Source organism: Pseudomonas sp. 2, from assembly GCF_056627435.1.
Genome location: NZ_JBWXNG010000010.1, coordinates 115,344 through 170,954, shown reverse-complemented (window position 1 = coordinate 170,954; position 55,611 = coordinate 115,344). Strand labels below are relative to the sequence as shown.

The following is a 55,611-nucleotide window of genomic DNA, read 5'->3' as shown; positions in this document are numbered from 1 at the left end:
TGCTGATGATCGACTTCATGCAGGGCTACACCCAACCGGGTGCGCCGCTGTTCGCGCCCGGCGTGGTCAGTGCCGTGGCCGAGAGCGTCGAGCTGCTGGCAGCGGCGCGCCGACAGGGCATCCCGGTGGTGCACACCAACATCCGCTACCACGCCGAGCATTTCGCCGATGGCGGTGTGTGGGTGAAGAAGGCGCCGGTGATGAAGGACATGGTCGAAGGCAATCCGCTGGCGGCGTTCTGCGAAGAAGTGCTGCCGACCCCTGAAGAAGTGGTGATCAGCAAGCAGTACGCCAGCTCGTTCTTCGGCACCTCGTTGGCATCGATGCTGCACGCACAGGGCATCGACACCGTGGTGCTGGCCGGTTGCTCCACCAGCGGCTGCATCCGCGCCACCGCTGTGGATGCGGTGCAGCACGGTTTCCGGACCATCGTGGTGCGCGAATGCGTCGGCGATCGCCACCCCGATCCTCACGAAGCCAATCTGTTCGACATCGATAGCAAATATGGCGATGTCGTCAGCAAGCAGGAGGCGATAGACCAATTCAGGAAATGAACCCGGATCTGTAGGAGCGAATTCATTCGCGAAACGATGTTTCAGGCGATACATCTCTTTCGCCTGCCCCACCTTCGCGAATGAATTCGCTCCTACAGGGATAAGCGACACCGGCAGAACGGATTTCCGCCACCAGAACCAGCCCGATAGAGCGCTGGTCGCGTAACCCGATTGCGCACTCACTGGACGCTGCCCGGCCATGGATCGGCCAGGCGTTGCCCAGTCTTCTGACACTGCCTTTGGAAGCCGCCTGCAGGTGCTTGCCAAAGTACTTGATGTGCGGCAAACAAAAACCACAACAGGCCGTATGAGAACGTCGCCAACCCGGGCAAAATCAGCCGCCGCGGCGCTCAAAGGTCATAGAACCGCCAGGAGACACCCATGCCCTCTGCGAATGTAGAAACCTCCGCGTCAGATGCCGCGGACCCGATCAAGGCGCTGTACCACAAGATCACCTGGAAGCTCATTCCGTTCCTGTGTTTCTGCTACCTGGCTGCCTACCTGGACCGCATCAACATCGGCTTCGCCAAGCTGCAGATGCTCGACCAGCTGCACTTCAGCGAAACCGCGTTCGGCCTCGGTGCCGGGCTGTTTTTCGTCGGTTACATCCTGTTCGAAGTGCCCAGCAACCTGATCCTGGAAAAGGTCGGCGCGAAGATCTGGATCGCCCGGATCATGATCACCTGGGGCGCATTGTCGGTGTGCACGCTGTTCGTCACCACGCCCATGCAGTTCTATGTGCTGCGCTTTTTTCTCGGCGCCGCCGAAGCCGGTTTCCTGCCGGGCGTGCTGTTCTATCTGACCACCTGGTTTCCGACCTACCGACGCGGGCGCATCATCGCCCTGTTCATGATCGGCCTGCCGCTGTCCAGCGTGATCGGCGGCCCGCTGTCCGGCTGGATCATGGGCCACTTCGACCAGAGTGCAGGCCTGCGCGGCTGGCAGTGGCTGTTCCTGATCGAAGGCATCCCCAGCGTGCTGCTCGGCGTGTTGACCTTCTGGGCGCTGCCCAATGCCCCCAAGGACGCCAAATGGCTGAACAGCGAGGAGCAATCGCTGCTCGAAGGCGAGCTGCGTCTGGATGAAGCCGAGGGCAAGGACAGCAAGCACAGTTTTCGCGACGGTTTCTTCAACCTGAAGGTGTGGATGCTCGGCGGTATCGACTTCTCGATTCTGCTCAGCGCCTACGCCATGGGTTTCTGGATGCCGACCTTCATCAAGAACGCCGGGGTCACCGACACCTTCCACATCGGCGTGCTGACCGCACTGCCCAGCGTCGCGGCGCTGATCGGCATGCTGATGATCGGTGCCAGCTCGGACCGTCGCCGCGAGCGCCGCTGGCACATCATCGTGCCGTTCTGGATCGGTGCCGTGGCGATGGCCGCGAGTCCCTTCTTCACCCATAACGTGGTCGCCACGGTCGTGCTGTTCGCCATCGCTTCGGCGGCGATCATCGGCGCGGTGCCGGTGTTCTTCAGCCTGCCGGCGACCTTCCTCAAGGGCCGTGCGGCCGCCACCGGCTTTGCCCTGGCCTGCTCGCTGGCGAACATCGCAGGGCTGGTGAGCAACTCCATGATGGGCATCGCCATCGACGTCACCGGCAGCAGCGCCGGGGCGTTGTGGTTCTTTGCCGGGTGCCTGGTGCTGAGCAGTCTGTTGGTGGTGGCGTTGCCTGCCAAATTGGTGAATCGCTAAACAACGTGTTCTGTTTGCGCGGTCTTCTGTAGGAGCGAATTTATTCGCGAATGATCGATTAGGCGATACATCTCTATCGCCCGATCGTTTTTCGCGAATAAATTCGCTCCTACAGGTACAGAGACGCATCAAACCAACGCAATCAACTGCTGGCGCTGGGCATCGGTCAGCAACGGCCCTGCCGCCGCGCTGGCATTCTCCCTCATGTATTTCGGATTACCCGTCCCCGGAATGGCGCAGGTCACCGCCGGGTGAGAGATCAGGAATTTCAGCGCCAGGTGCGCCCAGCTTTTCGCCTGCACCTGCGCGGCCCACCCCGGCAGCGGTTTGTCGCGCAGCCTTCCCAACAACCCACCACCGCCAAACGGCCGATTACAGATCACCGCCACGCCACGCTCACGGCACAGCGGCAGCAATCGCGCCTCGGCGGCGCGGTCATCCAGCGCGTAGTTGATTTGCAGAAAATCCAGCGGCTCGGCCTTCAGTACCGCCTCCACTTCGTCATAGGCCGACGAGGTGTAATGGGTGATGCCGATGTAACGAATACGCCCCTGCTCCTTCCACTGGCGCAAGGTCGGCAGGTGGGTTTTCCAGTCAAGCAGGTTGTGGATCTGCATCAGGTCGATGCGATCGGTCTGCAGCAACCTGAACGAGTCCTCCATCTGCGCGATGCCCGCCTCGCGGCCTCGGGTCCAGACCTTGGTGGCCAGAAACGCCGGCGAGCGCGGCCGATGGATCGAGAGCAACTCGCCGGTGGTCTGCTCGGCGCGGCCGTACATGGGCGAGCTGTCGATCACTGTACCGCCGGCGTGAAACAGTTCGCTGAGCACCTGGGGCAGCAGCTTGTAGGCGTCACTGTCAGGCGCCACATCGAAACCGCGATAGGTGCCCACGCCGATCATCGGCAAGGCTTCGCCACTGGAAGGAATGTTGCGGGTCAGCATCTTCACGTCTCCTTGGGCGCCGGACGTGGCACCTGCTGCAGAATCGAACACAAGCGCCGCCGACACACCGGCGGCCAGGGTGACGAAGCGTCTTCGGGTGAACAGCGTAGCGTCGTTCATGGCATGCTCCTGTTTTCGGCGTCGCGCTTGCGCTCTTCCTGGCGTTCGGCCATCCACGCCGCCAGCCAGCTCCACAGCCCGACAAACGGCACGATCAACAGCGCCAGTACGCCAAAACCGGCGCCCAGCGCGGTCAACCCCACCGACAGCCAGCCACTGGCGGCATCGCCACCACGATAGACCAGCGTCTCAATGACGTTCTTGGATTTGTACTTCTCTTCCCGGCTGACCACGGTCCACAGCACCTCGCGACTTGGCCGCACAATGGCGAATTCCACCGCACGCCGCAGCCCCTGGGCCAGCGCGACACTGGCCGGCACCGGCGCCAGCGCCATGGCGGCGAAGGCCACCAAAGTCGCCATGGGCATGGCCGCCAGTGCACCGCTGATGCCGATCAGGCGGATCAATGGCGCCGTCAGCAGCAACTGGAAGATCAGGGTCAGCGCCGACACGATCAGGTCGACATAGGCGAAGAACTGCGTGCGCGTGGCAACGCTGGCGTAACTGTCGGCCACGATGCGGCCCTGCTCGAAATACAGCAGGGTCGCCGCGCTGGTGTGCAACAGCATGAACAGCACCATGCCCTGCAGATAGCGGGATCTGAGAATCAGCGTGACCCCGGCCAGCACGCCGCCACCCATGCTGCGGCTCTCCTCGCCCATACGCTGATAACCGCCCTCGCCTGCTTCGCTGAGGTTGCGCGGCTGGGTCCGTTTCAGCAAAGCGCGATAACAGCGCACGGCGATTTCCAGCAGCACGGCGGCAGCAAGAGTCAGCGCCACCGGGCCCAGACGGGTGGCCATGGTCGCGGCCAGCAGCGGCCCGATAAAGGTCCCCAGCGTGCCACCGGCGGCAATGAAGCCGAACAACCGTCGCCCCTGCTCGTTGGAGAAACGATCGACCAGCACGCTCCAGAACACTGTAACGATGAACAGGTTGTAGACGCTGATCCAGACGAAGAACACCCGCCCCACCAGCACCGGCGCATCATGACGGGCGATCAGCACGCCGAAGATCAGCATCGACAGCGCCACCAGCCGGTACACCAGCGGCACGAAGCGGATGGCCGGCAATCTGGCGACCACTGCGCCATACAGCGGCACGGCGATCAGCATCACCACGAAGGTCGCGCTGAACAGCCATTGCAGTTTGTCGGCGCCGCCTTCCAGCCCCAGCGCATCGCGCAGCGGCCGCACCAGGTAATAACTGGCCAGCACGCAGAAATGAAAGACGAAGCCCAACAGCAGCGCGGCCCGCTCATGGGCGCGAACCTCGAGGCCTTTAAGAGGCGAAAAGCTGGTCATGACGAGGGATCATCGGCACGCAGGTGTCCGGGACAAGCCATTGCGAATCTCCTGTTCGAGCACTGTGAGGTCGACCGCCAGTGCGCCGGGTCGGTTCAACGGCCATTTCGTCTGCCCGGACACGTTGCCGGGAACACCGTGGGCGCGCCATGCGTCACAACCTATGCACTGACCATGGAGGCGTTGAGATGAAAACGGTGATCACCCTGCAAGAACTCGCCGAAGCGGACCTGCGGCCGTACAAGGAAGTCTGGCTGACTTCGGCGCAAGCGCTGGCCGAAAGTGGCCACAGCGAAGACGAACTGTGCCTGTGGCGCTCCAATGAAGCCTTCACCCACGACATGCTCAGCGAAGGCACCCATGACCAGAACCTGTCCGGCGTGTGGCTGGTGGTCGACGACATCGACGATCCGGACCAGGTGCTGGACATCGAAAACGACGTGCGCCAGCGCTTGCAGGCGCTGGGGCTCAAGGGGGAGTTCTATCCGGCGCAGACGGGAGGCCGGAATACCTCGATGGGGTGAACCATACCTGTAGGAGCGAATTTATTCGCGAAAGATGGATAAGGCGATGGAGATGTATCGCCTGGATAATCTTTCGCGAATGAATTCGCTCCTACAGAGTGGAGATTGCGCTTGCCGAAGACATGTCTCGAGCGTATAAATGAGCGCCTACTCACTTATTAAACAATTTCCCATGGCCCGCCCCAAAAGCGAAGACAAGCGCAATGCCCTGATCGATTCCGCTCTGCAGGTGTTCGCCGAGCAGGGCCTGGGCGCGCCCACGTCTAAGATCGCCAAGGGCGCGGGGGTGGCCGAGGGCACGCTGTTCAACTATTTCGAGACCAAGGACGAGCTGCTCAACCAGCTGTACCTGGAGCTAAAGGCACAGCTGCGCGACGCCATGATCCCGGGCTACCCGACCACGCCGGATCTGAAAGCCCGCCTGCATCACGCCTGGCACACCTACGTCGGCTGGGGCGTGGCCAACCCGCAAAAGCGCAAAGTCATGGCGCTGCTGATGATGTCCGATCGCGTCTCCGACGCCAGCAAGCGCTCGGGCAGCGAAGACTTCAAGGACATCCACCAGCACATGCAGGAAGGCACGGCCTGCGGCGCGTTGCGCGATCAGCCCACGGCGTTCATCGCCGCGATCATGCGCTCGCTCGCCGACACCACCATGGATTTCATGAGCAACGAGCCCGAGCACGCCGAGCGCTACTGCGAAGCGGGCTTTGCGGCGTACTGGAATGCAATTGCAAGGGACTGAGTTTTTTTGCCTTTTAAATGAGTGATTACTCAATCACATACTGATGAAACAGGAGATTGATCATGTCCAAAGTCTGGTTGATTACCGGGTGTGCCAGCGGCCTGGGTCGCGACATCGCCGAGGCGGTACTGGCGTCGGGCGACCGTTTGCTGGCAGCGGCGCGCGGCATCGAGCGGCTGGATGATCTGCGGCAGCGTTATGGCCAGCAGATTGTGCCCTTCGAGCTCGACGTCACCGATGCCCTCGCCGCGCAGGCGGCGGTGGAGGCCGCCGTGCAGGCGTTCGGACGGCTGGATGTGCTGGTCAACAACGCGGGTTTCGGCCACATGCTGCCGTTCGAGCAGATCGACGCGGCGGACTTTCGCTATGAGTTCGAGACCAATTTCTTCGGCGTGGTCAACCTGTGCCGCGCCGCCGTGCCGGTCATGCGCGAGCAGGGGTCGGGGCACATCATCCAGATCTCGTCGGTGGGCGGCCGCCTGGCGAGCCTGGGCATGAGCGCCTATCAGTCGGCGAAGTGGGCGGTGGGCGGGTTTTCCGATGTGCTGGCGGCGGAAGTCCGACCGCTGGGGATTCGGGTGACGACCCTGGAGCCCGGCGGCATGCGCACCAACTGGGCATTGCGCGCACGGGGCGCCGACACGCCGATCATGGCGCCTTATCAGGAACACCTGGGTGGCCGACGCGAACTGCTGCGCAATCTGGCGGGCAACGAAAACAGCGATCCGGCGCGGGTGGCGCAGGTCGTGCTGAAGATCGCCGAACACGAACAGCCGCCCCTGCGCCTGCTACTAGGCAGCGACGCCCTGAGCAACCTGGCCCCGGTGGAAAACAACCGCGCCGCCAGCGCCGAACGCTGGAAGGCGATCAGCACGGCGGTGGATGTCACGGCCAGCGGGCCGGTGCCGGATTTGCCCCAGGTATAAAAGCCAATACCTGATGCCTTTCAGCCCCGTAGCAGCAGGGCTTGCCCGCGGGCGATCTTGAGGACGCCCCCGCCGGCAAGCCGTGCTGCTACGGGTTAAAGGTCAGCCGCGAGCACCCTTGTGTCGCAGGTTATTTCTTCAACGCGTCATACGCTTCCAGCGCGTGCATCGAGTAGATGTACGCCGCCCCCGCGTTCAGCGAGATGGCGGTGGCCAGTGCGGCGGCCACTTCTTCGCGGGTGGCGCCGGCGGCGATGGCGGCTTCGGAGTGGGCGCCGATACAGCCGTCGCAGCGGGTGGTGATCGCCACGGCGATGGAAATCAGCTCGCGGGTCTTGGCGTCGAGCACATTGTTTTCGGCAGCGGCGTCACCGAGCGCCTTGTACGCGGTGACCATTTTCGGGTTGGACTTCGACAGCGCGCCGAAGGATTTCTTGATGGTGGTAACGAGGTCGGGCCAATTGCTGAACATGGTGGTATCTCCTGAGATCGGCGACTAGACTGCGCCGGGAACACAGATAGTGTCCGCCTATGGCATTCGGGTAACTTGCTCGTTTGGCTCATTTCTTTGTCCGAAAGTCGCATATGAACGCCATCGACACGCTCATCACTCTAGCCGACGTACGCGGCAGCCTTGACCTGCGTTGCCAGTTCCAGGGCGACTGGGCGCTGGACCACGATCAGGAAGCCCGCGGTGTTGCGCCCTATCACATCGTGTTGTCCGGCCAGTGCCGCATCGAACTGCCGGACGGTCGTCGGTTGACCCTGTCAGGGGGAGACATCGCGGTGATGCCGCGCGGGATCGACCACGTGCTGACCAGCCCCGGCGAGCGCGTGGCCGCCTCACGTCCCAAGGTGCAAAGTGGCGGATTGCTGCCGATCAAGCGCTTCGGCGATGGCGCCGACCTTGACCTGCTCTGCGGACGCTTTCTCTATCAGCCCGACGCCCTGTTGCTCAGCGCCCTGCCCGATCACCTGGTCATCTCCAGCCAGTCGCTGAACCAGGGCGATCCGTTGCGCGCCTTGGTGGCGCTGTTGCGCAGCGAGGCTGAAAACAATCGCGCCGGCGGCCAGTTCATGGTCAACGCGCTTACCTCGGCGCTGTTCACCCTGGTGCTGCGCGCTCACCTGGAACAATCGCCGCAGAGTGAAGGCAGCCTGGCGTTATTGAGCGACCGGCGTCTGGGTCGCGCCTGGCAGGCGATGCTGCAGGACCCGGCCCACGACTGGACCGTCGAAGCCCTTGCGGAGCTGGCGAGCATGTCCCGCGCCACCTTCATGCGCAGTTTCAGCAAACTGGCCGGCAGCTCGCCCTGGACCCTGCTGACCCAGGTGCGCATGCAACTGGCGCTGGGGTTGTTGAGCCGCTCGCAAAGCGGCCTGTCCGATATCGCCGCCCAGGTCGGTTATCAATCCCAAGCGGCGTTCAGCAAGGTGTTCAAGGACACCTACGGCATGGCTCCCGGCCAGATGCGCCGCAGCCTCGACACTCATTAAGCCGGTGGCTTGGCCCCCAGCCGTTTCCACATCGGTTTGGTGATGCGCTGGGTGTTCTTGTACCCCGCCCACGGGTCGGCCTTGAGCTTGCGCAGGCGTTTGCCAAGGTTGGCGATGTTCCACTGCGCCGATGATTTCAGGCTCGTAAGCTCATCCCGAGTGACCGGCACCGACACCGGCAAGCCGGGCCTGGCCCGCGCCGAATAGGCGGCGACGGTACTGGCGCCCCGGGCGTTGCGCAGGTAATCGATGAAGATTTTGCCAACGCGGTTCTTCGGCCCCGACGTAGCACTGAAGCGCTCCGGCAGTTGCTTTTCCATGAACTGCGCCAGCGCCTTGGCAAACGCCTTGACCGTGTCCCAATCGGCCTTGCGCGCCAGCGGCACGATGATGTGCATGCCCTTGCCGCCACTGGTCTTGATAAACGCCTCCAGCCCCAGCTCGTCCAGCACGGCGAGGGTCATCTGGGTGGCCTCGATCATGCTGCGCCAGGGCAAGGCGGGGTCCGGATCCAGGTCGAGGACGAAATGGTCCGGCAGCTCGATCTTGTCGTAGGTCGAGCCCCAGGTGTGCAGCTCGATGGTGCCCATTTGCGCAGCGCCCACCAGTGCCTGCACGCTGTCGATCTCCATCAGCCGGGCGTGGCCGGGGTCGAGTTTCGCGTCCAGTTGCTTGATGTTGGGAATCGCCAGACGCTCGGAATGCTTCTGAAAGAACTGCTCGCCCTCCACGCCTTCCGGGCAGCGCAACAAGGCCACGGCGCGGTGGTCCAGATGCGGCAGAATCCAGTCGCTGATCGACTCGTAAAAATGCGCCAGGTCGACCTTGTGCAACCCGCTCTGCTGGTCGATCACCCGCTCGGGATGGCTGATGACCACGCCCGCCACCTCGATTCGTTCTGCATCTTTGGTCTTGCGTTTGCCGTTTTTTTCAGCTGTGACCTCGGGCGCGGCGGCACCCTTTTTCGAAGCCTTGGGCTTGAACGGCGCCTTGATGTCCTTCGGCGTTTTCGGGAATTCGTGGACCACCGCGCTGGCCGGCTTGTCGCTACGCAGGGCGATGAACGACGAATGGCGGATGATGCCTTCGCGGGTCCACTCGCCGAATTCCACCTCACCCACCAGCGTCGGTTCGACCCAATGCACGCCGCGGGCCTGGGCGCTGGTGAGTTTCTTGCCCAGGGGCGACGCGTCCTGCGCAAGCGGCTTGAGCCTTTCGTGGATATCACCCAGGGTTTTCTGGCTGAACCCGGTGCCGACCCGCCCGGCATACACCAGCCCGGCGCCCTCCTCGTTGACCGCCAGCAACAGCGCGCCAAACCCGCTGCGCGAGCCCTGCGGCTGGGTGAAGCCGACGATCACGAACTCCTGGCGCAGCTTGCACTTGAGCTTGATCCAGTCCGGGCTGCGGCGGGATTGATACAGGCTGCCCGCGCGCTTGCCGATCACCCCTTCAAGGGACAGCGAACAAGCGCTTTCGATAATGTCGCGGTGGTTGGCAGAGAACGCATCGGAGAAGCGCAGCAGACGGTTCTTGTGCTTGTTCAGCAGCTTCTTCAACGCCGCGCGGCGGTCTTCCACCGGCTTGTCGCGCATGTCCTGGCCGTTGAGAAACGGCACGTCGAACAGGTAATAGATGATGTCTTTCGTGCGCTCGATTTCGAAAGCGTTCTGCAGCGCCTGAAAATCCGGCAGGCCATCTTCGTTGAGCACCACCACTTCACCGTCGAGCCAGGTGTCCGGGGCTTCCAGCTCACTCAGGGCCTTGGCCTGCAAGGGCAAGCGCTCGGTCCAGTCGTGGCCGTTGCGGGTGATCAGGCGCACTTCGCCGTCGCGGATGCGGGTCATGATCCGATAGCCATCGAACTTGATTTCGTACAGCCACTGGCCTTCGGGCGGCGCGTCCATCAGGGTCGCCAGTTGTGGCGCGAGTTTGTCGGGGATCGCCGACTTTTTGCCTGCGGCCGGCTTGGCGGCCTTTTTGGCTGCCGGGGCAGAGGCCGCTTTGCGTTTGGTGGTTTTCGTCGGGGAGCGCTGCTCGCCCACCGTCGCGCCGCTGACCACACTTTCCGGCTTGTCGACCAGAATGTCGTAGTCATCGGCCGAGCGTACAGCCTCGTCCTTCTCCTTGATCAACAGCCACTGTTCCTTGTCGCCGCTGCCTTGCAGATGCGTGCGCACCAGCGCCCACTCGCCGGTGAGTTTCTCGCCGACCAGGGTGAACTTGAGTTTGCCGTCCTTGTAGGTCTGGCGCGGGTCGCCATGGGGCTGCCAGATGCCGCGATCCCAGACGATGACGTCGCCGGCGCCATATTGCCCCTCGGGAATGCTGCCCTCGAAGCTGCCATAACCCAGCGGGTGGTCTTCGACGTGAACCGCCAGGCGCTTGTTTTTCGGGTCCAGGCTCGGCCCTTTCGGCACCGCCCAGCTTTTCAGGGTGCCGTCCAATTCCAGGCGAAAGTCGTAATGCAGGTTGCGCGCATCGTGCTTGTGGATCACGAAACTCAGCGCCTTGCCCTTGCCCCCACGGGAGCGGACGGCGCTTTCAGGGGGCTCTGAGGTGATGTCGAAATTGCGCTTGCGGGTGTACTCACTCACGGGTTTTGCCATGATCGATAAAACCTCTGCACTTTTTTAGCCTCAGGCGCCCGGGCTTGCGTTGCGCAGCGTCAGGACGCCTTGGTGGTTTTCTTCCTTGCAGGGGCGCGCCGTTTGGCCGGTGGAGCATCACCCTCAACAGCAGCTTCAGCGGCAGCGGTTTTGCTCTTGCTGGCAGATTTGGTCTTTCCCGGGGCCTTGGCCGAAGCGCCACGGCTGCCCAGACTGCGTTTGAGCAATTCGGTGAGATCGATGACATCTGCGGATTTGCGCTCGGTCTGGCCGGCGTCGGTTTCCACACGTTCGATTTTGCCTTCCCGGGCCTTGGTCTCGACCAGCTTCATGATCTGGTCCTGGAACGTGTCGCGGTACTCTTCGGCGTCCGGCGTCCAGTCGGTGGACATGTCCTTGACCAGGCGCTTGGCCATGTCCAGTTCGCTCTTGCCCAGCTTGACGTCGGTGGCCGCCTTGGGCAGGTCCAGGCTGTCGAGCCCGTGCACTTCGGCGGGCCAGCGCAGCAACACCAGAATCAGCGCCGATTCCAGCGGCATCACCGCCGCCAGGTGCTGGCGCGTGCGGATCACCACATGGGCCAGCGCCACCTTATCGGTGTCTTTCAGGGTCTGCCGTAAGAGAGCGTAGACCTTCTCGCCGCGCTTGTCGGGTGTCAGGAAGTACGGCGTGTCGATGTTCGGCAGCGGAATCTGCGCGCTGTCGACAAAACCGAAGATATCGATGGTCTGGGTGGCGGCCGGATGGGCGGCGCGGATCTCTTCTTCGCTGATCACCACGTAGCGGCCCTTCTCGTACTGCACGCCCTTGACGATGTTGTCCTTGTTGATTTCCTTGCCGGTGGTCTTGTTGATCTTCTTGTAGCCCACCGGGTCCATGCTGCGCTTGTCCAGCCAGTCGAAATCGACCCCTTGCTGGGACGTCGCCGACACCAGCGCCACAGGAATATGCACCAGCCCGAAACTGATTGCGCCTTTCCAGATTGCCCGAGCCATCGCCTGTTTTCCCTTTGGGTGTATTCAGGAATGACCGGGGCGGCGCGGGAAAAGTTTCGAGGGATGTGGGGTGCAGCAAAGCGGACGCTGGGGTATTCCTCCAAGGCATGAATCATATCGCCAGCCCCGACCTTCTTAACGCAACGAAAAAGCGTTAGCTTTCCCTCACTTTCCGCCGAGCACCGATTCAGCGCCCTTGGGCCAACGGTGCGGCGCCTCCCCTGAATGCCCGTCGAGAGCCCCATGACTGCCATGACAGATGTCACCCACCGCGCGACGATGACCAAAGGCCTGGCGATGCTGTTCGCCTTTTGCTGCGGCGCCATCGTGGCCAACATTTACTACGCCCAACCCATCATCGGCCTGATCGCGCCAGATATCGGGCTGTCCAGCACACTGGCCAGTTTCATCGTGTCGCTGACCCAGATCGGCTATGCGCTGGGGTTGTTTTTCCTGGTGCCGCTGGGGGATCTGCTGGAGAACCGCCGGCTGATGATCGCCACCACCGCGGTGGCGATTCTGAGCCTGGCCAGCGCGGCCTTCGCCCAGACGCCCAACCTGTTTCTGCTGGCGTCCTTGCTGGTGGGTTTCAGCTCGGTGGCGGTGCAGATCCTGATTCCGCTGGCAGCGCATCTGGCCCCGGAAGAATCCCGCGGCCGGGTGGTCGGCAGCATCATGGGCGGCCTGTTGCTGGGCATTTTGCTGGCCCGGCCTGCGTCCAGCCTGATCGCCGACCACTTCGGCTGGCGCGCGGTGTTCGGCACCGCCGGCGTGCTGATGCTGCTGATCAGCGTCGTGCTGGCAACCACCATTCCCAAGCACCAGCCGGCCCACAGCGCCAGCTACGGGCAGTTGCTCAAATCGCTGTGGATCCTGCTGCGCCAACAGCCGGTGCTGCGTCAGCGGGCGTTCTACCAGGCATGCATGTTCGCCACCTTCAGCCTGTTCTGGACCGCCGTGCCGCTGGAACTGGCACGCAATCACGGCCTGTCCCAGAGCCAGATCGCGCTCTTTGCCCTGGTCGGCGCCATCGGTGCGGTCGCTGCACCCATCGCTGGCCGCCTGGCCGATGCCGGGCATACCCGGGTCGCCAGCCGCTTCGCCATGCTGTTTGCCGCGTTGAGTTTTCTGCCCAGCCTGGCGCAGCCATCCTACGCGGTCATCGGCATGGCGGTGACCGGCGTCGTGCTGGATTTCTGCGTGCAGATGAACATGGTCCTCGGCCAGCGTTCGGTGTACGCCCTGGACGCCAAGAGCCGCAGCCGCCTGAACGCCCTGTACATGACCAGTATTTTCATCGGCGGCGCGGCAGGCTCGGTGATCGCCAGCGCCCTGTATGACCACGGCGGCTGGAGCTGGATCGTGGTGGCCGGTAGCGCGTTTCCGTTGCTGGCGTTGCTGATGTTCCTGAAACACTCGACCCACAGACGCTGATTAGCCTTTGTAGGAGCGCGCTTGCCCGCGAATCGGTTGCTGCGGTGTATCAGGCACACCGCATCGCCGTCCTTCGCGGGCAAGCGCGCTCCTACAGGACGCAACCTTGTATTGATGGAGATTTACCCAATGTCCCAACGCACCTTCCTGATCACCGGCGCCAGCAAAGGCATCGGCCGCGCGCTGTCCGAACACCTGGCCGCAGCCGGCCATCACGTCGTAGGCATTGCCCGCAACGCGGACGACCCGACCTTCCCCGGCGTGCTCAAGGCCCTGGACCTGAGTGACAAGGACCAGACCCGCTGCGGCCTGGCCGAACTGGCCCAGCATTACCGCTTCGACGGCCTGGTGAACAACGTCGGCCTGGTGCGGCCGCAAGCGCTGGGGCAGATCCAACTGGATGACTTCGACGCGGTGATGGGCGTCAACCTGCACTCGGCCCTGCTCGCCACCCAGGCGCTGCTACCGAACATGCGCGAACAGGGCTGGGGCCGGATCGTCAACATCTCCAGCCTCACCGTACTGGGCATCACCCAACGCACCGCCTACGCCGCCGCCAAGGCCGCGCTGATCAGCTTCACCCGCTCCTGGGCGCTGGAACTGGCGCAAACCGGCATCACCGTCAACGCCATCGCCCCCGGGCCGACCGAAACCGAACTGTTCCGCCAGAACAACCCGCCCGGCAGCGAAGGCGAAAAACGCTACCTGGCCGGCGTGCCCATGGGCCGCTTCGGCCAACCCGAGGAAATCGCCTCGGCCATCGCGTTTCTGTTGTCCGAACAGAGCGGGTTTATCACCGGGCAGACGCTGTTCGTCGACGGCGGGGCTTCGGTGGGCAAGGCGGGGATTTGATCGAAGGCTTTCAACCACGAATAAAAAACCGCCTGCAAAGGCGGTCTTTTATTGAATGCTCAAGTTCGTAATCCAGCCATCGGGCCTGCGGGTTCAAGCACTTTCCCCAGGCTGAGACCCACCCGCAGAAAACGCTTTTGATTCTCGGAAAGCGATTGCGCAAACGCGCATGCCCGCGCTTTCGAATCCACGATCGACCGGAGCTTTTCCCTGCGTTTTTTCGCGTTCATAGACACCTCCCGCGTCTGGACAATGGTGGTCATCTTAGGAGTCGCTCACCGATATGACAAGGCATCCAGCCTCGTCATAGTCAAACCCAAGCGCCTTGTAATAAGCCACGGCGCCGGGCTCCGGATGCTGAATTTCAATTGTTCGGCAACCCAGGATTCGCGCGTAAAGCTCAACAGCCATCAAGGCAAACGGAGCAATCATTCCTTTGAGAGAATGATCAACGTCCGGTTTGGCCTCCAGCAAAATGATCTTGATCCGCAACCGGCTTTTTCTGGGCGTTGCGTAACACAGACCGCAAAGCTCGTCGCCGTACCAGATCGCCAGGTCAAATCCTTTGGCATCCTTGAGTTTCCATTGAGCAACGCTTGCCCAGGGATAAGAACTGCTTTCCCAGGTGTCAGTCACCGCCACTGCAACAGCATCGATGGGCTCAAACCTGATCAAGCCCAGGTCGACACCCTGCGCCGCCAGCTCGGCAGAGCTGGCAACCCGCTGACCGATGAGCATCCTGACCTGCGACCGGATGATTTGATCGCGCAGTTCGGTTCCTTTTCCGTGTCGTCTCATCGCTCTTGTTCATGTCTGACTCAAGCGACGAATGGTGACGATTGGGAACCGCATCTGTGCGATACATATTTATAGATGTCGCTCTCGTGCTCAAACCCGGCGCCCGACCACCATCCCGTAGCAGCCGGGCTTGCCCGCGGGAGCGATCATTCAATCGCCGCAAAGCCTCGTTCCAGATCCTCGATCAGCGCGCTCACATCTTCCAGCCCCACGTGCAGCCGCAGCAACGGGTTGAGCGCGCGGTCGGCGGCGGTGTCGCGATTACTGACGCTGGCGACGATGATCAGGCTTTCGAAGCCGCCCCATGACGCGCCCAGGCCGAACAGCTGCAGGGCGTCGATGAACTGCTCGAGGTGCCGGGGGTTGCTGTCGGCCAGCTCGAAGGTGAGCAGGCCGTTGCTGCCGCTGAAGTCCCGCTGCCACAGGTCATGGTGGGGATGATCAGGCAGCGCCGGGTGAAACACGCGCTTGACCCGGGGATGCTGCTGCAGCCAGCGGGCGACTTGCAGGGACTGGCGCTGGTGCACATCCAGCCGCGTGGCCAGGGTTCGCGCGCCACGCAGCACCAAATAGGCGTCGTCGGGGCTGACCGTGCTGCCGAAGGTTTCGGTCATGACCGCCAGCGGCTGCCACACCGCTTCAGTGGTGCAGACACTGCCCATCATCACGTCGCTGTGGCCTGACAGGTATTTGGTCAGGGCCATGATGGAAATGTCCGCGCCCAGTGTCAGAGGCCGGTACTGATAACCCGAGCCATAAGTGTTGTCCACCGCCAGCAGAATCCCCCGGGGTTTGCACAGCGCCGCCATTTTCGGCAGGTCCGCCAGCTCGAACAGCAGCGACCCCGGCACTTCGGCGTAGACCATGCGGGTGTTGGCTTGCAGCCGCTCTTCCAGGCCGCTGCCATCGGCGTTGAAGTAGCTGTACTCGATGCCGAACGGCTTGAGGAACTCATCCGCCACCTGCCGCACCGGCGAGTACACGGCATCGGTAATCAGGATGTGATCGCCGGGGCGCAGGTACGTCAAGAACACATGGGCCACTGCCGCAAGCCCGGTGCTGAACAGCCGCGTGCGATGACCGCCCTCCAGTTCAGTCACCAGATCTTCTAGTTCGAAAGCCGTAGGATTGCCCCGCGCGCCGTAGGTCAGCACACGGTCGGTGTCGCGACGTTTACGGGCGTCGCGCATCTCGCCCAAGGTGTCGAACAGCACCGTACTCATGCGCGACACCGGCGGGTTGACGCCACGCACGCCACTGCCCTTCTCGCCGCGCGCCGCATGGACCAGACGCGTGCGCACGCGGTTTTCGCCGACGTTAGCAGCCAGTGGCTTGAGGCTGGCGATTTCCTGCTGGCTCATTTGCCCCAACAGGCCGATTTCCCAGGCCAGGTACTGGCGTGCGGCGTCCTTGTTGCCGGAGTGCCGGTCATGGGTGAAAAACAGAAAATCGATGCACTGCGCGTCGGGCGGATTGTCAGCGCTGGCGTGTACAGGCAGATCCGCAGTCAGCCAAGTGCTGAAGTTCAGCCAGCGCGCTGAATGTCGCTGCGCCTCAGGCAATTCAAGCGCGGCAACTCCCGCCACTTCACCCTGCTCGGCGACCAGCACCACGGTCCGGGTTTCACCTTGCAGATCATCGGCCAGACGCGAGCGGATCGACCAGCGCGAACCCGCGATCTGAGCCTTGCGATAGGCCATGCTGCCGCGCAGGTCCACCAGCGCGACGCCATTGTCAGCGAGCAGGTCGGCCAGTTGCCCTGCGTCGATTTCAGGCAGCGTCGGGGCGGCTTCGGCCACGTTTGCTGGCAGCGCCAGACCACTCTGCAGCCCGCCTTCCAGGACATAGGCTTCATGCCCCAACTGCCGTAGCCAACTGGCAACGATGGGCGCACGTACCCCGTCATCATCCACCATCACCAGCCGCGCGTGACGTACGCCGACGTACAGGTCGGTGGACTGAATCAACTGCCCGCCCGGCGTGTGCTGGGCCCCGGGCAAGCTGCCCTCGGCGAACTCTTCCGGGGTGCGCACGTCGCACAGAAACAGGCTGCGTGCCGGGTCATGGGTCCAGGCCTTGACCTGCCCGGCGCTCACCGTTTGCACACCGGCGCGGCGTGCCAGGCGTTGCGCGGCTTCGCGCTGATCGGTCAGCAAGGCGGTGGGTGAAACGGCCGGGTAGCGCCGGCTGCTGCCATGTTCCAGCGGCAAGTCGGCGAGGTACCAGCCCTGGGTGCCGTTCTCCAGCGCGTACACCGGGTTCTTCACACCCAGATCGATCAGGGTCTGGGCGCCGATGATGCTGCGGGTGCGGCCGGCGCAATTGACCACGATAGGCGTCGTATCGTCCGGCACCAGTTCGGCCAGCCGATAACCCAGCTCGCCATTGGGGCAGCAGATGGAACCGGGGATGGTCATCTTGCGGTATTCGTCGAAAGGCCGGCCGTCGAGCAACACCAGCGGCCTGCGCTCGGCCTGCCACGCGGCCAGTTCGGTGGCGCTGATATGCGGTGTATGGCTGAGCTCCTCGACCCGCTCGCCAAAGGCCTTGGATGGCACATGCACCCCGGCGAACAGTTGCAACCCCGCCGCCTGCCAGCCATCGGCGCCACCCTCGAGCACATGCACGCGGGTGTAGCCCAGCGTTTGCAAGCGCTGCGCGGCACGCAGGGCGACGTCGCTACCGGTCTGGTCGTAGATCACCAGGCGCACGGCCAGGTTCGGCGCCAACCGGCGAACCTCCAGTTCGAGGCGGCTGTAGGGCAGATTCACCCCGTAGAACAGATGCGCTTCGCCGTACTGGCCGTGTTCGCGGACGTCGAACACGGCGATTTCCTGTCCGTCGAACAGCCAGGCTTGCAGGTGTTGCGGGGTGACTTTTTGGGTCATGGCATTCTCGTGAGTGATCGCGCAATACATCTTGCGCCGTAGCAGCACGGCTTGCCGGCGGGAGCGGTGTGTCAGGCGACATCTTCATCACAGGCCTATCGCCCCCGCCGGCAAGCCGTGCTGCTACGGGTCAAGCGCTAAATTCAATCGGGTATATCAAGCGTAGGCCTTGATCGACGGCGCCATCTGCGAGGCGTTGTAATTGAGCACCTTGCCCTCGGTGTTGACCCCGTAACGCCCGTTCAGCGATTCCAGCGGGCGGCCATACAGGTGGAAATGCAGGGTCGGCGTCTGGCCGTCGACCTTGATCCCGTGCAGGTCTTCGCCCAGGAAACTGATCGAGGTTCCCGGCTGCACCACCACTTCTTTCTCAAGCTCAAGCCGGGCGAATGCCGGGTCGCTGCCATCGTCGGTGCGCGCCCACACGTAATTGATTTCCTGCCCCTCGACGGCAACGATCACCGCCCAGGTTTCGTGGTTGTGCGGCAAGGTGCTTTTGCCCGGTAGCAGCGAGTTCATGTACAGCGTCGGGCTTTCGCCATCGTCGTTCAGGCGATAGCGAAACGCCGTATCACCCTCCCCCGGCACCGGCGCGGGAAAGGTCTCGAAATTGAACAGATCGCGGCGCTCGGCCAGCCCTTCGAGCAGGCTCACGATCTCCTGCAAGGCCGCACGGTCGACCCCGCGCTGGTGAATGGCGCGGATCTGCTGCAGGAATGTTTCGATCACGGGGCTGCGGGTTTCGATGCTCATCAGGTGCTCCTTTTATAGATTTCAAACGGCAGGACAGCGCTCAGACGGACAAGCTGTACCGCCCGATATTGCTCAACAGATACGGATCGCCACTGACCACCGGGCGATGACCGGGACTACCCAAGGCATGGCGCAAGAACGCCTGGGTGCGCTCGCTGGCCGGGCGCTGGAAGATCTGTTCGGCGCTGCCGTGCTCGACAATCACGCCGTTCTCGGTGAAATACACCACGTCGCTGATGTCCTCGGCGAAGCGCATTTCATGGGTCACCAGCACGCAAGTCATGCCCTCTTCGGTCAGCTCGCGAATCACCGCCAGCACCTCGCCGACGGTTTCCGGGTCCAGTGCTGAGGTCACTTCGTCGAACAGAATCAGCTCCGGACGCATGGCCAGCGCTCGCGCGATTGCCACCCGTTGTTGCTGCCCGCCGGACAGCTGCCCCGGATATGCATCAGCCTTGTGCTCCATGCGCACCTTGGCCAGCAGTGCCCTAGCCTGCTTTTCCGCCTCTGCCAACCCCAGCCCCAGGACCTTGCGCGGGGCGATCATCAGGTTTTCCAGCACCGACAGATGCGGAAACAGGTTGTACTGCTGAAACACAAAGCCCACACGTTTACGCAGTGCGATGCGCTCTTGCTCGCTTTTGAGTGCACTCACTTGAGTGTCACCCACTCGAATCGTGCCTTTTTGTGGCTGCAACAGGCCGGTGATGCAGCGCAGGATGGTCGATTTGCCAGAGCCCGACGGACCGATGATCGACACGGCCTGGCCGCGTTGCACCTCCAGATCGATGCCCTTGAGCACCGGGTTGCCGCCAAATGCCAGGTGCACGTCGCGCAGGCTGATCAGAGGTTGTTCGGTGCGCGTTTCAAGCGAAGGCATAACGTCGCTCCAGGTGTTGAGTGAGTCGGGAAATCGGATAGCAATAGACGAAGAACAACGCCAGCACGGTGAAGTAAATCAGCACGGTGAAGTCTGTGCGATTGACGGTGTTGCTGGCGATCTGCGCGGTGTCGATCAGGTCGTGCACACCCACCAGCGAGGCCAGTGCGGTGCCCATGGTGATCACCGCGTACAGGTTCATCCACGGTGCCAGCATGCGTTTGAAGCACTGCGGCAGGATGATCGAACGCAGGATCTGGCCCCGGGTGAAGGCCAGCGAGCGCGACGCTTCCCACTGGGTGCCGGGGATCGATCCGATGGCCCCGCGAAAGATTTCCGCCACGTTGGCGCTGGCGGGCAAGGCCAGGCCGATGGTGACCTTCACCCAGTCGGGAAAGGCGACCCAGTTGCCAGCGATGTGCAGTTCGAACGGAAACACGTAGGTGGTGAAATAAATCAATACCAGCCATGGCGCGTTGCGAAACACCTGGACCCAAATGCGTGCGGGCAAACGGCTGATCCACAACGGCGAGACCGACAGTGCGCCGACCAGCAGCCCCAATGCAGAACCCAGCACAATCGCCAACAGGCTGATCAGGATGTTCTGCCAGAATCCGGCCGCCAGCGCCGCTGACCACTCCCACAGTGCAACCCAGGTTTCAATGACCATAACCGGGCATCCTCAATCGGGCTTCGAGCGCGCGGCCCACTAGGTTGACCACGAAACTGAGCAGGCCGTAAAACGCCAGCAGCACGATCATCAGTTCAAGCACGTTGTCGCTCTGGGTCCAGATCATGATCGAGGCATAGGTGACATCGCCCACGGCAATGGCCGAGGCCACGGCGGTCATTTTCACCAGATCGATCAGGTTGTTGATCAGCGAGGGCAAGGCGAAGCGCAGCGCCAGCGGCATCTGCACATTCCACAGCAACTGGCGGCGGCTGAAGGCCAGCGAACTGGCAGCCTCAAGGGTGGCCGCAGGCACCGCTTCGATCCCGGCGCGCAGGGCTTCGGCGTGAAACGCGCCCTTGTGCAGAGAGATCACGATCACCACCCAGGCAAAGGGCGTCAGCGGATTGGCCGTGCCCACGGCCTGGGTCAGCAGCATGTTCAGCACCAGAAATGCGCAGTACAGCTGCACCAGTGTCGGGGTATTGCGGGTAACTTCGACGAACGCCCGCGCAGGCCCCGCCAGCCACGGCTTGCCACTGGTCAGCAACACCGCCAGGCCGACGCCAGCCAACAGGCTGCCAACGAGGGTAAACAGGCACAGCCAGACCGTGGTCAGCGCCCCGTCGAGCAGCGAACCGCGGGCATAGGCGTCCAGCACGAAGCTGTAATTCAGCCCCAGCCTCGCGGCCCATTGCACGAATATCTCCAGCCAGTGACTCATGCACCGCTGGCCTTGAATTGCTCGTGCAGCTCCACGAGAGCTGGCGATGCCGGGGTGATGTGATGACGCTTTTCTGCCTCGATCAGCCAGCCGCTGCGGTGCCAGCCTTTGACGATGGTGTCGAGCCGAGCTTGGGTGTCGGTTTCGCCGGGGCGGGTCCAGATCACCGACGGCGCGGGGTTCAGTTCCGGGGAAATGGCGCGGTAGTTCTGCCACTCGGGGCTGTCGGCCACCAGCGGGTTGATCAGCGTCGCATCATGCACCGCGGCCACGCAGTTGTTGCCGCGCAAGGCCAGCAGCGATTCGGATGAACTCTTGAACGCCTTCAATTGCGCACCGAACTCGGTCAGCGGCTTGACGTAACTGCTGCCCTGGGAGGTGCAGACCGGCTGGCCCTTGAGGTCTTCCCAGCGAGTGATCTTGCTGTCCTTGAGCACCGCCGCTGTGCCGCCGACGCGATAGAAGGGTGTCGGCACGAAGCCCAGTTGCTGACCGCGCTCGGCGGTCCATTCCATGTTGGCGATCAGCAGATCGACCTTGCCTTGCTGAAGAAACTGCACACGGTTGGCGGGCAACACCGGCACCAGCTCGACTTCAGCGCCCAGTTGACTGCCCAGGTCTTCGGCCATGTCGACGTTCAGCCCCTTGGGCTTCTGGTTGCTCGGGTCAATCGAGCCGAACGGCCCGCCCGACAGCAACACCCCCACCACCAGACGATGGCGCTGCTCGATCTTGTCCAGCGTGGCATCCGCCTGAGCGGCAACGCAGACGCCCAGCGTGACAAGCGCTCCGGCAAACAGCGGCAACAGGCGGGCAATGGATGAGCGCGTGTACGGCATGGACTTTCCCTCGAATGGTCATGGGCGCAGCACTTGTTCAGCGGCTGCGGATGACCGGCATGCTAGGGAGGGTAACCGGTGAACGGAAATTCAAATATCAAATATGGTTATAACTTTGTGCAGTTCAGGCTTTAACGAAATGGTTATAAGCATCGAAATACAAGGCTCTCACTCTTTCCCATAAAACTATCGCCCTTTAACGCATAAAAAACCGTAATGTATTAAGCCTCCTCCCTGATGTAATTCGCCCCATGTCGACCACCCTGGATCTTGAACTGCTGCGCACCTTCGTCGCTGTCGTCGACCACCACAGCTTTGCCGAAGCCGGCGCGCGGTTATCGCGTACGCAATCCTCGGTAACCCAGCACATGCAGCGGCTGGAGCAGCAGATCGGCGTCAGCCTGTTTCAGAAGCAGGGGCGCCAGAAGCAATTGACCGAACCGGGGCGTCAATTGCTGCGGCACGCCCGGCAGTTGCTCTCGCTCAACGATGACGCGCTCAATTCCCTGCGCGAAAGCAGCCTGAGCGGCGTGCTTCGCATCGGCTCTCCCCATGACATCGCCGACACCATCCTGCCGCCGATCCTCAGCCACATTGCCCGCTCTGCGCCGAGGCTGAGGCTGGAAATCGACGTGGGCCGCAGCCCGTTTCTGATGGACGACCTGCATCGCGGCAAGGTCGACATGGTGATCTCGACTCGCCACGATCCCGGATTGGAAGGCTTTGCGCTGCGGACATCGCCGGTGTGGTGGATCTGCTCGGCGCAGTACCAGCACGTGACGGGCGAGCCGATCCCACTGATTCTGGTGGACGAGCCCAGCATCTATCGGCGCTATGCCATCGAAGCGCTGGAGCAGGCGAACATCCCGTGGCGCCAGGCGTATCTGGCGTCAAACCTGATCGGCATCAAGGCGGCGACCCGCGCAGGCCTTGGCGTGACGGCGCGGAGCATGGAAATGCTCGGGCCGGACATGCGAGTCTTGGGTGAAGCCGACGGGCTGCCACGCTTGCCGGATGTCACCTATCACCTGTGGATCAGGCCCAACACCGTGAACCCGCTGGCGCGACGGGCGTATGAGTTGATCAGGATGAATCAAGGTTTGTGAGTACGTAGCAGCACGGCTTGCCGGCGGGGCGGTGTGTCAGGCGACATCTTCGTTACAGACATATCGTCCCGCCGGCAAGCCGTGCTGCTACGAGAGCGTCATTGACTGGATAACTGGGTTTGCACCCAACGCTTCAAATCCGCCACTTCCGCCAATGTGATGGTATGCCCCGCCCCCGCGTAGGCATGAAACTCAGGGTTGATCAGCAGATTCTCCAGCACCGTACGGGCTTCGGTCGCACCGCTGTAAGGCACGCGGTTATCCGCCTCGCCATGGCCGATGAACACCTTGAGCTGTTTGAGGCGATCTTCGGGTTTGAGTCGGCTGTTGAGGGCCGCAAGAATCTTCCCGCTCAACGGCGCAATGCCCCGCACCAGCTCGGGGTGCTGCAGGCCGATCTGATAGCTCATCATCGCGCCCTGGCTGAAGCCGATCAGGATCACCTTGTCCGGCTGGGTGCCGTATTTCTCGGTGGCCTGCTCGATGAAGGTGCGCAGCAGGTCGGTGCTCTTGTCCACATCTTCGGTCACGCCTTCGTACTCGGCCTGATCGGTGTCCTGAGAGAACCACTTGTAACCGCCGCCATCGACCTCCATCGGCGCACGCACCGAGAGGTAGGTGTAGTCGCGGGGCAGGTCGTCCTTGATGCCGAACAGATCACGCTCGTCGCTGCCGTAGCCGTGCAGGAAGATGATCAGGGGTTTGTCTTTGGGGTCGGCGGGCGCCGCAGCGAGGTACGGCAGGGCGAGGTCGGTGAGCATGGCGGGTTCGGCGTGGGCCAGCCCTGTGAAGACACAAAGCAGTGCGGCGAAAAACTTCATCATAGGGAATGGGCCCTTTCATAAAAACGTCGGGCCCATCATACGCAGCATGTCCGGGATGTCAGCCAGGAATCGATGGGGGGATGCTGTCAGATTGCTGTACAACCTGCGGAATTCACGCACTCCCGCAGGACCGCGCGGGCCCGCGATCAAGCCGTCTGGAAAAACAACCCCGACCGGCGGCCCTGCTTCAACTGGCGCATGCCTCCTACATCCCGCACAATCGCCTTCGCGTCAGCATCCTATAAAGAAGAACGTCAGCTCGAACCACAGGAGATTACCCTCGCATGAACGCAAACGACTGGACCGAAGCTGCCCTGGCGAAATACATCGTGACCAACCCGACCCTTCAGGCCGAAATCGCCCACCTGGACCCCAAGGAACAGCAACAGCAGATCCTCTGGGCTTTCGAAGACGAAGCCGAAGACCTCAACATCCCCACCTGGGACCTGGCCCTGCAATTCATCGCCGAAACCCCGGAGCAACTCAAGGAAATGCGCCTGGCCGCGCACAAGGAAGCCGCCGACGCCCTGGGCATGGACTGGGACGACTACTGCGAACTCAACGACGTCGAAGAATAACGCCTCTCCCCTCCTTCGGGCCGCACCCTGGAATGCCCTGCACGCGGCCCGAAACCCTGACTTGTCGGTCATCCTTTACGCTTTACCTTGCCCCTGCGGGTGGGTAACGTCTGCGCCAATTCAAAACAAAAAGGACTCACCCCATGAGTGATTTGGTCGCGTATCAACTGGACGACGGCGTTGCCACCCTGACGCTGAGCAATGGCAAGGTCAACGCCATCAGCGACGAGGTGATTGCGGCGTTCAACGCGGCACTGGACCAGGCCGAGAAGGATCGCGCCGTGGTCATCATCACCGGCCAGCCAGGGATTCTGTCCGGCGGCTACGACCTGAAAATCATGACCTCCAGCCCCGAGGCCGCGCTGGGCCTGGTGGCCGCGGGTTCGACGCTGGCGCGGCGCATGCTCTCGCACCCGTTCCCGATCGTGGTGGCCTGTGGTGGCCATGCAGTGGCCAAGGGCGCGTTCCTGCTGCTGTCGGCCGACTACCGCATCGGTGTCGACGGCCCGTTCAGCATTGGCCTGAATGAAGTGCAGATCGGCATGACCATGCACCACGCCGGCATCGAGCTGGCCCGCGATCGCCTGAACAAGAGCGCGTTCGGCCGCTCGGTGATCAACGGCGAGATGTTCTCGCCCAAGGCGGCGGTCGAGGCAGGTTTCCTGGACAAGGTCGTCGCGCCTGAAGAACTCGCTGACACCGCCCGCACCGCGGCCCTGCAGTTGAAGAAGATCAACATGAAGGCGCACAAGCAGACCAAGCTCAAGGTGCGCAAGGATTTCCTCGAAATCCTCGACAAGGCCATCGAGCTGGACAAGCAACACGCGTTCTAAGCCACACTCCGGCCCCGTAGCAGCACGGCTTGCCGGCGGGGCGGTGTGTCAGGCGACATCTTCGTCACAGACATACCGCCCCCGCCGGCAAGCCGTGCTGCTACGGAGCGATGTCGAATCAGGAAATATCTCGTCAAACTCCCCGCCGCCACCCGTCTGCATGGCAATTGCCCCTTGGAGTGCACATCCGTACACTGCGCCACCTTTTTGTGTAACGAGAGTGGTCTGCATGCTGTTCGTTCTGCGTATGTTGCTGATGGCGGTGCATTTTGTCGTGGCCGGAGCACTCGGCCTGGCACTGGGCCTGTGCCGCCCGTTCAACCCGGACAACAGCCGCCTGTGCGCACGCCTGTATGCGCTGCCGGCGATGTGGATCCTGCGCCTGCGCCTGAAAGCCGAAATGGGCGCGCAGTTCGACAGCACCCGCCCCTGCGTGATCATCGCCAACCATCAGTCCAACTACGACCTGTTCATCCTCGGCAATATCGTGCCGCCGCGCACGGTGTGCATCGGCAAGAAAAGCCTGAAATGGGTGCCGTTCTTCGGCCAGCTGTTCTGGCTGGCGGGCAACGTGCTGATCGATCGCGGCAACCCGCTGCGGGCGCGTCTGTCGATTCGCAAGACCACCGAAACCCTGCAACGCAAGGACACCTCGATCTGGGTCTTCCCCGAGGGCACGCGCAACGCGGGCAAAGGCCTGTTGCCGTTCAAGCGCGGTGCGTTCCAGATGGCGGTCGATGCCGGTGTGCCGATCGTGCCGGTGTGCGTCAGCACCTACGTGCGCGACATGCGTCTGAGCGCATGGGACAGCGGCCAGGTGATGATTCGTGCGCTGCCCGCGATCTCCACCGCGCGCCTGACCGACGCCGACATTCCCGCGCTGATCGCCCAGTGCCACAGCCAGATGCAGGCCTGTATCGAGCAGATGGACAGCCAATTGCAGACACATTCACAGCTTTCCCGAACCGCCGCTGAACAAGTCGCACAAAACTCCCGAACTCACTGATTTCCACCGACTCTGAAACAGGAGAGCGCGCTAAGCTGCGTGTCAGTCCCTCCTAAAAGAAGAAGTGAATCACCATGGGCCGAGTTGTCGCTGCCGCGGTTTACAGTGAAGGAAAGAAGGTTACTAACATCACCCTCGACGAGGGTGCGGCCTGGGCCGCAAAGCCCGGGCATTTCGTCTGGATCGGCCTTGAGCAACCCAACGCTGAGGAGCTGGCCTCCCTGCAGAAACAGTTCAACCTGCATGAACTGGCCATCGAAGACGCGCTGGAAATCCACAGCCGCCCCAAGCTTGAAACCTTCGGCGATGCGCTGTTCATCGTCACCTACGCGCCGATCCGCGAAAACGGCAAGCTGATCTTCATCGAGACGCACATCTTCGCCGGCAAGGGTTACATCATCACCTCGCGCAACGGCCATTCCAAATCCTACGGGCTGGTCCGCCAGCGCTGCGAGGCGCGGCCGCTGCTGCTGCATCACGGCGAGGATTTCGTGCTGTATGCGCTGCTGGATTTCGTCACCGAAAACTACCAGCCGGTCACTGAAGCGATCCATTGCGAACTCGAAGAGCTGGAGCAGAGCGTGTTGAGCACCGAGCTCAACGAGGCGGACATTCATCGCATCCACGCCCTGCGCCGGGATTTGCTGCGCCTGCGCCGCTACGTGTCGCCGATGGTGGAAATCGGCGAAGAACTGCAGAAACTCAGTTTCCCGTTCATCGACAAGAACATGCGCCCGTACTTTCGCGACGTGGAAATTCATGTGAAGCGGCAGATGGAAGACCTGGCCAACCTGCGCGACATCGCCAGCCAGACCATCGAGATCGGCCTGCTGCTGGAGTCATCGCGGCAAAGCCTGACCCAACGCAAGTTCGCGGCCTGGGCGGCGATTCTGGCCTTCCCCACGGCGATTGCCGGGATCTACGGGATGAATTTCCAGAACATGCCGGAGCTGAGCTGGCATTACGGGTATTTCATCGCGCTGGGGGTGATTCTGGGCGGGTGCTCGTTGCTGTGGGCCAGCTTCAAGCGGTCGGGGTGGCTTTGATGAGGGTCTGATGATATCCCCGTAGCAGCACGGCTTGCCGGCAAGCCGTGCTGCTACGGGAGCGGGTGATCAGGCCACCTGCGGCTTGTTCGCCACAAAGCGCATCATCCACTCGGCCACCGTGGTGCCGTGGTGCTCTTGCTCAAGGCTGGCAATGCCCTTGCTGTAAACCTGCTCGCCCAGCGCTTCCTGGCGGATGTCCAGCAGCGTGCGCGAGTAGTCGTGGATGAATTCCGGGTGGCCCTGGAAGCACAGCACCTGATCGTTGATGTGGTAGGCGGCGAACTGGCAGAACTCGCTGGAAGCGATGACCGTCGCGCCTTCGGGCAGCGCGGTAACCTGGTCCTGATGGCTGATCAACAACGTCAACTTGTCCATCGCCGGGGTCATCCACGGCTTGGCCGGGGCCAGGTCGTAATGGTGGATACCCACGCCCCAACCCTGGGCGGCGCGCTCGGTCTTGCCGCCCAGCAGCAACGCCAGCAGCTGATGGCCGAAGCACACGCCCAGCAGCTTGTCGCCGCGCTTGTAGCGCTCGAGCAGGTAGGTTTTCAGAGTCTGGATCCAGGGATCGGAGCCGAACGAGTCGGCCTTGGAGCCGGTCACCAGGTACGCATCGAACTGCTCGGAATCCGGCGGGTAGTCGCCCTGCATCACGTTGTAGACCACGAATTCGGCGGGGATAGGCTGGCGGGAGAACAGATTCTGGAACATCCGCCCGTAACCTTGATATTGATCCACCAGTTCCGGGCGAAGAACGTCGGTCTCAAGAATGCAGATGCGTAACGACATAAAAATACCTGAAGCGACAAGGCGAAAATGCACAGGCCCAAGCCTGCCTTGAAGGCTGCGGCAAGGCAAGGGCCGTTTGTGCCAGTTGCGAAGCGCCTGAAAAATCAGAACAACTTGCCGTTGAGCGCCTTGTCCAGCAGCAACGCAGGCGGCTCGAAACGCTCGCCATACTGCCCGGCCAGGTACTGCGCGCGGGCGATGAAGTCCTTGAGCCCGTACTGGTTGATGAACTGCAGCGCCCCGCCGGTCCAGCCGGGGAAACCGATGCCGTACATCGAGCCGATATTGGCGTCGATGGTCGAACGCAACACGCCGTCTTCGACGCAGCGCACCGTTTCAATCGCCTGAATAAACAACAGCCGGTCGCGGATTTCCTGGCCGGCGATCTGCGCTTCAGGCTTCTCAAAGCGACTTTTGAGCCCAGGCCACAAACGCTTGGATTCGCCTTCGGGGTAATCGTAGAACCCGCCGCCCGCCGCCTTGCCCGCGCGCTGATATTCGTTGAGCATCAGGTCGATCAGCGCCGTGGCCGGATGGTCGACCACCGATACACCTTCTGCGGCCAGATCTTTGCGCGCCTGCTCGCGAATATGGCTCATCAGGCTCAGCGACACCTCATCGGACACCGCCAGCGGCCCCACCGGCATCCCGGCCTTGCGCGCCTCGGTTTCGATCATCACCGCTGAAATGCCCTCGCCCAGCATGGCGATGCCTTCGTTTGTGAAGGTCGCGAATACCCGCGAGGTGAAGAAGCCACGGGCGTCGTTGACCACGATAGGCGTCTTGCCGATCTGCTGCACGAAGTCGAAGGCGCGGGCCAGCGTCATGTCGTTGGTGCGCGGGCCCTTGATGATTTCCACCAGGCGCATCTTGTCCACGGGGCTGAAGAAATGCAGGCCGATGAACCGCTCCTGACGATTGACCGCCGTGGCCAGCCCGGCAATCGGCAGGGTCGAGGTATTGGAGGCGATCACCGCGTAGGGCACCACCACCTGCTCGGCGGCCGCGCTGACCTGCCCCTTGAGCTCGCGATCCTCGAACACCGCCTCGATAATCAGATCGCAGCCTTCCAGGTCACTGTCGCGGCCGGTGGTCTTGATCCTTCCGAGAATGGCATCGCGCTGTTCGGCGGTCAGTCGCCCCTTGGCGATCTGCTGGTCAAGCAGCCTGACCGAGTAGTCCTTGCCCTTCTGCGCGGTGGCCAGGTTGATGTCTTTCAACACCACATCGACCCCGGCCCTGGCGGTGACATAGGCAATCCCGGCGCCCATCATCCCGGCGCCGAGAATCCCCACCTTGCGCATGTGGTAGACCGGCGGCGCCTTGGGTCGCGACTCACCGGCATTCAGCTCGTTGAGGGCGAACCAGGTGCCGATCATGTTCTTGGAGATCTGCCCGGTGGTCAGCTCGGTAAAATAGCGCGCTTCGATCTGCTCGGCGGTGTGAAAATCCACCTGCGCGCCTTCCACTGCGGCGGCCAGGATCTTCTCCGGTGCCGGGTAGCAGCCTTGGGTCTTGCTGCGCAGGATCGACGGCGCAATCGCCAGCATCTGCGCGACCTTGGGCTGAGCCGGTGTGCCGCCGGGAATCTGAAAGCCCGGCACATCCCAGGCCTTGACTGGCGCCGGATGTTCGAGAATCCATTCGCGGGCCTTGATCAGCAGATCGTCGGCATCGCTGGCCAGTTGGTCCACCAGGCCTGCAGTGAGTGCCTGCCGCGCGCTCAGCAAACGGCCTTCCATCAACAGCGGCAGCGCCTTTTCCAGGCCGAGCATGCGCACCAGGCGCACCGTGCCGCCGCCACCGGGCAACAGGCCCAGGGTGACTTCCGGCAAACCCAGACGCACCTGCTTTTCATCCAGCGCGATGCGGGCGTGGCAGGCCAGGCACAGCTCCCAGCCGCCACCCAGCGCAGCGCCGTTGATGGACGCGACCACCGGCTTGCCCAGCGTCTCCAGGGCGCGAAGCTGCGCCTTGAGCTCCAGTGTCATCTGGTAAAACCATTGGGCGCGCGAAGCATCGACCCGAATCAATTCATTGAGATCACCACCGGCCATGAAGGTGTTTTTCGCCGAGCGGACGATCACGCCCAGGATGTTTTCGCGGTCAGCCTGCAGGCGTGTCAGGGTTTCGGCCATCGCCTGACGATACGCCGCGTTCATCGTATTGGTCTGCTGACCGGGCATGTCCAGGGTCAGGACGACGATCTGGTCGGGGCCGATTTCGTAGTGGATGGCATCAGTCATGCGGTCGTTCTTCCTGAAACTGTTTTTATGAGTGTGGGGCCATCACCGCGCTCCGTAGCAGCACGGCTTGCCGGCGGGGGCGGTGTGTCAGACGACGCTTGTGTCACAGACATATCGCCCCGCCGGCAAGCCGTGCTGCTACGGGTCTGTGTCGTATGCGCTCAAACCCGCTCGATGATCGTCGCAATCCCCATGCCACCGCCGACGCACAGGGTCGCCAGGCCGTAGCGCAATTGCCGTACTTCAAGTTCGTCGAGCAAGGTGCCCAGAATCATGCAGCCGGTGGCCCCCAGCGGGTGGCCCAGGGCGATCGAGCCGCCGTTGACGTTGACCTTGTGCGGATCGACGCCCATGTCCTTGATGAACTTCAGCACCACCGACGCAAAGGCTTCGTTGACCTCGAACAGATCAATGTCGTCGATCGTCAGCCCTGCCCGCGCCAGCGCCTTGCGGGTGGCGGGCGCGGGGCCGGTGAGCATGATGGTCGGGTCGGTGCTGGTCACCGCCGCCGAGACGATGCGCGCCCGGGGTGTAAGCCCAAGCTCCCGGCCCTTGTGTTCGGAGCCCAGCAACATCAACGCCGCGCCGTCGACGATCCCGGAACTGTTTCCGGGCGTGTGCACATGTTCGATGCGCTCGACGTGGCTGTATACCCGCAGCGCCGTGGCGTCGTAGCCCAGCTCGCCGATGGCCTGAAAGCTCGGCTTTAGCGCGCCCAGTCCTTGCAGGGTCGAATCGGCACGAATGAATTCATCATGGTCCAGCAGCAATACGCCGTTCTGATCGCGCACCGGCACCAGCGAGCGCTTGAACGCACCGCCCTGGCGGGCACGCGCAGCTTTCTGCTGGGATTGCAGGGCGAAGTTGTCGACATCTTCCCGGCTGAAGCCTTCGATCGTCGCGATCAAGTCGGCGCCGATGCCCTGCGGGGTGAAATGAGTGTGCAGGTTGGTTTGCGGGTCGAGCACCCAAGCGCCGCCATCACTGCCCATGGGCACCCGGGACATGGACTCGACGCCACCAACCACCACCAGATCCTCGAAGCCCGAGCGGATTTTCATCGCGCCCAGATTGACCGCCTCAAGGCCCGAGGCGCAGAAGCGATTGACCTGCACGCCGGCCACACTGATCGCCCAGTCGGCCACCAGCGCGGCGGTCTTGGCGATGTCTGCGCCCTGATCACCGACCGGCGTCACGCAACCGAGCACGATGTCGTCCACCTGACGCGTATCCAGCGCCTGGCGTGCCTGCATTTCCCTCAATAAACCGGCCAGCAGATCCACCGGTTTGACGCTGTGCAGGGCGCCGTCCGCCTTGCCCTTGCCCCGGGGTGTACGCAACGCCTCGAAAATAAACGCTTCGGTCATCCTGTCCCTCGCTGCCCTGCCGTTTTTTGATGCTGCCGACACCCTAACTGTCATACAAATACTTTCAATGATCAAAGTGCTCAGGCGACTTGACTGCCTTGAAGGTTAGCTCGTTGTAGGAAGTTTCGGCCTCAGACGAACGGTAGTCTGCTATCGGACATGAATCGTTTCCCCTCAACGTGTCTAGCAAGGGAGCGCGTGACTGATAGCCATGGGCCTTATCGCTGAAACACCTAACCAACTGGAATAATTCATACCAAACGAATCTAAGCCCCGTCGCACGCGGGCTCTAAGGTTAAGTCTGTAGCAGTGGCGCCATAAGAATGATTTTTAACGCGCCGCGTCACCGACACCTTAGTCGGGACAACTGTTCTCTTGATACACACCTTGGCCAGCTGCCGCTTCTTCAATTCATGAAGCAGGTGAGCTTTTGTCGCTCGGGAATAACAAAAAAGGCACGCGCTATGTTCAAGCATTCGAAAGTACGTCAAGCCGGACTCATTGTTTTCGCCACCACCCTGTTACTGATTTTGCCGAACCTCACTCGCCTGTTCGGCTGATCCCACTTCACGCCTTGTGGCGTCGCGCATTTGTGCCACGCTCTGTGTATCCCAACACGGAGGGTAGGCACATGCGTCAGTGGCTGGCAGTTCTCGCACTGATATCAAGTCTCGGCGCTCAGGCAGGCCCGGTCGAACAGGCCCAGGCCGTGGCCGCGATCAAGGAGGGCAAGCTGGCCATCGATGTGCGCAGCCAGAGCGATTACGAAGCGGGGACGGTGCTCAACGCCGTGCGCGTGGACGACCGGCGCCTGGTCGGCCAGCTCAAACAGGTCATGACCGACCGCAATCTGGCCATGGTGGTGTTCAGCTCCAGCGATGCCCGCGCTGGCAGCGCGCAGGACAAACTGATAAAAGCCGGTTACACCAGCATCATCAACGGCGGTTCCTACGACGAACTGCACAACGCGCTGTACGACGTCACCGACGATCCTGCGGAGTAATTCACATCTTGCGCCCATTCCTGTTACTGGCCAGCGTCCTGCTGGCCCTGCCCGCTCATGCTGCACAGCTCACCGTCGAACTGGCCAATGGCACCCACACCTGGGACACCGAGCAATTGCTCAAGCATCCACAGGCCCGAGAGATCGACATTCCTGAAGACGTTTCCTACAAGCGCGAGATGCATTACCGCGCGGTGCCAGTTTCGGTATTGCTGGACGGCGTGAAAAACGACGCCCACCTGCAAGCCGTGGCCACCGACGGCTTCGCCGCCGAAATGCCCGCAGGCCCCTTGCTGCAGAAAACCGGCTCGCAAGCCTGGCTCGCCGTGGAAGACCCCGCGCACCCATGGCCGGGTCTGAGCAAGGACAAACCCAGTGCCGGGCCGTTCTACCTGGTGTGGACGGACCCCGCCGCCAGCCGCATCAGCCCCGAACAATGGCCCTACGCCGTGGGCAAGATCCGCCTGCTGGCGTCCGTGGCCGAGCGCTTCCCTGCCCTGCTCCCGGATCCCGCGCTGGCGGCTGACGATCCGGTGAACAAGGGTTTCGCGCTGTTCCAGAAAAACTGCTTCGCCTGCCACCGCCTCAACGGCGCCGGGGATTCGCAACTGGGCCCGGACCTGAACATCCCCCACAGCCCCACCGAGTACTTTTCCGGCGACTATTTGAAGCTGTACATCCGCGACCCGCAGAACCTGCGGCAATGGCCACAGGCGAAGATGCCGGCGATTTCCAGGGATGTGTTGTCCGATGAGGAGTTGGGGCAGGTGGTGAGTTATCTCACGCATATGGCGGGCAGAAAGCCCAAGCCATGATGAAATGGCTTGGGGCACCCCACTGGTGTGACGCCAGACGCCCATCTCTCTGTAGGAGCGAATTCATTCGCGAATAGCGGCAGATACATACAGATGCATTGACTGCACCGCCTTCGCGAATAAATTCGCTCCTACAGAGTAAGCGTCGTGGCGTTACTGCTGCCGCTGCACCTTCGGCGCCGCCACCTTGGCGTGCATCTGCTCGCAACCGCCGCCCCGGCGCATGCCGCGCACCGGGCAGGCGTCAAGGTAATCGAGGCCGACCGCCAGCTTCAGATGACGCTCCGGCACCGCCAGTTGATTGGTGACATCAAAGCTGTACCAGGCGTTGTCGAGCCAGGCTTCGGCCCAGGCGTGGCTGGACAGGTGCTCGCTGCCCTCGCTGTACAAGTACCCTGACACATAACGCGCCGGCACGCCCAGGCTGCGGGCGCAGGCGAGGAACGCGTGGGTGTGGTCCTGGCAGACGCCCGCGCCGTTGGCGAAGGCCTGGGCGGCGCTGGTGTCGATGGCCGTGGCGCCCGGGGTGTAGACCATGTGCTGGTTGAGCGCGTGCATCAGGTCGATCAGCCCCGTGCGGTCGGTGCGCTGGCTGCTTTCCTTGGCGGCGAAGGCGCGGATCGCCTCGTCGGCTTCGGTCAGGCGGGTAAAGCGCAGGAACGGCAAGGCCGACTGGCTTTCGTGTTCGGCCTCGCGCTTCTCGTCGATCTCGACCTGACCGCGGGCGCCGATGACGATGGCTTCATGGGGTTCGTCCAGGGTCAGTACATGCAGGATGTTGCCGAACGGATCGACCTGCGCGCGCACCGGGCGCGGCAATGCCAGTTGCCAGCTCAGCACCTGCTGGCGCTCGCTGTCGTGTGGGGTCAGACGCAAATACTGGATGCTGGCGCGGACCTGATCGTCGTAGTGATAAGTGGTCTCGTGGCTAATGGACAGTCTCATGCTGCCTCCAGATAGGAAGTGTGAATAACGTCACCCAATTGGGCCAACAGCGGAATGAATTCGTTCAGCCATTCGTGCAGGCCTTCGTCGAGAATCTCGTCGATCCCGGTGTAGCGCAGGCGCGCATCCAGCTCGGCGGCCAGACGCTGGGCCGGGCGGCCATTGGCGCCGGGCAGGCTGGCCAGAATCATGTCCAGTTCTTCAAGGCAGGCGCGCAGCGAGCGCGGAATGTCGGCGCGCAACAGCAGCAGTTCGGCGACCTGCCGCGCCCCCGGCGCATCGCGGTAGACCTCGGTGTAGGCCTCGAACGAAGACAACGCGCGCAGCAAGGCGCTCCACTGGTAGTAGCCAGCGGCCGAACTGTCGGCGGCGGCATTGGCCGCCGGGCCGCGCAGTTCGAGCATTTCGTAGCGGGCGTCGAGCATGCGCAGGGTGTTGTCGGCACGCTCGATGAAGGTCCCCAGGCGGATAAAGCGAAACGCATCGTTACGCATGATGGTGCCGTAGGTCGCACCGCGAAACAGATGCGAGCGCTCCTTGACCCATTCGCAGAACCGGCTCAGGCCATAGCGGCTCAGGCCCTGCTCGGCGATGCCGCGAATTTCCAGATAGGTCGAGTTGATGTTTTCCCACATGTCCGCAGTAATGCGCCCACGCACCGCATGGGCGCAGGCCCGCGCCGCCGCCAGACAACTGAAGAGGCTGGCCGGGTTGGTCGAATCCAGTGCGAAGAAGTGCAGCATTTGTTCGGCGTGCAAGGCGCCGTGGCGCTCCACGTAGGCGTCCAGAGTGCCGGTGATCAGCAGCGGCATGGCGATTTCGTTGAGGCCGTCGCCGCGTCCGTCCTGGGGCATCAGCGACATCGAATAACTGACGTCGAGCATGCGCGCCAGGTTTTCCGCGCGCTCCAGGTAACGCGACATCCAATATAAATCCGAGGCAGTTCTACTTAGCATTGGCAGATTTCCTTAATCCTCGACCACCCAGGTGTCCTTGGTGCCGCCACCCTGGGACGAGTTGACCACCAGCGAACCTTCGCGCAGCGCCACGCGGGTGAGCCCGCCGGGCACCACACGGGTTTCCCGGCCAGACAGCACGAACGGGCGCAAGTCGATGTGGCGCGGGGCGATGCCGTTTTCTACGAAGGTCGGACAGGTCGACAACGACAGCGTCGGCTGGGCGATGTACGCGTGGGGTTTGGCCTTCAGACGCGCGCGAAAGGCCTCGATTTCGGCCGCCGTGGCAGCCGGCCCCACCAACATGCCATAACCGCCCGAGCCTTGAGTTTCCTTGACCACCAGATCACCCAGGTTGGCCAGCACGTGGGACAGCTCCTCGGGTTTGCGGCACTGCCAAGTGGGTACGTTCTTCAGAATCGGCTCTTCGTCCAGATAGAAACGAATCATGTCGGTGACGAAGGGGTAGATCGACTTGTCGTCCGCCACACCGGTGCCGATGGCGTTGGCCAGCACCACATTCCCCGAACGGTAGGCCGACAGCAGGCCCGGCACGCCGAGCATCGATTCGGGGTTGAAGGCCAACGGGTCGAGGAACGCGTCGTCCAGGCGGCGATAGATCACATCCACCGGCTTGTGGCCGTCGGTGGTGCGCATGAACACCCGATCGTCGCGCACGAACAGATCCGCGCCCTCGACCAGTTCGACGCCCATTTCCCGCGCCAGGAAAGCATGCTCGAAGAACGCACTGTTGAAGCGCCCAGGGGTCAGCACCACCACGCTGGGGTTGTCCAGCGGGCTCGAGCTTTTCAGGGTGTCGAGCAACAGGTTGGGATAGTGATCGATCGGCGCAATCCGTTGTGCGGCGAACAGTTCGGGGAACAAACGCATCATCATCTTGCGGTCTTCGAGCATGTAGCTCACGCCGCTGGGGGTGCGCAGGTTGTCTTCGAGCACGTAATAGGTGCCGTCGCCATCGCGCACCAGGTCGACCCCGGAAATATGCGAATACAAATCCCGGTGCAGATTCAGGCCCTGCATCGCCAACTGATACTGCTCGTTGGCCAGCACCTGCTCGGCGGGAATGATCCCGGCCTTGATGATGCGCTGGTCGTGGTAGAGATCGGCGAGAAACATGTTCAGCGCCTTGACGCGCTGAATGCAGCCGCGCTCCACCACCCGCCACTCACTGGCCGGAATGCTGCGCGGGATCGTGTCGAACGGAATCAGGCGCTCGGTGCCCTGCTCGTCTCCGTACAGCGTGAAGGTGATCCCGGCGCGATGAAACAACAGGTCGGCCTCACGCCTGCGCTGAGCCAGCAGCTCAGGTGGCGCTTCGCCCAGCCAGCGGGCGAATTCCCGATAATGCCCACGGACAGCGCCGTTGGCGTCGTACATCTCGTCATAAAAGGTGCGGATCATGCCGTACTCCTTGTCACCATGGACCCATGGACCTTCGCAAGGCCCGTGCCAGCGGCATAAACGCTTTGATTTCAATGGGTTGAATAAAACGGCAGAAAGCCCTGCACCATTCCTGTGCAACTAGCTCGTCGGCCAAATCGCCCGCGCTTCATGGAGAAGCGTCCCGTCACTGGAAAATCTATTACCAGCATAGCCAGAGATGATTTCCCGGCCCGTTTTCATTTGCAGATACTGGCGCCATCGACGCACCGGTGCGCTGCCTGATGCAGGCGCTCAATGCTTGGTCACCGGATGGCTGAACAAAATTCCCTTTACGCCGCTCTTGATGAGCGGCTTTTTTTTGGGGACTCGATTTGGGGGGTAACCGCTCCGTAGCAGCACGGCTTGCCCAACAAAAATGCCGCGAGCCTGCGAGCATCGAATGTGTGGGAGCCGGCTTGCTGGCGAATGCGGTGTGTCAGGCGCTTTCTACGTCACAGACATACCACTCCCGCCGGCAAGCCGCGCTGCTACGTGGATCGGCGAGTACTTGAGGACTCAATGAAACCTTCGGATTTCCTGCTTGACGCCCCAGCCTTCGACTTCACCGTCCAGGCCGGTGATCGCGGTCTGGAAGTCCTGCTCGAAATCGCCAATGCCGTCGTAGGTCGCATACATCAACTTGCTCAACTGCAGGTGCCACGCGCCGTCCTCACGGGCGTTGATCTGGGTATTGAGGGATTCTCCGCGAAACTTCTGCGCCGCCAGACGCGCCCGTTGCTCATCGGGGAACACCGCATAGAACTCGATGGGATGGATGCGGGCGAAGTCGAAACCGCCTTCTTTCATGCGGCGCAGCACGTGGGTGCTGATGTCTTCCTGGTAGGTCGTGCTCATGAAACGTCCTCCTATGCAACGATAGATAGAGTTTCAACGATCCCCGAACGCCCCTGGCAACAGAGGCGTTGAGCGGCGGGTCATCCACCGCCCGGGACTCAAGCATGTCGCTGGCAGGCCGGTGCTGCCGTTACCAAACGGGCATCCCGACGCGAGTACACTCGGTTGGATGCTTCACCGGCCTGTTTTGCAGATTACGCCCATTGCTTGGGCGTTGCCAATTGGCAGTTTGCGATGTTTTTCAGTGCAGTTGTTCAGGACGCCTCGGCGATGGAGATGATCTGTACGGCGTTCTGTTCCTTGAGTGTCTCTACGGTCGGGTGCTGTGATCGGCCCTCCAGATCATTGAGGTCAAGATCATTGGTGATGGGATACAGGGATGCGCGCAGTCGCCGTGCGGCCTCCTCCTCACTGGGACGCAGCTCGGATTCAAGATCGAGGGTCTGCCGCACACCTTCCTTATCGAGAAACGAAACAGTCCAGACTTTCATCAATGTCTCCTCAGTCAGGCCACGCGTTGGCCTACGGAATTCGGACTGTGATCTTTCGGGATTTGTTCAAGGTTTTTTGTGGGGGTTTGGATTGGATTGCGTGCTGTGCGGACGCGCGGGTGTTGCTGCCTTTTTTGTTCTGGCTAACGCCAGACCTGTTTCGACTTCGTCGAATCAAGATCAAGATCAAGGTCAAGAGCGCTCTTCCTAACGTCAGACCTGTTTCGACTTCGTCGAGTTACTTGGAAAGGACACCCAAGTAACCAAGGTGTCCTGCTCCTGGTTGGGCCCCTCCTTCGTCGGGGTACCTTCATTCCGGTCCCGCTCCGTGGGCCCGGCGTGAAAGGGCCATCCATGGCCCACACGCCTCTCGCCGCATCCATGCGGCTCGACCCACTCCGCGAGACCTCCATTCAGCCTGCACCCAAGTCGCGATTTGTGGCGTCTGGGAGATGTGCGTACGAAGATCAAAATCAAAAGCAGGTATACACCGCCCCGTAGCAGCACGGCTTGCCGGCGGGCTGGCGCGCAGCGGCAGTAAAATCAGGCGCCTGGGCCGCGTCAGGTAAACCGCGTGCACAGGATTTGCTGCCGCTTCGCGCCAGATCGCGAGCAAGCTTGCTCCCACGGCCTTCGGCCAGAATCAAAAGCAGATCGCACAACATCAAACCATCGCCGTTGCCGTTGCCGTTGCCGTTGCCGTTGCCGTTGATCTTCGTGCACAAATCTCACAAACACCACAAATCGCGACTTGGGTGCAGGCTGAATGGAGGTCTCGCGCAGTGGGCCAAGCGGCAGGATGCCGCGCGAGGCGCGGGGCCATGGATGGCCCAGTCGCGCCGGGCCCACGGAGCGGGACCGGAGTGAAGGAAGTCCGACGAAGGAGGACCCAAACCAGGAGCAGGACACCTTGGTTACTTGGGTGTCTTTTCCAAGTAACTCGACGAAGTCGAAACAGGTCTGGCGTTAGCCAGAACGCTCTTGATGTTGATCTTGATCTGGATAAGCACGCCAATCCGAACACGCCATAATCAAGCCAACAGGCAAACTTGCTCCCCCGTCCTGCAACTATTCGTCATTGTCACCAGCAAATTCCCACTGTTAGCATCCCCGACGCACTTCATGGAAAGCGGCTGCCTCCAAGCCGCCCGCACGAGAACAAGAAAGCAACAGGGAGTCCGCAATGACGGCACAGGTAGTATCGGCCACGTCTTCAAGTCAGGAACCGGCCTGCGACACCGTTCTGTCCGAAGTACGCAACCACATCGGCCACATCACCCTCAATCGCCCCCAAGGGCTCAACGCCATTGACCTGGACATGGTCCGTCAACTGCAACGCCAGCTCAACCAATGGGCCAATGACGACAAAATCTACGCCGTGGTCCTGCGCGGCGCTGGCGAGAAGGCCTTCTGCGCCGGGGGCGACATCCGCGCGCTGTACGACAGCTACAGAAACAACCTGCCCGACCACCAGCAATTCTTCGTCGAAGAATACGCCCTGGACCTCACCCTGCATCACTACCGCAAACCGGTCATGGCCCTGATGGACGGCTTCGTCCTCGGCGGCGGCATGGGCCTGGCGCAGGGCGTCGACCTGCGGGTGGTCACCGAACGCAGCCGGCTGGCGATGCCGGAAGTGGCCATCGGCTACTTTCCTGACGTCGGCGGGAGTTACTTCCTGCCCCGCGTGCCGGGCGAGCTGGGCATTTATCTGGGCGTGACCGGCGTGCAGATCCAGGCCGCCGACGCGCTGTATTGCGGGCTGGCCGACTGGTACCTGCAAAGCGCGCGGCTGGCCGAACTGGATCGCCAGCTCGACAACCTCAAGTGGACCCTGACCCCGCTCAAGGACCTGCAAGGCGCGCTGGCCAAGATCGGCGTGCAGCAGTTGCCCGAGCCGTCGCTGGAGAAACTGCGCCCGGCCATCGACCATTTCTTCGCCCTGCCGGACATCCCGAGCATCATCGAGCAATTGCAGGAAGTGACGGTGGTCGACACCCATCGCTGGGCCGTCGACACCGCCAACCTGATGAAAACCCGTTCGCCGCTGGCCATGGCCGTGACGCTGGAGTTGCTGCGTCGCGGTCGGCATCTGCCGCTCGAGAGCTGTTTCAGCCTGGAGTTACACCTGGACCGCCAGTGGTTCGAACGGGGCGACCTGATCGAAGGCGTTCGCGCCCTGATCGTAGACAAAGACAAGAAACCGCAATGGCGTCCGTCCACCGTGCAAGGCTTGAGTGCCGAGCATGTGGCGAGCTTTTTCAGCGGTCATGAGGCGTGACCCATGCAAGACCTTGAACTGACCGAAGAACAGATCATGATCCGCGACATGGCGCGGGAATTTGCGCGCAATGAAATCGCGCCCTTTGCCAAAGATTGGGAAGCCGCCGGCTGGATCGACGATGTGCTGATTGCCAAGCTCGGCGAGCTGGGCCTGTTGGGCATGATCGTCCCAGAGCTTTGGGGCGGCACCTACATCGATTACGTTGCCTACGCGCTAGCGGTCGAGGAAATCTCCGCAGGCGATGCCGCCACCGGCACGCTGATGAGCGTGCACAGTTCGGTGGGCTGCGGGCCGATCCTCAATTACGGCAGCGATGAGCAAAAGCAGCAGTGGCTGGAAAAACTCGCCACGGGCGCAGCCATCGGCTGTTTCTGCCTGACCGAACCCCATGCCGGCTCCGAGGCCCATAACCTGCGCACCCGCGCCGAACTCAAGGATGGCCAGTGGGTGCTCAACGGCGCCAAGCAGTTCGTCAGCAACGGCAAGCGCGCGCAACTGGCCATCGTGTTTGCAGTGACCGATCCTGAATTGGGCAAGAAAGGGCTGTCGGCGTTTCTGGTGCCCACCGACAACCCCGGTTACAGCGTCGACCGCATGGAACACAAGATGGGCATTCGCGCCTCGGATACCTGCGCGGTGACCCTGAGCAACTGCCGCATCCCTGCGGCCAATCTCTTGGGCGAACGCGGCAAGGGCCTGGCCATTGCCCTCTCCAACCTGGAAGGCGGCCGCATCGGCATTGCCGCCCAGGCGCTGGGCATCGCCAGGGCAGCGTTCGAAGCTGCACTGGCCTATGCTCGCGAGCGGGTGCAATTCAACAAGCCGATCATCGAGCACCAAAGCGTTTCCAACCTGCTGGCCGACATGCACACCCGCATCAACGCTTCACGCTTGATGGTCCTGCACGCCGCACGCTTGCGCACGGCGGGCAAGTCCTGTCTATCAGAGGCCTCTCAAGCCAAACTGTTCGCTTCCGAGATGGCTGAGTGGGTCTGTTCCAAAGCGGTGCAGATCCACGGTGGCTACGGCTACCTGGAAGACTACCCGGTAGAGAAATACTACCGGGATGCGCGTATCACCCAGATCTACGAAGGCTCCAGCGAAATCCAGCGTCTGCTGATCGCTCGCGAGTTACGGCATTACAGCCTGTGACGCTGCCGTAAATCGCTGATCACGGGGCGGGTGGCAAATAGTTGCGCCGCCCCAGTTGCAGCATCAGCAGGGCCACCGAATCGGCGTTGGCGAGAATGATCTGGCTGCGAACATAGTCGCTGGCCATGAATGCATCCCGGGCGTTGAGCAGCGTGCGGCTGCCGGTGATCGCCAGGATGGCGTGAAAGCCGCGGTTTTCGTCGGGGCGCAGATCTCGTCGGACGCCATTATCGTAGGTCGTGAACAGCGTGCTTTTGCTGCTCAGATGGGACAGTTTGCGTGTATGCAAGGCTTCGACATACGAACGGATACTGAAGCTTGTCGTCGAGGTGTCGTCCAGCAGATCCGGGAATGGCGCCATCGATTCCAGATAGGTGATGTCGTAGGTACCTAGCGATTGGTGCGACAGTTCGTGAATCAGATTGGCCGCCCGATAATGAGCGGCTACATCGAAACCCTGAGCAATAGCCTCGGGCTTGAGCGAATACTGCGGCACGTTGAAGAAGACCTCGGTCAAAAATACGCGTTGCTTGGGATCGTTATTGATCACGAACGCAGCAATGGACTCGTGCCCTGGGCGCGTGGTGCCGATGACAAAGCGCTCCGATGAGAAGGGCGACAAGGTGGGATCCATTACTGCATTGAACAACTCCTTGACGATTTTCTCGATCTCGCCGACCAGAATCTGATCCGGATCGGTGACGCCGAAAAAATCCGCAATGATGCGTTTGACCTGAGGATCGAGCGGTGTACCACGTCGATGGATATTGATGTTGTCCAGGCAGTTCTCCAGATACCGCTTAGCCTGCAGATGCGCCTGTCCGATACGCCGCGCCCGGTCGCGATATTTCAGACGAATGTCGGCCATGCCAGATGCCTCGATGGTCAGCACTTCCTCGGCACTCTTGATGAGCCTGCGCTCGGCCATCCTGCTGGCGCCACCTCCCCCGCCACGCAGGCGCAAGTGCAGATCCAGGTGCCATCGTTGCTTGCTGTCTGTCCTCAGGCGCGGCCCGCGGGTGCCATCCGCGCCGACAATGGTCCAATAACCCTCGTCGACCAGCTGTTCGACCTGGTACACCTTACCGTCCACCACGGCGTACGGTGTATCACTGGTCTTGGTCTTGTAGAGATTGAGCAGGCTATCGTGCCGCAGGTCGATCAGTGCGACCCCCTTGACTTCCAGAGCACGAAGACGCGAGAGTTGCTCGGCGTTCATGGAGCTGTGGTTCCAGCCTGAAGTCGACGATGCAGGCGGGGCGAGCGGCGAAACCGGTGCTTCCTCGTCATCGTCCAACGCTAATTCGCCATCCTCTGAAATACCGCTGATGCGCTCATCGAGCGTTCGTATTCCAACTGGCTGTGCACGGGCGGAAATCATGACGCCCAGCGCGGTACAGAATTCGGATAACGCCTGCCCCCAGCGATGAACGGAAGCTGAAACCGCAGAAGCGCGGAACCATGTATAGCCTTGCCAGAGCGCGACCAACGCGGCCAGCTTGCCCGGCAACAGAACCAATGCCTGCTGCACCCCCAATGTCGCCAGATAATTTCTCCCGGCACGATCATCCTGCTCATTGGTCACCGCGTTGGCGATATCCGACTCCAGGAGCAGATCAATCGTGTCATCGAACAGCAACTGCACCGCGTTGCCTTTCTCTTCCACCAATTGCACACAAACCGGTCCGGGCGTATGCGATGGCACATCCCCCGCCTCGACATCGAACGGCAAATGGGGTTCGATGAACCCGCCGTGGGCATAGCGTCTATGCACCAGGGGATCGACCCGTTCAAGCATCATTTTCTGAAGCGTTGCGTCATTGTGAATGTCGTCGAGCAACGCAGCCTGGGTGGCATATTCCTTGAATACGAACTCCGAATAATGCAGCGCGCACATCACGATCAGATTTTCGGTGGGGTTGGGCGAGTAAAACAGATACACCCCTTTCACCTTGTCCGGCGTGATGCCTGCATCGGCCACCAGTTGCAATCGACTCACAGCAATGCTGTTTTTATCCACCGGTTCGCGGGCAACACCGTCGGGCATGTCGAGGGCTTGCACGACGAATTTCAATGACTTGGGGCTTAGATGTCCTTTGAGCTTGTCGGTCAACGCCTGTGCCTGCAGCATCGGCGGCAATTGATTGAAGAACATACGCTTGCGCGTCGCGAACTCGGGGTCGGTGGAGACCAGTTTCTTGCGCAGCATCGCGATATGACCGGCGCCGACATCCAGGCTGCGCACCATTGCCCTGACGTAGTCAGGGGTGATTGACTCACGAGCGTCTGGTTCGTCGCACTGGATACTCAGTGCGGCCCCCTGAGAATCGCTGAAGCGATTGATCGCATAATCGGTCAGCGACTCGGTGCGGACGATGGCTGCGGTTGCAAAGGGAGAGATTTGGTCCCCTGGCCCAGGTACCGCCGCTTCATACAGACGCATCGTCACCTTGATCGTATCCGGGTCGAGAGCAAGCTTGGGAAAGTCTTTTTTCAGCCGAGCTTTCAGTTTTTCACGCGCATAGGTGTTTAACGTGGGGATGTCGAACAGGAAAGATTTTCCTCCTTCACTGAGGATGTAGTACTGGCTGAACAGCTCGCGAAAACGCTTCAGATCTTCGATCGAACCTGAGCGAAACCACTTTGGAAGCATCGCGTCGAACAGGCAGTTATCGATCCTGACCCATAGCGCGTCGAGCATGTCGTTAAGTGGCTGATCGATCTCCTGAGCGGCGGCCAGGCTAGAAAAAAGCCCTGCCTCCAAGCGACAGCGTCTGGCCCGCAAACAGAGCTGGCGCAAGTCCTGCTCGCTGCGGCTCAAGCTTTGTTGCACCAACGCCTGGACAGCATGCCCATTGATGGAGTCCAGGCGCATTTCTACCGGACTGGTAGGGGAGTCGAGCAAATGGGCGCGTAATCGGGCCCGATCTGTCTCCCCCAATAGTTGCAACCAGCGCTCTTGGTCAACACCGGTCAGCTTGGCGTGCAAGGCACCCTGTAGCTGTACGAATGAGTCGAATTGACGCCAGCCCAGCGTACAGGACCAGAACATGAACGAGCCGGCAGGATCCAGCGACTGTTTGAGCACCAGGGTGTCGCACAACTTGGCGGGCGTATAGCTGCCAAACTTGAGTGAGACCGAGAACACCTCAGTGACTGGCGTGCCCAGGTTTTCGCGCACCGCGCGGGTCGGCCTGTCCAAGACTTGTTGCACTAGATTGATGGAATCGCTGTCAAGCCATTCCTGGCGCTTGCTCAGCGAAAGATCCAGGCGCATGGCATCTTCTCTTAGAGCAAGGGCGTTTTCAGAGGGTTGAAAGCTGGTGTCAGCCTCGCGCTGAAACCCGGTGTGCACCCGTTTGAAATAACGCGGGTACCCCTCGTTAAAGCCCGCCACGGCTTTGTCCATCATGTGATTGATCAGGTCTGCGCGAATCACGGGCGCTGCCGAAGAACCCTCGAAATGCAACTGCGCCCCCAAAGGCAAGGCTTCATCACGATGGCCGCTGAAACGCTCGAGCAGCATCGACACCAGATCCAGCGACAGCGAAAGCTGCGACTCGCTCACCGCGATGGGCTCGACCTCGACATCGGCAGCGTCACCCGGCTGCGACGTGAGCCATTGCACCTGGATCTCGGCGACATCAACTTCAGTGCCCGCGAGCACTGCGACCCAGGGCTGTAACACGGATTCGGCGTAGCGTTGCAAAATATCGTCCTGCTCACGCAAACGTAGGGCTCGCTCTTCGAACATCTGCGTCTTTTCGGGCCAGGACTCCGAATCCGGCTTCGTCGCCTGGCTGTCGATGCGCGGCTGACTTTGGTTGGCCTGGGCAACCTCGGCGGTCGTGGATGGCAATTGGGAACCCGCTTCATCCGCGGATTGAGGTTGAGCCCAGATCGCCGCAAACGTAAACGGTGCACCGAGGCTCCAACGTCCACCATCGAGTAGTAATTGACGTGGATCGAGCAACTGACGCACGTCCAGCGCGTCATCGATCATCGCCACGCGCTTGTCGGCATCACAGGTCAATGCCAACGCGTAGGAAAGATTATCGGACTGCATGGCGATCACCGAGTCCACTCGCTCGGTGACCAGTGAGGTCATGATCCTTTCCTGAGAGAGCTGTATCTTGTCCTCCGTAAGTAAGGACGGCTGATGTTCCAGTGCCAGCGCCGAACGCAACTTACCCCTCCCCTCGGACGTCGATACGTGTGTCGTCAGTGCTGCCAGGTCGGCGAATCGAGTCAATTCGTGACTGGGAGAAAACCACCACAAGGATTTGTCGCTTTGCCTGGTGCTCTGCAGGATGAAAGTTCCTGCCAGTGGGTAAGCCGCACTCTGACCAACACTGGCGGTCATTTTGTAGCAACGAAGTACAGCGGTGCTGGGAGTGCTGTCTGAGCCAGCTTGCAACAGTGACAGAACATCATTGAGCATTGACTCGCTCAGGGTCCCGTCATGGCGCCGTGCGTACAAGGCGCTGCGCAGGCTATCGCCAAAGCTTTCGACGGCCAGGTCTTTGCGCGTGCTACCCGCACGCCAGGTCTCACCCCAGTAACCGGTCAGTTCCGTGCCATAGCGTTCGGCGACGCCGGTGACCGCATCCTTGATTGCCTTGTCGAACAACGGAGTGTCGGCAGCACTGGCCGCCAATCCTCGCGTGTTGAGAAAGCGACGCTCCACTCCCTTTACCGGCTTGAGCTTGCGACAGTCGTCGAACGTGGCCTGAGCCAGTGTCTGAGTGATCAACACCGATCCAGCTTCGCTGCCCTGCGCCGTCACGAATTGCAGCAGATGAGTCGTGGGGTCGACTGTCATCGTCAGCGTCTTGCCAAGCTGGTGTTTCAGCGATTTTGTCGACGCTTCATATAAAGTTGGTGTCTTGAGCAGTTGTTCGTGCAGTTGAACGACCCGTTTCACCTGATGATCGACAATCGCCAGCATCTGCGCATGGAACGGATCACCTTCGACCTTTTCCGATTCGTACAAGCCACTGACATCATTTGCCGAAAACCGGGTGCGCAGCGCTGCCAGCAATGCCGGGCGATCGCTGAATGCCTCAATTCCATTGGCGAGCGTGTGCAGGTAGACCTTCGTGACACTGGTCTGAGTGTGACTGAGCATCAGTGCTGCCGACAGCTCCAACGGGTTGGTTGAACCGTCGTCGATCATCAGCCGATCAACCCTGACCGGGTCCGTGGCGTCTTTGATCGAAGGGCCAGTGAGCCCCTTCAGCCAGGTGTGCTCTGCGGCATCGATCACTTTCGCCTGCAAGGCAGTATCCAGCGCATCGATATAGCGCTGTTTGAGTGATGCACTGTGAAAATAGTGGGAAGTTGCAGCGGACATGTAAGCTCCTTGGTTGCATGCACCACCCAACGTCAGCGAAGCGCCGGTGAGTGGCATTGCCAAGAAGCGTAAGGATTAACATTGAGCTGACTGCGCTACATATTGCTGTGTATCTGCCATGTGTTTTCGTATTGACTGATTCGGCCACGCAGCGCATTCAGATCCTGTCCGCTGGCAGGTATCCGGGCAGCACAGAACCAGCGCGACTTGCTCCTGCCGTGTCAGCCCGCAGCGAGGTCGAGCATCGTCTTGATCAACCTGAGCTCTCGCCTCCGCTCCAGGCACCCGATGAAATGCTGATTGAGCAGCCCTTGCCCCATCAGTGGCACGGCAATGACTCGCGGGTCGCGACTGACTTCTATCGACGAAACGATGCCAATGCCCAGTTCCGCGGCCACCGCCTCGGTGACCGCTTCGCGGCTGTCGAGCTCCAACAGCACCCTGGGCTGTACGGCTGCATCCGCGCAGGCGGCGTCGAATGTACGGCGGGTAACAGAAGTCGGTTCGCGCAGCACCATGATCTGCTGATGAAGGCGCGCGATGTCGACTTCCAGCGCCAGAGCCCACTCATGCCCGGCGGGCAGCAAGGCACAGATTCGTGACTGCGCAAGCCGTTGCAGGTGCATGCCCTTGCGTGCCTCGACATTGGTCAGCACTGCCACATCGGCATGCTCGGACACCAGTGCGGCGAGGGTCTCCTGTGCGTTCCCCAACCGCAGATTGACCGTGATACCCGGGTACCTGGCCCGCAGCCGCGCCAGCATCGGCATCACCAGATGCGGGCCATCGGCCGCCACTTCCAGACGTCCGGTGAGCAACTGTCGATTGGCCTCCAGCAACGCCTGTGCCTCTTCAGCCATGCCGAACATCGCGCGGGTGATCGCCGCGAGCCTTGTGCCCTCCTCCGTCAGCTCGACCCGCCGCGCAGTGCGTCTGAGCAGCGTGATCTGGTAGTGATCCTCCAGCGCCTTCACATGCCCGGTGACGGCCGGCTGGCTGATGAACAGCCGCGCCGCGGCCCGGGTAAAACTGCCTTCACGCGCCACGGCATCGAAGGCGCGCAGTTGAAACAGATTCATGGCTATCGGCCTGACTTATAGTTCGGATAACAACAAGCAATTTGATTGATAGCCAGGCAAAGATCAACCTGTGTCCATCGCTTCCCGACGCTTCGAGGTCACGCTCCGATGAACACCGCTCAACCGATCCTGCTGACGCCCGGCCCTCTGACCACTTCGGCCCGCACCCGCCAGGCGATGCTGGCCGACTGGGGCTCGTGGGATGAACGCTTCAACCAGCTCACGGCCAGCGTCTGCCGCCAGTTGCTGGACATCATCAACGGCCACGACACCCACCACTGTGTGCCTTTGCAGGGCAGCGGCACCTTTGCCGTGGAAGCCGCCATCGGCACCCTGGTGCCGCGCGATGGCAAGGTGCTGGTGCTGATCAACGGCGCCTACGGCAAGCGTCTGGCGAAAATCTGCCAGGTGCTGGGCCGTAAGGTCTGCGTGTTCGAAACCGCGGAAAACCAGCCGACCACCGCTGCCGACGTTCAGGCGATGCTCGACGTCGATTCGGCAATCACTCACATGGCGCTGATCCATTGCGAGACCAGCACCGGGATTCTCAACCCGCTGGAACAGATCGCCGAGGTCGTAGCCCGCGCAGGCAAGCGCCTGATCATCGACGCCATGAGTTCTTTTGGCGCCCTGCCGATCGACGCCGCGCAGATCCCGTTCGACGCCTTGATCGCCGCTTCTGGCAAGTGCCTGGAAGGCGTGCCCGGCATGGGCTTCGTGTTCGCCCGCAAGGAAACCCTCGAAGCCGCTGGGGGCAACTCGCACTCGCTGGCCATGGACCTGCACGATCAACACACCTACATGGCCAAGACCGGCCAGTGGCGCTTCACCCCGCCGACCCACGTGGTCGCGGCGCTGCACGAAGCCTTGTTGCAGTACGCGGAAGAAGGCGGCCTGCCGGCCCGTCATGCGCGTTACACAGACAACTGCAATGCTCTGCACGATGGCATGCAGGCCCTGGGGCTGCGCAGCTTCCTGATGCCAGACATCCAGGCACCGATCATCGCCACCTTCCACGCGCCGCGTGATTCGCGCTACCGGTTCAAGGACTTCTACGAACGGGTCAAGGCCCGCGGTTTCATCCTTTACCCGGGCAAACTGACCGAAGTCGAGACCTTCCGCGTCGGCTGCATCGGCCATGTGGATCGCGCCGGCATGCAGGCCGCAGTCGAGGCCATCGGCCAGGTGCTGCGGGAAATGGAAGTGCTGGACATCTGACTCTATTCACTGTTTTTAAAGCTCGACTCCGAGGATTGACTCATGCGCTACAACCAACCCGACCAACTGCAGGCTTTGGTTCTCGACTGGGCCGGCACCGTCGTCGACTTCGGCTCCTTCGCCCCCACCCAGATCTTCGTCGAGGCCTTCGCCGAGTTCGACGTTCAGGTGTCCATCGAGGAGGCCCGTGGCCCGATGGGCATGGGCAAGTGGGACCACATCCGCACCCTGTGCAACGACCCGGCGATCGCCGAGCGCTATCGCAAGGCGTTCGGCCGCACGCCCACCGACGATGACGTGACCGCCATCTACGAGCGCTTCATGCCGTTGCAGATCGAGAAGATCGCCACCCACTCGGCGCTGATCCCCGGTGCGCTGGACACCCTGACGGGCCTGCGCGAAAAAGGCCTGAAGATTGGCTCATGCTCCGGTTACCCGGCCGTGGTGATGAAGAAAGTGGTGGAGCTTGCGGCGAAGAACGGCTATGTCGCCGATCATGTGGTGGCCACCGATGAAGTGCCCAACGGCCGCCCATGGCCGGCGCAGGCACTGGCCAACGTGATTGCGCTGGGCATCGACGATGTGGCGGCGTGCGTCAAGGTCGACGACACCGTGCCGGGCATTCTGGAAGGCCGCCGTGCAGGCATGTGGACCGTGGCGCTGGTGTGCTCGGGCAATGCCCTTGGGCTGACGTGGGAGGAGTATCAGGCGCTGGCCCCGGAAAAACTGGCGAGCGAACGGGCGCGGATTCACACACTGTTCGAAGGCTCGAAGCCGCACTATCTGATCGATACGATCAACGAACTGCCGCAGGTGATCGCGGATATCAACCGGCGGTTGGCCAACGGCGAGATGCCGCAAAGCGCCTGAATGCTGCATGGCATGGGCTTCTGCCGAAGGCGTGGGAGTCCGGCTTGCCGACGATCTGCCGGGAACCGGCAGCAAAGCCTGTGTGCAAGGTGTGTCAGATGCATACAGGCGTCCGGTTTCACGACTGCTGCGCAGCCGATCGCCGACAAGTCGGGCTCCTACGCCCTTCGGGCAGAATCAGCCCTTCTTGACGGTGCGCTCAACATGCGCCGCAAACGCATCGATGATGCTCTGCAGGAACGGACGGGTCTTGTCACTCAGCTTGCCCTGCTCATCGAAGAAGCTGCCGGCATTGCCCAAGTAAGCCTCTGGCTGCTGCATGCACAGCACGTCCAGGAACACGAACGACTGGCGCAGATGCTGGTTGGCGCCGAAGCCGCCGATGGCGCCTGGCGAGACACTGACCACCGCCGCAGGCTTGGCCTTGCCCCAACTGCTTTTGCCGTATGGGCGCGAGCCCACGTCGATGGCGTTCTTCAGGGCGCCCGGCACCGAACGGTTGTACTCGGGGGTGACGAACAGGAAGCCGTCAGCGCCTTGCAGGGCCTGACGAAACGCGGTGTAGGCCGCAGGTGGCGAATCGAGGTCGATGTCTTCGTTGTACAGGGGCAGATCGCCGATTTCGACGATGTTCAGCTTGATGCTCGCCGGTGCCAGCTCGGCCAGTGCCTTGGCGACCTTGCGGTTGAGCGACTCTTTTCTCAAGCTGCCGACGATCACTGCAATCGAATGAACCTGGCTCATGAACCTGACCTTCTTCTAGTGGAGGAGTGACAGTTATAGATGAAAGCTGCGAATTCTTCTGTGCAGATTTGTGCTTAATTTGATCGAGCCAGTCGATAGTAAAAGCGGGCTTTTCCGCCGCCTGTTCACGGTCGGTCGCGAGTATTTTTTCATCGAGCGAAAACCAACCCGCAAAACGGCGGTCTGAAAGCCTTGAGCGGGCAAGGCCCCTTCATCACCCACGGAACGGACTTGGCAGCAGACAGGGATTCAGCGCCTGCACTACCACGACGCAGGCGAAACGGGCAGTTTTTTCCAGAGGTTACAAAGCAGATGGCTTCAATTCTCGTTGGGCAATTCCTCGCACGCAATGCGGAAGGCCGCGTCTACCCTGTGCAGGAATTCCACGAATCGCAGTCCGACGAGGCTGACGGCACAACCACGGTAGTCACCTACAAACTGGTGATTGGTGATCGCGTCAACCACTTGGGCGGGGACGAATTCGAATTGGTGGCGTCCGGGATCAAGCTGACGCGGATCAGCTGAAACAACGCCCCGTAGCAGCACGGCTTGCCGGCGGGGCGATATGTCTGTGACGTAAATGTCGTCTGACACACCGCCCCGCCGGCATCGGAACGCCGCCCGGCCGTGCTGCTACACGGGTCATATGATGTTCAAGCGGCAGCATCATCGAAAAACAGGTACCAGAAAATCGCCGACTCCCGGCTCTCGGGGTCGATCGCGCGATAGCGCAGGTGATCCACCCCGCCCACCACGAACCCGTAACTTTCATACAACCTGCACGCAGCCAGGTTGTTGTTCTGGGTTTCCAGGGTGATGCCCGGCAGCCCGTGTTTGACTGCCCAGAACCGCGCCACGTCCAGCAGCTTGCGCGCCACACCATGGCGGCGCATCGCCGTGTCCACCGCCAATTCGTCGATATGGGCCAGGCCGTTCCAGTGCCTGCTGATGACGATATGGCCCACCGGGTCTTCATCCAGCCAGGCCACCAGCACCGTGCCATCTGCCGCATCGCGGTAATGGCAGAACTCTTCCGAATCGATGCCGTAGTTTTTCAGGTAAGGCTCGACCGCCTCGACCGGCCACTGCGCCACCGGCGCGCCGATCTGCACCTGGGCGTAACCGGTGACCGTGAAGGTGAATTCGCTGTTGAGGATGTAATCCTCGAAGCATTCGTCTGCCACACGAATGCTCAATTCAAGCTCGGCCGTCGCCACCTGGCGCCTCCTGCTCCAAGGTTTGCCTCGAAGGATCAGCCCTGCTGGGCCTGCGCTTCGAGAAGCTGGGTCCACAACGCCGGCGCACCCGCCGACTTGGCGATCACCGCCAGACGCGCGGCGTGATCGGCGAGCTCGGTTTCGCTGGCAACGATGACCCGGCCGGGTGTGCGATTGACGATCCGCCGCACTTCCGACGGCCGCTCGGCCCCGCCATCGCCATCACTGTTTCCGGCCAGCGACAAGGTAGTCTGGCCACCGGTCATCGCCAGATAGACGTCCGCCAGAATCTCGGAGTCGAGCAGCGCGCCGTGCAGTTCACGGTTGGAGTTGTCGACGTCGTAGCGTTTGCACAGCGCGTCGAGGCTGTTGCGCTGGCCCGGATGACGTTCCCGGGCCATGGCCAGGGTGTCGAGCACCGAGCAATAGCTGGAGATGTCCGAACGGTCTTTCTGGCCGATCAGCGCGAATTCATTGTTCAGGAAGCCGACGTCGAACGCCGCGTTGTGGATGATCAGCTGGGCGCCCTTGATGAACTCGTAGAATTCATCGGCGACCTCGGCAAACCGCGGCTTGCCGATCAGGAACTGGTCGGTGATGCCATGAACGCCGATCGCCCCTTCGTCACTGGAACGATCCGGCTGCAGGTAAACGTGAAAATGACGACCGGTCAGGCGTCGCCCGATCACCTCGACGCAACCGATCTCGATCACCCGGTGGCCGTCGGTGACGGGCATACCGGTGGTTTCGGTGTCGAGTACGATTCTTCGTTCTGTGATGTTGGTTTCTGCAGTCATGACCTGGCGCCTCGGTTTCAGGCGCGGATATTAACATGGGTGTTTTTGGGATGTCTGTTCGACCTTGTGGGAGCCGGCTTGCTGGCGAATGGGGTGTATCAGCCAATGCAATGTTGAATGGCACACCGCATTCGCCAGCAAGCCGGCTCCCACAACAGCAGTCAGCCGTGTTTGATCCGGCGCACCTCATCCACGCCGCGGTTGGCCAGCTGGTCGGCGCGCTCGTTGCCTGGGTGGCCGATATGCCCGCGCACCCATTTCCAGGTGACGCTGTGGCGGTTGACCTGCTCGTCGAGCTGCATCCACAGATCGGCGTTTTTCACCGGTTCCTTGGCCGCTGTCTTCCAGCCGCGTTTCTTCCAGTTGGTCATCCACTCGGTGATGCCCTTCATCACGTACTGCGAGTCGGTGACCAGAATCACCTCGCACGGGCGCTTCAATTCTTCCAGGCCACGGATCGCCGCCAAAAGCTCCATGCGGTTGTTGGTGGTGTTGGCTTCGCCGCCCCACAGCTCCTTTTCCACGCCCTTGCACACCAGCAACGCGCCCCAGCCGCCAGGGCCGGGATTGCCCTTGCAGGCACCATCGGAGAAAAGTTCTACGGTATCGCTCATTACGACTCTTTCCACAATTCAGAAGGCTGACCAGTTCGGCCCGCTCAGATCTCGGGCGTGCGCCGGTTGACCTTGGCCATCGGCAGGGGCAACAGCTTGCCCATCGGCTCGCGGCGCGGCATGCGCACCGGTCGCAGGCCGACCACCAATTTGCGCGCCACCAATAAATAGAAGCCGCCGCCGGGGCTCTGCCAGCCGTCGCCCAGGCGCTCGAGGCCCGACAGACGGTTTTGCCACAGCGGCGAAGCAAGGGGCGGACGATAGCACCCGAACCTGCGTTTCTCCAGCGCGAAGCCCAGCAGGTTGAGCCAGTCGCCGACCCGTGAAGGCGAGATGCAGCGGGCCCGGCGCAGGGCGTCGTTGGCGAAATAATGACGGATGCCCCAGGTGCTCCAGGGGTTGATGCCGATGATCAGCAGATGGCCACCAGGGCGCACACTGCTGGCCGCTTCGCGCAGCAGGCCATGGGGCGAGAGGCAGAAGTCCAGGCCATGCTGCATCACCACCACATCGGCGGCGTGCTCGCTCAAGGGCCAGGCCTGCTCTTCGCAGACGATCTCGACACCGGGCAGCGGTGCACCGAGCCGCACGTTGCGCTGCACCTGCTTGGCCGCCGGCGGGGTCTGCGCCGAAGGGCCGTAATGCACCAGATAACCGCCGAAGAAACGCTCCAGTTCTTCCTCGAGCACCCGCCGCTCTTCTTCGAGCAACAACTGCCCCACCGGCCCGGACAACCACGCTCGGGCAGCGCTGATCAACTCAAGCCATTCGGGGTCGGCCTGGGCGAACGCTTCATCGGTCATTTCCGGTCTCCTCGCGGGGTCCCTCGTGCGACTGGCTCGCACAGAAACGGTTCAGACTCTAAGATGCTTCTTTGTTTTCAAAAAAGCGAATCGCGCCATGATACAGATCGAAGCCCTGCCCGCTTTCTCTGACAACTACATCTGGTTGTTACAAGACAATGCCAGCAAGCGTTGCGCGGTGGTCGATCCGGGCGATGCCCAGCCTGTGCTGGCGTGGCTGGCACGCAACCCCGGCTGGGCGCTTTCAGACATTCTGGTCACCCACCATCACGCCGATCATACCGGCGGCGTCGCCGAGCTCAAGAGCGTCACCGGCGCCACGGTCTACGGCCCGGCCAATGAAAAGATTCCGGCGCGGGACGTGGCGCTGTCGGACCTTGACCAAATCACCGTACTCGGCCTGACGTTCGCCGTCCATGCGGTGGCGGGCCACACCCTGGGGCACATCGCCTTCTATCATGCAGACCCGCAACAGCCGGTGCTGTTCAGTGGCGACACGCTGTTTGCCGCCGGTTGCGGGCGGCTGTTCGAAGGCACCCCGCAGCAGATGCACGCCTCGCTCTCGCGCCTGGCCGCCCTGCCCGGCAACACCCGGGTCTACTGCGCCCATGAGTACACCCTGAGCAACCTGCGCTTCGCCGTGGCCGTGGAGCCGGACAACCCGGATGTGGTCGGCCGCTTCGAGGAGGTCACCCGCTGGCGCGCCGACAATCGCATCAGCCTGCCATCGAGCATCGAGCTGGAGCTGGCGACCAATCCGTTTCTGCGTGTCTCGCAATCTTCTGTCAAACAAAAAGCAGACGAACGGACAGGCACAGACCACAGCTCGCCCGCAGCGGTTTTTGCCACCTTGCGCGCGTGGAAAGATGTGTTCTAAAGGTGTTTGAAATTGGTACAAAAATTCTGAAAGGTTGACCGTTCCTGAGGCGCTTTCTAGAATCGCCCGACATTTTCGACTGGAACCACCTCCCAGCCAATGTCGTCATCTACACGAAAGCCCTTTAATTCCGACGCATTGACTCGGTTGGCACAGGCAATCGCGGTCGTTGCGAGCGCAACTCTGGCAGGCTGCCAAAGCACCGGCAGCCTGGTGCCAAGCAGCGCTGCGAGCACCGCTCATCCCCCCGCTTCGGTCAAGCCCAAGCAAGTATTCGTCGCCCGCAAACCGACCCCTCTGGCGCCGCCCCATGACGTATGGGAACGCATGCGCCAGGGCTTCCAGTTGCAGGACGGCAACGATCTGAACCCGCGTATCGACCAGCAGCGCCTGTGGTTCGCCAACAACCCGTCGTTCCTCGAAACGGCCGGCGAGCGTGGCAGCCTTTATATGCACTACATCGTCGAGCGCCTCGAAGAACGCAACATGCCGCTGGAGCTGGCCCTGCTGCCGGTGATCGAGAGCGCCTACAACCCGATGGCCCTG

51 protein-coding genes (2 of these 51 running past the window's edge) are annotated in these 55,611 nt (G+C 61.7%); 22 read left to right on the top strand and 29 right to left on the bottom strand.

The annotated features are described in order from the left end of the window. Positions 1–554, top strand: partial view of an N-carbamoylsarcosine amidohydrolase gene (locus AC1MEK_RS18005; protein WP_480397632.1) — the 3' portion only. It extends 79 nt beyond the left edge of the window; 554 of the gene's 633 nt are visible here — the last part of the coding sequence; the start codon falls outside the window, past its left edge; its stop codon occupies positions 552–554. A gap of 381 nt (positions 555–935) precedes the next feature. Next, positions 936–2,249, top strand: a complete 1,314-nt coding sequence (locus tag AC1MEK_RS18000; protein WP_480397631.1) for an MFS transporter — start codon at positions 936–938, stop codon at positions 2,247–2,249. Positions 2,250–2,377: 128 nt separating this feature from the next. On the opposite strand, the gene AC1MEK_RS17995 is transcribed toward AC1MEK_RS18000, so the two are convergent. Both AC1MEK_RS17995 and AC1MEK_RS17990 read right to left on the bottom strand, forming a co-directional pair. Then, positions 2,378–3,313 carry an aldo/keto reductase gene (locus AC1MEK_RS17995; protein ID WP_480397630.1) on the bottom strand — a complete coding sequence of 312 codons (936 nt, stop codon included), beginning with the start codon at positions 3,311–3,313 and terminating at the stop codon, positions 2,378–2,380. Beyond that, entirely contained in the window at positions 3,310–4,617 is a 1,308-nt protein-coding gene (locus AC1MEK_RS17990) for an NTP/NDP exchange transporter (protein WP_480397629.1), read from the bottom strand. The genes AC1MEK_RS17995 and AC1MEK_RS17990 overlap by 4 nt, the downstream gene beginning before the upstream one ends. Before the next feature lie 188 nt (positions 4,618–4,805). On the opposite strand from AC1MEK_RS17990, the gene AC1MEK_RS17985 reads away from it, so the two are divergent. The 3 genes from AC1MEK_RS17985 to AC1MEK_RS17975 all read left to right on the top strand — a co-directional run bounded on the left by AC1MEK_RS17985 (position 4,806) and on the right by AC1MEK_RS17975 (position 6,812). Next, positions 4,806–5,141, top strand: coding sequence for a hypothetical protein (locus AC1MEK_RS17985; RefSeq protein ID WP_480397628.1), 336 nt, complete (start codon positions 4,806–4,808; stop codon positions 5,139–5,141). Between the two features lie 172 nt (positions 5,142–5,313). Continuing rightward, positions 5,314–5,886 (top strand): TetR/AcrR family transcriptional regulator, encoded by a 573-nt coding sequence (locus AC1MEK_RS17980; protein ID WP_480397627.1) that lies wholly within the window; start codon positions 5,314–5,316, stop codon positions 5,884–5,886. Between the two features lie 62 nt (positions 5,887–5,948). Beyond that, the gene (locus tag AC1MEK_RS17975; RefSeq protein WP_480397626.1) at positions 5,949–6,812 is read left to right on the top strand and encodes an SDR family NAD(P)-dependent oxidoreductase; all 864 of its coding nucleotides are present in this window, start codon (positions 5,949–5,951) and stop codon (positions 6,810–6,812) included. Between the two features lie 130 nt (positions 6,813–6,942). Here AC1MEK_RS17975 and AC1MEK_RS17970 read toward each other — a convergent pair whose 3' ends face one another. After that, on the bottom strand, positions 6,943–7,284 hold the full coding sequence (locus AC1MEK_RS17970; protein WP_480397625.1) for a carboxymuconolactone decarboxylase family protein: 342 nt from the start codon (positions 7,282–7,284) through the stop codon (positions 6,943–6,945). Positions 7,285–7,397: 113 nt separating this feature from the next. On the opposite strand from AC1MEK_RS17970, the gene AC1MEK_RS17965 reads away from it, so the two are divergent. Beyond that, complete coding sequence (locus tag AC1MEK_RS17965; RefSeq protein ID WP_480397624.1) at positions 7,398–8,309, top strand: cupin domain-containing protein; 912 nt, start codon at positions 7,398–7,400, stop codon at positions 8,307–8,309. Here the strand turns inward: AC1MEK_RS17965 and ligD are convergent. Continuing rightward, positions 8,306–10,918, bottom strand: coding sequence for a DNA ligase D (ligD, locus tag AC1MEK_RS17960; protein ID WP_480397623.1), 2,613 nt, complete (start codon positions 10,916–10,918; stop codon positions 8,306–8,308). The genes AC1MEK_RS17965 and ligD overlap by 4 nt on opposite strands. A gap of 59 nt (positions 10,919–10,977) precedes the next feature. After that, on the bottom strand, positions 10,978–11,913 hold the full coding sequence (gene ku, locus AC1MEK_RS17955; RefSeq protein ID WP_480397622.1) for a non-homologous end joining protein Ku: 936 nt from the start codon (positions 11,911–11,913) through the stop codon (positions 10,978–10,980). A 252-nt stretch (positions 11,914–12,165) separates the two neighbouring features. Between ku and AC1MEK_RS17950 the strand changes: the two genes are divergently transcribed. Together AC1MEK_RS17950 and AC1MEK_RS17945 are read left to right on the top strand one after the other, a co-directional pair. Beyond that, positions 12,166–13,347, top strand: a complete 1,182-nt coding sequence (locus tag AC1MEK_RS17950) for an MFS transporter (protein ID WP_480397706.1) — start codon at positions 12,166–12,168, stop codon at positions 13,345–13,347. Positions 13,348–13,476: 129 nt separating this feature from the next. After that, positions 13,477–14,199 carry an SDR family oxidoreductase gene (locus AC1MEK_RS17945; protein ID WP_480397621.1) on the top strand — a complete coding sequence of 241 codons (723 nt, stop codon included), beginning with the start codon at positions 13,477–13,479 and terminating at the stop codon, positions 14,197–14,199. Positions 14,200–14,258: 59 nt separating this feature from the next. Here AC1MEK_RS17945 and AC1MEK_RS17940 read toward each other — a convergent pair whose 3' ends face one another. The 8 genes from AC1MEK_RS17940 to AC1MEK_RS17905 form a co-directional block, all read right to left on the bottom strand. Then, complete coding sequence (locus AC1MEK_RS17940; protein ID WP_480397620.1) at positions 14,259–14,429, bottom strand: hypothetical protein; 171 nt, start codon at positions 14,427–14,429, stop codon at positions 14,259–14,261. 34 nt (positions 14,430–14,463) lie between these two features. Next, entirely contained in the window at positions 14,464–14,997 is a 534-nt protein-coding gene (locus AC1MEK_RS17935) for an N-acetyltransferase (protein ID WP_480397619.1), read from the bottom strand. A gap of 146 nt (positions 14,998–15,143) precedes the next feature. After that, complete coding sequence (gene metC / locus AC1MEK_RS17930) at positions 15,144–17,885, bottom strand: cystathionine beta-lyase (protein WP_480397618.1); 2,742 nt, start codon at positions 17,883–17,885, stop codon at positions 15,144–15,146. Between the two features lie 156 nt (positions 17,886–18,041). After that, a complete protein-coding gene (locus AC1MEK_RS17925; protein ID WP_480397617.1) occupies positions 18,042–18,638 on the bottom strand; it encodes a cysteine dioxygenase family protein in 597 nt (198 codons plus the stop codon). Between the two features lie 40 nt (positions 18,639–18,678). Beyond that, positions 18,679–19,518: an amino acid ABC transporter ATP-binding protein gene (locus AC1MEK_RS17920; RefSeq protein WP_480397616.1), complete on the bottom strand. Its 840-nt coding sequence runs from the start codon at positions 19,516–19,518 to the stop codon at positions 18,679–18,681. After that, positions 19,505–20,188: an amino acid ABC transporter permease gene (locus tag AC1MEK_RS17915; protein WP_480397615.1), complete on the bottom strand. Its 684-nt coding sequence runs from the start codon at positions 20,186–20,188 to the stop codon at positions 19,505–19,507. The genes AC1MEK_RS17920 and AC1MEK_RS17915 overlap by 14 nt, the downstream gene beginning before the upstream one ends. Further along, the gene (locus tag AC1MEK_RS17910; protein ID WP_480397614.1) at positions 20,178–20,912 is read right to left on the bottom strand and encodes an amino acid ABC transporter permease; all 735 of its coding nucleotides are present in this window, start codon (positions 20,910–20,912) and stop codon (positions 20,178–20,180) included. The genes AC1MEK_RS17915 and AC1MEK_RS17910 overlap by 11 nt, the downstream gene beginning before the upstream one ends. Further along, positions 20,909–21,751: a transporter substrate-binding domain-containing protein gene (locus tag AC1MEK_RS17905; protein WP_480397613.1), complete on the bottom strand. Its 843-nt coding sequence runs from the start codon at positions 21,749–21,751 to the stop codon at positions 20,909–20,911. The genes AC1MEK_RS17910 and AC1MEK_RS17905 overlap by 4 nt, the downstream gene beginning before the upstream one ends. Before the next feature lie 251 nt (positions 21,752–22,002). Between AC1MEK_RS17905 and AC1MEK_RS17900 the strand changes: the two genes are divergently transcribed. Continuing rightward, on the top strand, positions 22,003–22,857 hold the full coding sequence (locus AC1MEK_RS17900; RefSeq protein WP_480397612.1) for a LysR substrate-binding domain-containing protein: 855 nt from the start codon (positions 22,003–22,005) through the stop codon (positions 22,855–22,857). 98 nt (positions 22,858–22,955) lie between these two features. On the opposite strand, the gene AC1MEK_RS17895 is transcribed toward AC1MEK_RS17900, so the two are convergent. Beyond that, the gene (locus AC1MEK_RS17895; protein ID WP_480397611.1) at positions 22,956–23,681 is read right to left on the bottom strand and encodes an alpha/beta hydrolase; all 726 of its coding nucleotides are present in this window, start codon (positions 23,679–23,681) and stop codon (positions 22,956–22,958) included. A 284-nt stretch (positions 23,682–23,965) separates the two neighbouring features. Here AC1MEK_RS17895 and AC1MEK_RS17890 point away from each other — a divergent pair, with 284 nt between their 5' ends. The 4 genes from AC1MEK_RS17890 to AC1MEK_RS17875 all read left to right on the top strand — a co-directional run bounded on the left by AC1MEK_RS17890 (position 23,966) and on the right by AC1MEK_RS17875 (position 27,144). Next, entirely contained in the window at positions 23,966–24,259 is a 294-nt protein-coding gene (locus AC1MEK_RS17890) for a DUF6388 family protein (protein ID WP_480397610.1), read from the top strand. Between the two features lie 143 nt (positions 24,260–24,402). Further along, positions 24,403–25,092 (top strand): crotonase/enoyl-CoA hydratase family protein, encoded by a 690-nt coding sequence (locus AC1MEK_RS17885; RefSeq protein ID WP_480397609.1) that lies wholly within the window; start codon positions 24,403–24,405, stop codon positions 25,090–25,092. A 229-nt stretch (positions 25,093–25,321) separates the two neighbouring features. Next, a complete protein-coding gene (locus AC1MEK_RS17880; RefSeq protein WP_480397608.1) occupies positions 25,322–26,098 on the top strand; it encodes a lysophospholipid acyltransferase family protein in 777 nt (258 codons plus the stop codon). Positions 26,099–26,172: 74 nt separating this feature from the next. Continuing rightward, positions 26,173–27,144, top strand: a complete 972-nt coding sequence (locus AC1MEK_RS17875) for a magnesium and cobalt transport protein CorA (protein WP_480397607.1) — start codon at positions 26,173–26,175, stop codon at positions 27,142–27,144. Between the two features lie 69 nt (positions 27,145–27,213). Here AC1MEK_RS17875 and AC1MEK_RS17870 read toward each other — a convergent pair whose 3' ends face one another. The 3 genes from AC1MEK_RS17870 to AC1MEK_RS17860 form a co-directional block, all read right to left on the bottom strand. Beyond that, positions 27,214–27,936, bottom strand: coding sequence for an amidotransferase (locus AC1MEK_RS17870; protein ID WP_480397606.1), 723 nt, complete (start codon positions 27,934–27,936; stop codon positions 27,214–27,216). 104 nt (positions 27,937–28,040) lie between these two features. Next, on the bottom strand, positions 28,041–30,182 hold the full coding sequence (locus AC1MEK_RS17865) for a 3-hydroxyacyl-CoA dehydrogenase NAD-binding domain-containing protein (protein ID WP_480397605.1): 2,142 nt from the start codon (positions 30,180–30,182) through the stop codon (positions 28,041–28,043). A gap of 161 nt (positions 30,183–30,343) precedes the next feature. Beyond that, positions 30,344–31,549: an acetyl-CoA C-acetyltransferase gene (locus AC1MEK_RS17860; protein ID WP_480397604.1), complete on the bottom strand. Its 1,206-nt coding sequence runs from the start codon at positions 31,547–31,549 to the stop codon at positions 30,344–30,346. 631 nt (positions 31,550–32,180) lie between these two features. Here AC1MEK_RS17860 and AC1MEK_RS17855 point away from each other — a divergent pair. Continuing rightward, a complete protein-coding gene (locus AC1MEK_RS17855) occupies positions 32,181–32,552 on the top strand; it encodes a rhodanese-like domain-containing protein (RefSeq protein WP_480397603.1) in 372 nt (123 codons plus the stop codon). 8 nt (positions 32,553–32,560) lie between these two features. Next, positions 32,561–33,367 (top strand): c-type cytochrome, encoded by an 807-nt coding sequence (locus AC1MEK_RS17850; RefSeq protein ID WP_480397602.1) that lies wholly within the window; start codon positions 32,561–32,563, stop codon positions 33,365–33,367. Between the two features lie 153 nt (positions 33,368–33,520). Here the strand turns inward: AC1MEK_RS17850 and AC1MEK_RS17845 are convergent, their stop codons facing one another. The 5 genes from AC1MEK_RS17845 to AC1MEK_RS17825 form a co-directional block, all read right to left on the bottom strand. Further along, a complete protein-coding gene (locus tag AC1MEK_RS17845; RefSeq protein ID WP_480397601.1) occupies positions 33,521–34,312 on the bottom strand; it encodes a transglutaminase family protein in 792 nt (263 codons plus the stop codon). Continuing rightward, complete coding sequence (locus tag AC1MEK_RS17840) at positions 34,309–35,268, bottom strand: alpha-E domain-containing protein (RefSeq protein WP_480397600.1); 960 nt, start codon at positions 35,266–35,268, stop codon at positions 34,309–34,311. The genes AC1MEK_RS17845 and AC1MEK_RS17840 overlap by 4 nt, the downstream gene beginning before the upstream one ends. A gap of 12 nt (positions 35,269–35,280) precedes the next feature. Further along, positions 35,281–36,690 (bottom strand): circularly permuted type 2 ATP-grasp protein, encoded by a 1,410-nt coding sequence (locus AC1MEK_RS17835; protein WP_480397599.1) that lies wholly within the window; start codon positions 36,688–36,690, stop codon positions 35,281–35,283. Positions 36,691–37,227: 537 nt separating this feature from the next. After that, complete coding sequence (locus AC1MEK_RS17830) at positions 37,228–37,566, bottom strand: ribonuclease E inhibitor RraB (protein ID WP_480397598.1); 339 nt, start codon at positions 37,564–37,566, stop codon at positions 37,228–37,230. Between the two features lie 254 nt (positions 37,567–37,820). After that, complete coding sequence (locus AC1MEK_RS17825) at positions 37,821–38,057, bottom strand: hypothetical protein (RefSeq protein WP_480397597.1); 237 nt, start codon at positions 38,055–38,057, stop codon at positions 37,821–37,823. 1,183 nt (positions 38,058–39,240) lie between these two features. Between AC1MEK_RS17825 and AC1MEK_RS17820 the strand changes: the two genes are divergently transcribed. Together AC1MEK_RS17820 and AC1MEK_RS17815 are read left to right on the top strand one after the other, a co-directional pair. Beyond that, on the top strand, positions 39,241–40,338 hold the full coding sequence (locus AC1MEK_RS17820) for an enoyl-CoA hydratase/isomerase family protein (protein WP_480397596.1): 1,098 nt from the start codon (positions 39,241–39,243) through the stop codon (positions 40,336–40,338). A 3-nt stretch (positions 40,339–40,341) separates the two neighbouring features. Next, positions 40,342–41,493 carry an acyl-CoA dehydrogenase family protein gene (locus tag AC1MEK_RS17815; RefSeq protein ID WP_480397595.1) on the top strand — a complete coding sequence of 384 codons (1,152 nt, stop codon included), beginning with the start codon at positions 40,342–40,344 and terminating at the stop codon, positions 41,491–41,493. A gap of 19 nt (positions 41,494–41,512) precedes the next feature. On the opposite strand, the gene AC1MEK_RS17810 is transcribed toward AC1MEK_RS17815, so the two are convergent. Both AC1MEK_RS17810 and AC1MEK_RS17805 read right to left on the bottom strand, forming a co-directional pair. Next, entirely contained in the window at positions 41,513–46,846 is a 5,334-nt protein-coding gene (locus AC1MEK_RS17810; protein WP_480397594.1) for a dermonecrotic toxin domain-containing protein, read from the bottom strand. 221 nt (positions 46,847–47,067) lie between these two features. Beyond that, on the bottom strand, positions 47,068–47,925 hold the full coding sequence (locus tag AC1MEK_RS17805; protein ID WP_480397593.1) for a LysR substrate-binding domain-containing protein: 858 nt from the start codon (positions 47,923–47,925) through the stop codon (positions 47,068–47,070). Between the two features lie 108 nt (positions 47,926–48,033). Between AC1MEK_RS17805 and AC1MEK_RS17800 the strand changes: the two genes are divergently transcribed. Continuing rightward, positions 48,034–49,143 carry a 2-aminoethylphosphonate--pyruvate transaminase gene (locus tag AC1MEK_RS17800; RefSeq protein WP_480397592.1) on the top strand — a complete coding sequence of 370 codons (1,110 nt, stop codon included), beginning with the start codon at positions 48,034–48,036 and terminating at the stop codon, positions 49,141–49,143. Between the two features lie 42 nt (positions 49,144–49,185). Further along, the gene (gene phnX, locus AC1MEK_RS17795) at positions 49,186–50,013 is read left to right on the top strand and encodes a phosphonoacetaldehyde hydrolase (RefSeq protein WP_480397591.1); all 828 of its coding nucleotides are present in this window, start codon (positions 49,186–49,188) and stop codon (positions 50,011–50,013) included. Between the two features lie 177 nt (positions 50,014–50,190). Here the strand turns inward: phnX and AC1MEK_RS17790 are convergent, their stop codons facing one another. Then, positions 50,191–50,757, bottom strand: a complete 567-nt coding sequence (locus AC1MEK_RS17790) for an NADPH-dependent FMN reductase (RefSeq protein ID WP_480397590.1) — start codon at positions 50,755–50,757, stop codon at positions 50,191–50,193. 312 nt (positions 50,758–51,069) lie between these two features. Between AC1MEK_RS17790 and AC1MEK_RS17785 the strand changes: the two genes are divergently transcribed. Continuing rightward, complete coding sequence (locus AC1MEK_RS17785; protein WP_480397589.1) at positions 51,070–51,282, top strand: hypothetical protein; 213 nt, start codon at positions 51,070–51,072, stop codon at positions 51,280–51,282. Between the two features lie 128 nt (positions 51,283–51,410). On the opposite strand, the gene AC1MEK_RS17780 is transcribed toward AC1MEK_RS17785, so the two are convergent. From AC1MEK_RS17780 to AC1MEK_RS17765, 4 genes are all read right to left on the bottom strand, one after another. Then, entirely contained in the window at positions 51,411–51,974 is a 564-nt protein-coding gene (locus AC1MEK_RS17780; protein WP_480397588.1) for a GNAT family N-acetyltransferase, read from the bottom strand. A 35-nt stretch (positions 51,975–52,009) separates the two neighbouring features. Beyond that, positions 52,010–52,771 (bottom strand): DNA polymerase III subunit epsilon, encoded by a 762-nt coding sequence (gene dnaQ, locus AC1MEK_RS17775; protein WP_480397587.1) that lies wholly within the window; start codon positions 52,769–52,771, stop codon positions 52,010–52,012. 161 nt (positions 52,772–52,932) lie between these two features. Then, a complete protein-coding gene (rnhA, locus tag AC1MEK_RS17770; protein ID WP_480397586.1) occupies positions 52,933–53,385 on the bottom strand; it encodes a ribonuclease HI in 453 nt (150 codons plus the stop codon). Positions 53,386–53,429: 44 nt separating this feature from the next. Then, the gene (locus AC1MEK_RS17765) at positions 53,430–54,188 is read right to left on the bottom strand and encodes a class I SAM-dependent methyltransferase (RefSeq protein ID WP_480397585.1); all 759 of its coding nucleotides are present in this window, start codon (positions 54,186–54,188) and stop codon (positions 53,430–53,432) included. A 97-nt stretch (positions 54,189–54,285) separates the two neighbouring features. Here AC1MEK_RS17765 and gloB point away from each other — a divergent pair, with 97 nt between their 5' ends. Both gloB and AC1MEK_RS17755 read left to right on the top strand, forming a co-directional pair. Beyond that, entirely contained in the window at positions 54,286–55,065 is a 780-nt protein-coding gene (gloB, locus tag AC1MEK_RS17760) for a hydroxyacylglutathione hydrolase (protein WP_480397584.1), read from the top strand. Between the two features lie 99 nt (positions 55,066–55,164). Next, positions 55,165–55,611: the beginning of a LysM peptidoglycan-binding domain-containing protein gene (locus AC1MEK_RS17755; RefSeq protein WP_480397583.1), read on the top strand. It continues 1,164 nt past the right edge of the window; 447 of the gene's 1,611 nt are visible here — the first part of the coding sequence; its start codon is at positions 55,165–55,167; the stop codon falls past the right edge of the window.

What these genes read in the sequence shown, in the direction of transcription:
- AC1MEK_RS18000 (WP_480397631.1), top strand. Translation starts at nt 936, where the DNA reads ATGCCCTCTGCGAATGTAGAAACCTCCGCGTCAGATGCCGCGGACCCG.
- AC1MEK_RS17995 (WP_480397630.1), bottom strand. Translation starts at nt 3,313, where the DNA reads ATGAACGACGCTACGCTGTTCACCCGAAGACGCTTCGTCACCCTGGCC.
- AC1MEK_RS17990 (WP_480397629.1), bottom strand. Translation starts at nt 4,617, where the DNA reads ATGACCAGCTTTTCGCCTCTTAAAGGCCTCGAGGTTCGCGCCCATGAG.
- AC1MEK_RS17985 (WP_480397628.1), top strand. Translation starts at nt 4,806, where the DNA reads ATGAAAACGGTGATCACCCTGCAAGAACTCGCCGAAGCGGACCTGCGG.
- AC1MEK_RS17980 (WP_480397627.1), top strand. Translation starts at nt 5,314, where the DNA reads ATGGCCCGCCCCAAAAGCGAAGACAAGCGCAATGCCCTGATCGATTCC.
- AC1MEK_RS17975 (WP_480397626.1), top strand. Translation starts at nt 5,949, where the DNA reads ATGTCCAAAGTCTGGTTGATTACCGGGTGTGCCAGCGGCCTGGGTCGC.
- AC1MEK_RS17970 (WP_480397625.1), bottom strand. Translation starts at nt 7,284, where the DNA reads ATGTTCAGCAATTGGCCCGACCTCGTTACCACCATCAAGAAATCCTTC.
- AC1MEK_RS17965 (WP_480397624.1), top strand. Translation starts at nt 7,398, where the DNA reads ATGAACGCCATCGACACGCTCATCACTCTAGCCGACGTACGCGGCAGC.
- ligD (WP_480397623.1), bottom strand. Translation starts at nt 10,918, where the DNA reads ATGGCAAAACCCGTGAGTGAGTACACCCGCAAGCGCAATTTCGACATC.
- ku (WP_480397622.1), bottom strand. Translation starts at nt 11,913, where the DNA reads ATGGCTCGGGCAATCTGGAAAGGCGCAATCAGTTTCGGGCTGGTGCAT.
- AC1MEK_RS17950 (WP_480397706.1), top strand. Translation starts at nt 12,166, where the DNA reads ATGACAGATGTCACCCACCGCGCGACGATGACCAAAGGCCTGGCGATG.
- AC1MEK_RS17945 (WP_480397621.1), top strand. Translation starts at nt 13,477, where the DNA reads ATGTCCCAACGCACCTTCCTGATCACCGGCGCCAGCAAAGGCATCGGC.
- AC1MEK_RS17940 (WP_480397620.1), bottom strand. Translation starts at nt 14,429, where the DNA reads ATGAACGCGAAAAAACGCAGGGAAAAGCTCCGGTCGATCGTGGATTCG.
- AC1MEK_RS17935 (WP_480397619.1), bottom strand. Translation starts at nt 14,997, where the DNA reads ATGAGACGACACGGAAAAGGAACCGAACTGCGCGATCAAATCATCCGG.
- metC (WP_480397618.1), bottom strand. Translation starts at nt 17,885, where the DNA reads ATGACCCAAAAAGTCACCCCGCAACACCTGCAAGCCTGGCTGTTCGAC.
- AC1MEK_RS17925 (WP_480397617.1), bottom strand. Translation starts at nt 18,638, where the DNA reads ATGAGCATCGAAACCCGCAGCCCCGTGATCGAAACATTCCTGCAGCAG.
- AC1MEK_RS17920 (WP_480397616.1), bottom strand. Translation starts at nt 19,518, where the DNA reads ATGCCTTCGCTTGAAACGCGCACCGAACAACCTCTGATCAGCCTGCGC.
- AC1MEK_RS17915 (WP_480397615.1), bottom strand. Translation starts at nt 20,188, where the DNA reads ATGGTCATTGAAACCTGGGTTGCACTGTGGGAGTGGTCAGCGGCGCTG.
- AC1MEK_RS17910 (WP_480397614.1), bottom strand. Translation starts at nt 20,912, where the DNA reads ATGAGTCACTGGCTGGAGATATTCGTGCAATGGGCCGCGAGGCTGGGG.
- AC1MEK_RS17905 (WP_480397613.1), bottom strand. Translation starts at nt 21,751, where the DNA reads ATGCCGTACACGCGCTCATCCATTGCCCGCCTGTTGCCGCTGTTTGCC.
- AC1MEK_RS17900 (WP_480397612.1), top strand. Translation starts at nt 22,003, where the DNA reads ATGTCGACCACCCTGGATCTTGAACTGCTGCGCACCTTCGTCGCTGTC.
- AC1MEK_RS17895 (WP_480397611.1), bottom strand. Translation starts at nt 23,681, where the DNA reads ATGATGAAGTTTTTCGCCGCACTGCTTTGTGTCTTCACAGGGCTGGCC.
- AC1MEK_RS17890 (WP_480397610.1), top strand. Translation starts at nt 23,966, where the DNA reads ATGAACGCAAACGACTGGACCGAAGCTGCCCTGGCGAAATACATCGTG.
- AC1MEK_RS17885 (WP_480397609.1), top strand. Translation starts at nt 24,403, where the DNA reads ATGAGTGATTTGGTCGCGTATCAACTGGACGACGGCGTTGCCACCCTG.
- AC1MEK_RS17880 (WP_480397608.1), top strand. Translation starts at nt 25,322, where the DNA reads ATGCTGTTCGTTCTGCGTATGTTGCTGATGGCGGTGCATTTTGTCGTG.
- AC1MEK_RS17875 (WP_480397607.1), top strand. Translation starts at nt 26,173, where the DNA reads ATGGGCCGAGTTGTCGCTGCCGCGGTTTACAGTGAAGGAAAGAAGGTT.
- AC1MEK_RS17870 (WP_480397606.1), bottom strand. Translation starts at nt 27,936, where the DNA reads ATGTCGTTACGCATCTGCATTCTTGAGACCGACGTTCTTCGCCCGGAA.
- AC1MEK_RS17865 (WP_480397605.1), bottom strand. Translation starts at nt 30,182, where the DNA reads ATGACTGATGCCATCCACTACGAAATCGGCCCCGACCAGATCGTCGTC.
- AC1MEK_RS17860 (WP_480397604.1), bottom strand. Translation starts at nt 31,549, where the DNA reads ATGACCGAAGCGTTTATTTTCGAGGCGTTGCGTACACCCCGGGGCAAG.
- AC1MEK_RS17855 (WP_480397603.1), top strand. Translation starts at nt 32,181, where the DNA reads ATGCGTCAGTGGCTGGCAGTTCTCGCACTGATATCAAGTCTCGGCGCT.
- AC1MEK_RS17845 (WP_480397601.1), bottom strand. Translation starts at nt 34,312, where the DNA reads ATGAGACTGTCCATTAGCCACGAGACCACTTATCACTACGACGATCAG.
- AC1MEK_RS17840 (WP_480397600.1), bottom strand. Translation starts at nt 35,268, where the DNA reads ATGCTAAGTAGAACTGCCTCGGATTTATATTGGATGTCGCGTTACCTG.
- AC1MEK_RS17835 (WP_480397599.1), bottom strand. Translation starts at nt 36,690, where the DNA reads ATGATCCGCACCTTTTATGACGAGATGTACGACGCCAACGGCGCTGTC.
- AC1MEK_RS17830 (WP_480397598.1), bottom strand. Translation starts at nt 37,566, where the DNA reads ATGAGCACGACCTACCAGGAAGACATCAGCACCCACGTGCTGCGCCGC.
- AC1MEK_RS17825 (WP_480397597.1), bottom strand. Translation starts at nt 38,057, where the DNA reads ATGAAAGTCTGGACTGTTTCGTTTCTCGATAAGGAAGGTGTGCGGCAG.
- AC1MEK_RS17820 (WP_480397596.1), top strand. Translation starts at nt 39,241, where the DNA reads ATGACGGCACAGGTAGTATCGGCCACGTCTTCAAGTCAGGAACCGGCC.
- AC1MEK_RS17815 (WP_480397595.1), top strand. Translation starts at nt 40,342, where the DNA reads ATGCAAGACCTTGAACTGACCGAAGAACAGATCATGATCCGCGACATG.
- AC1MEK_RS17810 (WP_480397594.1), bottom strand. Translation starts at nt 46,846, where the DNA reads ATGTCCGCTGCAACTTCCCACTATTTTCACAGTGCATCACTCAAACAG.
- AC1MEK_RS17805 (WP_480397593.1), bottom strand. Translation starts at nt 47,925, where the DNA reads ATGAATCTGTTTCAACTGCGCGCCTTCGATGCCGTGGCGCGTGAAGGC.
- AC1MEK_RS17800 (WP_480397592.1), top strand. Translation starts at nt 48,034, where the DNA reads ATGAACACCGCTCAACCGATCCTGCTGACGCCCGGCCCTCTGACCACT.
- phnX (WP_480397591.1), top strand. Translation starts at nt 49,186, where the DNA reads ATGCGCTACAACCAACCCGACCAACTGCAGGCTTTGGTTCTCGACTGG.
- AC1MEK_RS17790 (WP_480397590.1), bottom strand. Translation starts at nt 50,757, where the DNA reads ATGAGCCAGGTTCATTCGATTGCAGTGATCGTCGGCAGCTTGAGAAAA.
- AC1MEK_RS17785 (WP_480397589.1), top strand. Translation starts at nt 51,070, where the DNA reads ATGGCTTCAATTCTCGTTGGGCAATTCCTCGCACGCAATGCGGAAGGC.
- dnaQ (WP_480397587.1), bottom strand. Translation starts at nt 52,771, where the DNA reads ATGACTGCAGAAACCAACATCACAGAACGAAGAATCGTACTCGACACC.
- rnhA (WP_480397586.1), bottom strand. Translation starts at nt 53,385, where the DNA reads ATGAGCGATACCGTAGAACTTTTCTCCGATGGTGCCTGCAAGGGCAAT.
- AC1MEK_RS17765 (WP_480397585.1), bottom strand. Translation starts at nt 54,188, where the DNA reads ATGACCGATGAAGCGTTCGCCCAGGCCGACCCCGAATGGCTTGAGTTG.
- gloB (WP_480397584.1), top strand. Translation starts at nt 54,286, where the DNA reads ATGATACAGATCGAAGCCCTGCCCGCTTTCTCTGACAACTACATCTGG.